Raw genomic sequence first — 57671 nt, forward strand, 5'->3', positions numbered from 1 at the left:
GGGGGATTTATATTGAAGAAATTAATATTTATTTTAACTACTTTCTTTATATTACTTATTCCTATAAATATTTCAGCTGCTCCAAAGTCCTATAGCATAGAAAATCTTAATGTAAATGCTGAAATCAAAGAAAATGGAGATTTATATGTAGATGAATTATTTACCTATAAATTTAGTGGGGATTTTAATGGAGTATATGTAGATTTAAATTTAAAAAGCTCAGAAGGATATGAAATTTCTGAAGTAAGTATTCTTGACTTAACAGGTGAAATTCCTTTACAAAGAAAAGAAGATAAATCTAACAACAGCTTTGAAGTCATAGAATCTAGGGATAAAATACAAGTAAAAATTTATTCTAAAAGCTTTAATGAAGAAAAAAAATTTAACCTTCGATTTACTGTGAAAAATGTATCTGAAAAATACCAAGATTACTCTTCTTTATATTGGAGCTTTTATACAGCATCAGAAGAATATCCTGTTAAAAATGTTAATTTAAATTTAAAGCTTGCAAATTCTAATTTCAATAAAGAAGATTTATACTATACTGTTTTTGGTGATGGAAACTTTAATGCTGAAACTAGAGAAAATAACATCTCTATAACAGGTAGTAACTTAACTTCTGACTTAGGAATTAAATTAAGATTTCAACAGGATTATTTAAAAATAACTCCAATTGAAAGTACTTATGATGAATCTAAATTTGAGAAATATAATTTTAATCCTTTTTATTTAATTTTTCCAGCATCATTAATCACGATAATCGGTTTAGTTTTTTATCTTGTTCATAGACGTAATAAAAAATTATTTAATGAGGCTCTACAAGAATACCGTTCACAATATCTATTTACAAATGAGGAAATTCTACTTTATCCTCCATCTAAAGAAAGCCCAACTATAGTTGCATATATTTTTAATAAGGATGCTATATCATGGTCCATTGTACCATCAACATTGTTATATCTAGCTAATAAAGGAGTATATAAATTACGCAATTCTATAGATGAAAAAAGTGACCTTGAGAATATAGTATTTACAAGAGTTAAAGATTGCAATGATAGTTATTATCCTCATTTAAAAATATTAATTAATTGGTTTAAAAGATATGAAAATGAAAATAATGAATTTAATCTTCTTTCAATAAAAAAGTTAGTAGAAAGAAGCTCAAAGAAAGCAAAGAAATTTAATAATTCTTATTGGGATTTTATTAATCAAATAAGAATAGATTGCGGAAAGCTAAATTTATTTATTACCATTAGAGATAAGGAAGTATTAAATAACAATACTTACCAAGAATATTTAAAATGGAATGCCTATAAAAAGTATTTATTATCTTTAATAGAAAATAAGGATATATTTAATATTAAAGAATCTATAATATATTCAGCTGCTTTAGGTATTAATTATCAAGATTTTGATATTGAACCTACGGAAAATAATATTAATAAAAATAATCTTTCTTACTATTATTTTACTAATATGTTCTTATTTGATGAAATTCATTCCTCTACAGAAAAAACTATAAATAACAGTAATAATAGTAATGATAGTTTCAATAATTTCTCATCTGGAAGTAGTTTTACAGGTGGTGGTGGAGGCGGTTCTGGAGCCTTTTAATAAAGGAGTTGTTTTAAGCAACTCCTTTATTAATTTTAACCCCTGAAGCAATACATTAATTATTATACTAAATCAGATATTTGTAATCTAATTACTTTTCTTAATTCATCTAAGCTTAATTCTACTTGATACCCGATTTTCCCTGCACTAAAAATTAATGTATCAAGTTCTTCAACTGAAGAATCTATAGTTGTTTTAAAGATTTTTTTCATTCCAATTGGTGAGCAACCACCATGAATATACCCTGTAAGAGCTAATAAATCTTTAGATTTTATCATTTCAATAGATTTTTCTTCAACGCTTTTAGCTGCTTTTTTCAAATCTAACTCTTTTTCTACAGGTATCATAAAAACATAATAATTTTTTGATTTTCCTACTGTTACCAGTGTCTTAAATACCTGATTAGGATCTTGTCCTAATACTCTTGCAACTTCCACTCCACTTATGGCATCAGTATCTACATAACAATACTTATTATATTTTATTTTCTTTTTATCTAAAATTCGCATTACATTTGTTTTTTCATCCATATAATCGCCCTCCAAACAACATAATTATAACACTAAAAAATTTTTTCTATTTATAAGAATATCAAACAAATAGTAATTATTACAATATGTTTGAGCAATTTATATAAGATTACTCTTAATTATAGATGCTACAATATTTATAAAAAATGAGCTGCTTAAACAGCTCATATTAACTATGAATTAACTATTTCCCCGCCATTTATATGTATAGTTTCACCAGTAATAAAACTAGCCCCTTCACTAGCTAGAAAAACATATGCTTCTGCTATTTCTACTGGTTGAGCAGCTCTCTTCATTGGATTATTTTGTCCAAACATAGAAACTTGATATTCATCAAAGGATGATGGAATAAGAGGAGTCCAAACTGGTCCTGGTGCAACTGCATTTACTCTAATTCCTTTAGAGACTAAATTTAATGCTAATGAACGAGTAAATGATGTTAATGCTCCCTTGGTCATAGAATAATCTATTAATTTTTCATTTCCTTTGTAAGCTGTAATAGAAGTTGTATTTATTATACAGTCACCATATGTTAAATATTTAAGTGCTTCTTTAGTGATAAAGAAAGCTCCAAATACATTAGTTTTAAATGTCTTTTCAAATTGCTTAGTAGTAATATCTTCTAAATTATTACAAGTATGTTGTTCAGCTGAATTATTAACTATAATATTTATTTTGTTAAATTTAGTTTTAATATTATTTATAGCCATTATACAAAATTCCTCATTACCTATATCACCACTTAATAAAATACACTCTCCACCTAAGGATTCTATTTCTTCTTTTGTAATTTCTGCATCCTTATGCTCATTTAAATAGATAATGGCTATTTTAGCTCCTTCTTTAGCATATGCAATTGCAACTGCTCTTCCTATTCCGCTATCTCCTCCAGTAATTACTGCAACTTTATCCTTAAGCTTACCTTTAATTTCATTATTAGTCTTGTATATAGGTCTTGGATTCATATTTTCTTCTATTCCAGGTTGTACATTTTGCTTTTGTGGTGGAAATTTTTTAGGAAAGCTATTATTCATTTTTATCCTCCTTTAAATTATATTCCTCTCCTAGTCTACTTTCTTTTACATTTTCTAAATAATTTGTTTTATTTACTATGTTTTCTTCAAATCTTTTTACTGCAATCTTAGTAAAATTACCAACATTAATTAAGTCAATTAAATTATTATCCATTTGCATCCTCCTATCTCTGTATATATTGTTATATTATTTAGAACATTTTATACTTTATTAGAATTTTAAATATTCATATTTTTATTGTCCAATGATATAATATTTATTATAAATTTTTCTAGAGGTGGAATCATATGCATTTAAATGAAATAAAAAAAGCAAGACAAAACATAAAAGATATTATTATTGAAACTCCATTAATACATAGTACTATTTTTTCTTCAATTAATGATTGTTCAGTTTATATGAAATGTGAGAACTTGCAAGTAACTGGTGCTTACAAAATAAGAGGTGCTCTAAATAAAATTAGATCTTTAAGTGATTATGAGAAATCTAAAGGTGTAGTTTGTTCTTCTGCTGGTAATCACGCTCAAGGAGTAGCTTATGCAGCAAATCTTCTCGGTGTCCCTTCAACTATAGTTATGCCAAAGAATACACCTTATTTAAAAGTTCAATCAACTGAAATTTTTGGTGGAAATGTAATATTAAATGGTTCATGCTATGATGATGCTTATTTAAAAGCAAAATCTATTGAATCTGAAAATGACTCTATTTTTATACATCCTTTTAATGATCTAAATGTTATTTATGGTCAAGGTACCATAGCTTTAGAAATATTTGAAGATCTTAAGGATGTAGATGTAATAATTTGCCCTATTGGTGGAGGTGGATTAATAAGTGGAATTTCTTTAGCTGCGAAAGAAATAAATCCAAAAATAAAAATAATTGGTGTACAAGCTGAAGGAGCAAATGCAATGGAACAAAGCTATAAAGCTGGAAAAATAATGTCCTTATCCTCTGTAAATACCATAGCTGATGGTATAGCAGTTAAGTGCCCAGGAGAATTAACTTATAGCTTAATAAAAGAATACGTGGATGAAATTGTAACCGTATCTGATAAAGAAATTTCAGAAGCATTTTTAATCTTATGTGAAAAACATAAGTTACTAGCTGAAGCATCAGGTGTAGCTTCATTAGCTGCTTTGAAGAAATTAAATTTATCTAGGAAAAAAGTTGTATCAATTATTAGTGGTGGTAATATTGATATGTTAACAATCTCTTCTTTAATAAGTGATGGATTAGTTGAGAGAGGAAGACTATTTTGTTTTTCTGTAGAACTTCCTGATATTCCTGGACAGCTTCAAGAAATATCAAAAATATTATCAGAATTAAATGCAAATGTTGTGAAATTAGAACATAATCAATTTAAAGCTTCTAATAGACTTAAAAATGTATTATTAGAAGTTACTGTTGAAACTAATGGAATAGAACATATAGAATTAATAAAATCTAAATTATATAATAATGGTTTTAAAATTGTTCAAATGTATTAGGGAGCTGTTTTTAAACAGCTCCCTAATACTATTTTAATTTTTTTCTCTTTTTATTCATTGTTTTATATAATTTTGCATTTTGAATAATATCCATGAAATCATCAGCCATTTCAACTAAAATCATACTTTTAGCTTTGCCTTTTTTTAGTGACCTATTTACTTTTCTCATTAGTTTATTTTTCATAACTACTTCCTCCTAAGGTTGTACTTCGATATTATTTTACCCTTAAGAGTATATTTTATGATTTAAACTATATTGCATATTATGGAATTTATAAAATCTTCTTTTTTAGATTCCAAATATTCTCCATAATAATCATCACTATTTTCAATTTCATTTCCTATTTTATTAAGCAGAAAGGCATTAACATCCTTATAGTATCTTAAATTAATTTCTTCCTTAATACTTCTGAATTCTTCTAATCCACCATTTTTTCTATACTTTCTTATTAATGAATCTAAATATGTATTATATTCTTTAATTTTATAAGTTATTTTTTCTATATATATTTTTTTGTTTTTTATATAGTTTTTCTCATAGTCTAATTTTATCTTAAGCAATTCATTTACTGAATATTCATTATCCATTATTTCAAAGATAACTTTTTCGCCTTGAAAAGAACTATTTAAAATATAGTTAGCTAAATCTCCATTATTCTTAAATTCCTTTAATAAAGATTTTCCTCCAACTATTTCAATGGCTTTTTTTAGCTGCTTAATTTTTTCTTCTATTACTTTATTGTCTATAGTTAGCATGATTTTCTCCTTAAAATAATATTAAATATATATTTCGTTAATATTATATATCCTAAGAAGTATATTGTCTATTTCTTATATAAGATTTATACAATTTACATCTAAACTATAAGTAACATCCTTACGTTCAACTATAACTTTTATTTTATTTCTTATTTCTTCATCCTTCATAACCTTATCTAAAAGTTCTTTAGTAGGATTTATTGCATAAGGTATTCCTACAGATTTAAACATTGTTATATCTCCTGATGTATCACCATAAGCATAACTTTTACTTAAATCAATATTATATTTTTCTTCAAATTCTTTTATAGCAGATAATTTACTTTCATGATCCCACATAGGAATAACTTCTCCACTATACTTATTATTTTCATCTAATTTATATATAGTTCCTTTATAGTCATCCATATTATATTTTTTAGACATTTCTCTAACTAATTCACTAGGTGAACCAGAAATAGCTATTACAATATGGCCTTGCTCTTGATGCCACTTAATTCTTTCTCTACTAAAAGTATAAACTCTATCTCCTTTTTGTTCTATAACCTTTTTAGCTATATAGTCTATATGAAATTTATCAATTCCTTTTATAGCTTCAGTATATATATCTACCATTTTAAGTAGATACGTATCATAATCTCCTTGCCTCTTATCCCACTTCAAATAAGCAGGTCTTACTTCCTTATACCATTTATTTTCGCTTACTAATTCATATTTTATGATCTTCTTAAAAACTTCGGTAATTAATCCTTCTCTATATATTGTTCCATCGATATCAAAAAATGCTGCAATTTTTTTCATTAAAACCCCTCCATTTCTATTTTTATATTCTATTATATATCATTTTTATTAAATTTCCATAATTATTGGTATAATTGTTGGTCTTCTTTTGGTTTTATCGTATATAAATCTTTCTAAAGCTTTCTTTATATTAGTTTTAATTATATACCATTCAAGTATTTTTTCATCTAAACAATTTTGCAGTTCTTCAGTTGCTATTTCTCTAAGCTCGTTTATTAGTTCTTCTGATTCCTTTACATAAACAAAACCTCTAGTAATTATATCTGGGCCTGCTATTATAGTATAAGTTTCCTTCTCTATAGTAACAACTATATTAACTAATCCATCTTGAGCCAAATGCTTTCTATCTCTTAATACTAAAGTTCCTACATCTCCTACCCCTAGTCCATCTACTAATATTGTGCCTGAGGGAACTTTTCCTACTATTTTTGCATCTTTATTACCAATTTGTAAGACTTCACCTCTTTCTAATATAAATATATTTTTATTATCCATTCCAAGTGTAATTGCTAAATCTTTATGATGTTTTAAATGCCTATATTCTCCATGTACAGGCATAAAATACTTTGGCTTTATTAATCTATGCATTAATTTAAGTTCTTCTTTATATGCATGACCTGAAACATGCACCTCTTCTAAATCTTCATAGATAACTTCTGCACCCTTTTTAAATAATTCATTAATAACTTTAGTAATAAGCTTATCATTACCTGGTATTGGTGAAGCTGAGATTACAAACAAATCATCAGTTTTTATTTTTATCTTCTTATGATTTCCATATGCAATTCTAGCTAAAGCTGCCATAGGCTCTCCTTGACTTCCTGTAGTTATAATAGTTATATTTTCATTATTATAATTGTTTATATCATCTATTTCAATAATCATATCATTTGGTATATGCAAATATCCAAGGTCTAAAGCAAGCTTAGATATACTTTCCATACTTCTTCCTGAAAACGCTATTCTCCTATTATTTTCTAATGAGGAATTAACAATTTGTTGCATTCTATGAATATTAGAAGCAAAAGTGGCTATTATTATTCTTCCTTTAGCTCCCCTGAAAATCCTATTAAAAGTATTTCCAATTGATTTTTCTGACATTGTATATCCATTTCTCTCAACATTTGTACTGTCAGCCATAAGAAGTAATACTCCTTCTCTTCCTATGGTAGAAATTCTATCTAAATCTATAACTTTATCATCAATAGGGGTTAAATCTATTTTAAAGTCTCCAGTATGAAATATAATCCCCATTGGAGTTATTATTGATAAACAACATGATTCTGCGATACTATGTGTACTTTGAATAAACTCAATACTTATGTTTTCAAAATACACTTTTACTCCTGGATCTACAGTTATAAGTTCAGTAGTTTCAACTAAATTATGTTCTTTGAGCTTTGTTTCTATTATTGCTAAAGCTAGCTTACTACCGTATATAGGAACATTTAATTGTTTAAGTATATATGGTATTGCTCCTATATGATCTTCATGACCATGAGTTATAAAAAAACCTTTAACCTTATTTTTATTTTCTATTAAATAGGCTATATCTGGTATTATAAGATCTACCCCATACATTTCTTCATCTGGGAAGGCTATACCACAATCTATTACTATTATTTCATTTTCAACTTCAATTGCAGTTATATTTTTACCTATTTCACCTACGCCACCAAGTGGAATAACTTTAATTATACATTCTTTTTCCATAGAAAAACCTCCTATTCTCTTAAGAATAGTATTACCAAAAAAATTTAAAATAAATAATGTAAAAAATAATGAAGCCGTTATTAAAACAGCTTCATATAAATTAATTATTATAATATAAATTTTTACTTTGATATTCAGGATCACAAGTTATATCAATATCAAGTCTTCTAAAGGTTTGTTCATCGCTATTAGATATAATTGTAGTTGAATGTGCTTGGCAGCCTTTTAAGCATTGTAATTTATTTAAAGCAGCTTGTGCTGTTGGGTTAGTTGCAGCACAAATACTTAATGCTATTAATATTTCTTCGCAATTTAATATTGTGTTTTTTATTCCTAATGTATTAATTTTCAAATTTTGTATTGGCTCTAATATTACTGGAGATATCAAATGAATATCATCATTTATGTTTGCAAGATGCTTTATAGAATTTAAAATTACTGCAGCTGGAGCATCCATAATGTCTGACTCTCTTCCATTAATTATAGTTCCATCATCTAATTCTAATGATACCACTGGGTAAATATCATTTTTATTATGTTTAAGCTTTTTTTGTAAAGAATACTCTCTTGAATTAGTTACTACTTTTCTATCACTTTCTTTAAGATTTAATTCTTCCATTATAAGTCTTGCTCTATTTGCAGTATCCTTGTCTATGTAACCTTTTTTATATTCACAAATTGTTTTAAAGTATCTTCTTATAATTTCTTGTTTAGAAGCTTCTTTAACTATGTCATCATTTATAATCCCAAACCCAACTCTATTTACACCCATATCTGTTGGTGATTTATAAGTTGATTCTTTACCGGTTATTTTTTCTATTATTCTTTTTAGAACTGGAAAGCTTTCTATATCTCTATTGTAGTTAACAGCAACTTTATTGTAAGCATCAAAATGAAATGAATCTATCATATTTACATCCTTTAAGTCTACAGTAGCTGCTTCATAAGCTATATTAAGAGGATGCTTTAATGGAACATTCCATACAGGAAAGGTTTCAAATTTTGAGTATCCAGCAATGTTTCCTCTTTTATTTTCATGATATAACTGGCTTAAGCATGTTGCTAATTTACCACTACCAGGACCAGGTGCAGTAACTACAACTATTGGTTTAGAAGTTTCAATATATGGATTTTCTCCGTATCCTTTTTCACTAACTATTGTATCTACATCTGTAGGATAACCAGCAGTTGCTTTGTGCTTATAAACCTTAATTCCTCTTCTTTCTAACTTATTTATAAAAACAGTTGTAGCAGGTTGTCCATCATATCTTGTAATTACAACACTATTAACATCTAGTTCATAAGTTCTAAAATCATCTATTAATCTTAGTACTTCTAAATCATATGTAATTCCAAAATCACCTCTGATTTTATTCCTTTCTATATCTCCAGCATAAACACAAATAACAACTTCAACTTTTTCTTTTAATTTCTGAAGTAGTTTTATTTTAGCATTTTCATCAAAACCTGGTAAAACTCTTTTTGCATGTAAGTCATACATTAATTTTCCACCAAATTCTAAATATAATTTATCATAATTATTAACTCTTTCTAAAATATATTTAGATTGTTCTTCTAAATATTTTTTATGATCAAATCCTACCTTCATATTTTTCCTCTTTTCTATATTATTAACTTGCTTCATTAATTTATAATTATACCTTAAACAAAAGAATCTTTCTATATAAAAATAATAAGCATATATAATTATATACATATGCTTATAGGTAAAATCATTATCATTTTACCGGTTATATTACATTTAGGTCTTTTAGGTAAAATTATGTTTTTAGATCTAAGTATGTTTAAATATGGCTCAACTGATTCTAAAACTTTTTCATAATATTCTTCCTGAGATGATTTTCTAAGTAAGCTAATGCATTTATTATTGTCATCCTTAATCATCATTACCTTTCCAAATATTTTACAAGAACATTGGACAAAATCAAAAGTGTTATAACCATTATTAACAAAATTATTTTCATTAATTGATAAAACTATAGATGTATCAGAATTTTTTAAAACTAAATCAGTAGTACCATTCCTAGTAATCTTATTTTTTAAACCTTCTAAAAGCCTTGTAATAATTCCAAAATCTAAATTCTTAACCTTATCTTTTTCTAAATATGAATTTAAAAAATCTATACCATAACAATTTAAGCTTTCAATTAATGTGTCTATATATAACGGAATTGATACTTCTTGAATACATCCAGTTATTTCAATATAATCTCCAACTTTTATATTATGATCTTCTATAGATTTAAAATTTATAGCATTTATAACATTATTATTTTTATACATATTAGTTAATAAATCATTATGAAGAGTGAATACTGTAGTTATTTTCTTTATTTCTTGTTCATTTCTATCAAAATCTCTACCTTCTAGACCTAAGCTCCTTTCTGAGCCATCTTGAAAATGTTCTTCACATATATTATGTTTGCTTTTATATCCAGAAATTTTATCTTTTTGATTTTTGTAATCTAATCCATTAGAACTTCTATCACTTATTCTAGCATTTCCTCCTACTGTTCTATCTCTAATTCTTCTATATGTTCTTATATCAATATACCCATTTAATGCTACTGAGTTTAAATTTTTAATTAATAACTCATCCAAATAAACAAGTAAATCTAACATAAATTTCCTCCTAGGAATGCATGCTATACACATATTATATTAAATTTGTAAAAGTTTAATAACTACTTATTTATCTTTATTTTTATTAATAAGAATCTTCTCAAGTTCTTTAATTAATTCTTTATCACTTTCTTGTATTTCTAACAGACCTGAATTACTATCTTCTATTATATTTAATATAGTAATTTCATCTTCTAATTCTTTTATTTTTTTCTCTATTTCTATTTTATTTTTTTTTGATAATTCTAATGAATATACTTCTTCTTCACAAATAGCACAAGTACCATATAACTTATTATAAATTATCTTACCAATATTAAATTCTTTAGTTTCTTTTCTTCTTCTAATAATTATTGGTTGAATTTTTTTACACTTTTCACAAAAAGATTTACCATCAAGCATATTTTCACCTCTAATTCATTGTAACATATTATTTTTATATTTACTTAATTTTATCTATTATTAATATAAAAGGGGCTGTTACAACAACCCCCTTTATTACATTATTACCAACATCCACCTAGTAGCAATAACCATAATAATGGCCATCCACAACCACCACCGAATCCACAGCCGCCACCAAATCCACAACCGCCACCAAATCCACAACCTCCGCAGTTATTAAATCCACCGCACCCACAATTGTTAAATCCACCACATCCGCAATTATTGAATCTGCCACAGCCACAGCCAGAATTATTACTACAGCAGCATCTATTTCTTTTTGACATGTTTCTCAACTCCTACTCATTTGTTTACTATATAATATTCTTTTTGTTTCTTTTGGTTCTTTTTAAATTTTTATAATTTTATTATCATTTACGAGTATATTATTTAAGAATATTTTATTTAATTGTAAAAAAACTTAATATATGTTATTATATTTTTAAGGAGGTATTGCTATGGAAAAAAGGAATAGATTAGTTGCACCTAGAAATGTGGTAAATACTAAAATGTTGTATAGCTTTTATATACTTAAAGAGTTAGCAAAAGGAAATACTATTTTTGGAAATAAAGTTCTTGAAGAATTTAGAAATACATTCTCTACAACCTCGCTACCTTTTCCAGTATCTTCAAGTACAATCTATGAGACTTTGTATGATCTTGAAGTAAAAGGTTATGTTACAAGTACTTGGACTGGAGATGAATTTTTAAATAAAAGAAGCAAAAAAATTTATTCTATCACAGATAGTGGTATAGAATATTATAAAAACCATATAGCTGACTATATTAATAATTTAAATAAAACTAAAGCTACTTTAGATACAATGATCAATATGTTAAAATAATTTTTATATATTAATCATCTTTTCATAGCAACGTAAATATTATATTTTATATACTGTTTTCCAAGGAGGAGCTATGAAAGAACAAATTAAATATAATAAAAACACTCATTATGAAAATACTTGTCCATACTTTAGTTCAATTGAAAAATATTTAGATTTTTATTTACTAAAAGAAAATTATTTGATTCTTTGCTTTGAAGATATTAATTTAAATGACTATAAATTAGTTTCTGTTTTTTTCAAAAATATTAAGACACGCGAAATTCTTAAATGTGTTTCTAAAGTAGAAGATAATAATTTAATTATAGATTTAAGTAGTATAAACAATCTATGCACAAATTATGAATTTAGTATAGTGGTTATTTTAGATGATTATAACTGTTCTACTGCTATTTATCCAAAGTTAAGACTAAATGACAATAAAAAAAGTACAATTATATCGTCATCAGATACTTCTAATATACAGTGGTTTTTAAGAATATTAGATAATGGCAAATTAAGATTATCTACTATATATTTATTTTCTAATATAGAAGAAGCTAAAAATGAATTTATACTATAAAAGTGGTACATAGTCTCATGTACCACTTATTAGTAATATTTTGAATTTAATTGCCTTAAATAGCATTGTTCAGAACAATATATATTTAATTCTTCATCATTTATATATACTTGTCCATAAGTTATTTCCTTGTTGCAAACAAAGCAAATTAAAGGATAATCTTTTTCTTTTTCATCATTAGTAATTTCTTTATTTAGTTTATTAAAAACATCTTTTATTTTATGCATAAATCCACCTACCAACAATAATAACTATATTTATGTTATTATTGTTGTATTTATGTTATTATTTAATATAACTTATTTATTTGTGCTATTTTGACATACTGATTAATATTAGAATTTTCATTATAAAATAAAGGGAATTGCAAATTATAATTTCCCCATATTGCAACTGGATATTTATAAAAGTAAAATGTAATAAAAAACAGTTCTCTAGTACATAATTTTATAAACAATTTTATATATTTCACATCGTTAACCTTATAATAATTATCATTATTATTTGTCATTTCAATAATTTTATCAAACAATAAATTATCTTCTTTACATAAATTTTCTTTTATAAAACTTATACTATCATCATTTAATTTATTTTTATAAAAATCAATTATTAAGTGTCCTTCATTTATATCATAGAATTCTTCAAATGTTTTAATAAAACTATCTTCAAATTTTAGATTTTTATTTATAGGTGATAATTCAATATATTTATAATTATCGAAGCCTTCTAATATATTATTAAATTTAATATTTATAATGCTATCAAAATTACAATTATTAATAGGTTCTAAAAACATTTCAAATCTCCTTAGAATAATCCATTCCATTTATTAATTTGAACTCTAACTTCTTTCATAAGTTCATTTAAATTTTCACTTTCTAACTCAATTGATTCATTTAAAGTATTATTTTTAATAATTTGTTTATATCTAATTACTTTACTATGATCAATATTCCAAAGTTCATATATTCTACTTTTTTTAATCTCCATTAAACTCACCTTCATATTACTAAACTTTAATAACAGCCTTTAAGTTTCCATCCTTATCAACTGATGAAATTCCTATCTTATTCTTAATATTCTCACTATCTTTAAATAAATATGCATTATAGTGAAAAGTATTTTTTATCACATTTCTCACCTTATATAATATTAATATTTCATATTTATTAACTTTTAATGAAGAACCAATAATTTTATTCAAAAATACTATCCTATTATAAGATGAAACTTCTAATAAAACAACATATCTAATATTAGGCTTCTTGTTAACTTTATTAATTAAATCATGAATTATTAATATATCTTTAGTTAAATCTACTTCCCTTATGATTTCAACTTTTGTTGATAAAGAACTACTAGTATTTAAATCATATTCCTTCCAAGCTATTTCAATGCTTCCGCCTTCATTCCTATTGTTTGACACAAAGTATCCTAATAATTTACCTAATGTAATAAAATATCTATTTTCTTGATTTATTATATCTGTACTCTTGCTACCTAGGTTTAACCCTAAATTAACGTAATTTTTTATGAATCCATTGAATAATATCATTAAATCTATATCCATTAAATAGCCCCCTTAGATAATGTTTACATTTATATTTTAACATTTATTTAATAAATTTACTACTTTGTGATTACAGTATATAAAACTTTTCAAGAGTTCTTTTAACTCATACTGTAGATTTAGACCCTAATTCTGTATTAAATATTTTTTTATTTTTTATAAATTTATCATTATTTACGAGTATTTTATTTAAGAACTATTTAACTTTAAAAATAGACTAATTAGGAGAAATAAAAGAAAACTCAGACCTATTACTGTGATAATCTTAATTTTTAGAGTACATTAAGAAAACAACTTATTTTGAATATAAAATAAGAGCTATTTTTCTCAGATTTTTATATCCCATAGTGATAGCTCTTATTTTATATTTATATTTTCATTTTACATTATGCTATAACGCCTTAACTACTTATATTAATTTTTGATTAAATACATTATCTAAATTAACTTTACTTATTCTTTGTTTAATTTCTTCTTTATCTGTAGTATATAATCCTAGTTCATTCATTCGTTTAAAATATTCAGCACCGGCAAATGTATATCTATCTCTTCTTCCTTCTCTTGTTTCTGCTTTATCATTAGCATATGAAATAATATCTCCAATTGCAATTGATGATGGTAAAATTAATAATGGTATTCCCATTGCTAGTCTTACAGCATTATGACCTGCTAATGAACCGGTAACAATAGCTTCTGTATGTCCAACAAATAATCCTGATTTTTCACCTGCACAAAATAAATTATCTACTCCATTCACCTTTAAATCATTAGTTCTTGGAGCTACTGATAAATATCTTATAGAATTTCCCTTACTACCAGCATATGGATCTACGTATTTTGCATTTTCTAATCCCTTTATTTTTCTTAACTTTTTTAATGGATAATAAGTTGTCATTAGCTTAGCATGTCCAGTATCTAAAAGTATTATATTTTCTGCAAATTCTTTTAAAGCATATTGTTGACATACTTTAGAGCTAAGCTTATCATAATTGATGTCTTCCTTAGGAACTTCTAAAATAACACAACCTGTTCTATCTAACTCTTCAACAATTTCCTTTGACAAGCTTTCTTTAGCTAACTTACATGAACCTGAAATTGCTCCTAATGTATCCTGATCTCTTTCCCCTTGTATATCTGATACACCACATCTCTCACTTATACTAAGTCTTGGTCCAAATGCTGGACATCTTAAAATACACATTGAGCATCCATTTCCATATCTTAAACAATTTCCCATGGGTCCTGTTGTACCAGTTGTTTCAATAAATACATCACCCTCTTCATAACTTCCATCACTAAGATAAATCCCTTTAATCTTTTTATTTTCTACCTTAACATCAATAACTCTGCTTTCTATATGAATATTTATACCAATTTTATCTAAATACTTACTTACTTTACCTTCAATTAAATTAACATCATATAATGTTGCATGCTTATGCCCTGGAAATTCTATATCTTTATGTCTTGATGTATTATCAACAATATCAATTAAATCTCCAGCCCCAAGCTGTATTAACTCCTCGGAAGCTGTCCATCTTCCGTTATTCCTCATTATTCCTCCAACATTACCAAGACCTAATAATAAATCAGTTTTTTCATAAAGATGAACTTCTGCTCCTGTTTTTATTGCTGTAATTGCAGCTGCACATCCAGCCCATCCTCCACCAACTATAATAACCTTTATCATATAAATCTCCTCCCTTCAAATACTTTCCTTGGCTCAGTTTGTAATTTGCAAAATCTTTTTACTCTATGACCTGAAAATCTAGCAGTACAACTACCACATATTCCTTCTCCACAACACATCTTAATATTATTACAGCATGAAAGTTTTACATCTTTTCTATCTATATTATTTAAATAATCTATTAGTTTAACACTTAATATATCTGCACCTGCAATATGAATATATTCAACATTTTTTTCTAATAAAATATTTTTAATTATAACTTTAGCCTCATCACTAATTTCACCTTTGTATATTAAAGTTTCATTTATAACTTCAACATTATAATTTTTCAAATATTCTCTTACATAATTATCTTTATATGGTGACTTATCTATAATTAATGTTATTTTATTATTGTTTTGATGCAATTTTCTAATAACAGGAATCATTGGTGCCATTCCAATTCCCCTTGCTAATACTAATACATTATTATTTATTTGGCTTTTTAAATTGCTTAGCCCAAAGACCCCATTCCAATAAGGCCCTCTTATAGTAAGTATGCTACCAGCTTTTAGATTTAATAAGTTTTTAGTTTTTATTCCTCTTATTTCTATCATAATAGATATAATATTATTATCTATATCCGAATCTAATATAGAAATAGGTACATCAAAGTAAATATTATTTTCATCTGGTCTAATAAATATAAAGCTACCTGCTTTAACTAAATCTATTGCTAATTTATGAGGTACTTCAAACTTAATTAATAATAAATCCTTCTCACAAAGCTCTGTTTCTTTAACTAAACAGTTATAAGTTTTTCTACCTTCTTTAGCTTTAGACCCATTATTAATGAATTCGTGATATATACAAACCCCCTTCCAGTTTAAACAATCACAAAAACAACTACCCTGTAATTGCGAACAAATAATACATTCACCTGCTTCAGCTAACTTACATGGACAAAATTCTGTTCCAGAATCAATACATTCCACAATTTCCCTCATCACTTTTTTTCACTCCAACTATTTCTTATACAATATTAGATTATTTATTATAATTTATTTTGTTACAATGTTAAGTAAAAAAGTAGAGACCTCTGTCTCTACTTTTCACCAAGTATTATTTTTTCTAATTCTTCTTTGTTAATATTTATGTTACTTATTAAAGGAAACTTATTTTTTTCTTTACCTGTATCTTTCACAGATATTTTTCCTAGTATATTTCCTACTTCTATATCTAATATTGGCTTAAAAACTTCTACTTCTACAATATCACTTTCTTTATAACCATAACTTAGATCTTCTTCATTTATTATTTTTCCTAAACCTGCAAGTTTTTCTTCCTGTAATATTGTTTTATTATTTTTATTAATAAACTCATTACTTTTCACTACATAATTATATATTTTTTCAGTAACATTCCATCTATCTACACAGTTCAATACAACTATAATTATATTTTTTCCATTATGATTAATAGATGAAACCAAACATTTACCTGCACCACCTGTGTATCCAGTCTTTACACCATTGGCTTCAGGAATCTTATATAATATTTTATTAATATTTTGATAGTCTCTAGTAAAATTATATTTATCTTTATATATAACTTTTTCTCCTACACATTCCCTAAAAACACTATATTCCATTGCTTTTGATGTTAAAATAGCTAAATCATATGCTGATGAATAATGTTTAGAGCTATCTAATCCATGAGGAGATTCAAAATGAGAATCTATTATTCCTACATTTTTAGCAAAGTCATTCATAATATTAGAAAATCCTTCTATTGATCCTCCTATATCTTCTGCAATAGCTATAGCTGCATCATTACCTGATCTAAACATCAAACCGAATAGTAATTCCCTCATTGTTATTTCTTCACCAGCTGAATATCCTACTGTTGAGCCCCTAATAGATGAAGCATTCTTACTTATGATTACTTTTCTATCTAAATCACCATAATTAATTGCTATAAGAGCTGTTAAAATCTTAGTAGTACTAGCCATAGGTACTATTTCATAGGCATTTTGATTCCACAATACTTGATTACTTTCAGCATCTATTGCTATAGCATTTCTAGCAGAGACTTTTAATGGAATACTAATATTAACTTCATCTAAGGATATATCTATAGAATCTTCTTCAAGTATATCAATTGATTCATAGTCATTATCAATATTATCATCAGTCATAGCTTTAACTGAATATATATTACATGTAAATGTCAATAATACTAATAAAATAGTTATTAGAACATTTTTTATATTTTTCATATTATCACCTTCTATACTAACCATCTAAAAATAGTTTGTTCTAAAAGATAATTTTTAAACATAATTTTAAAATTTTCTTATTATATAAATTTTAAAAATTTCTTGAAAGGATTTAGTAATGAAATTATTTGCTATACTTATTATTATTTTTATACTATTATTTTTACCTTTACCTATTAAAATAAACTTAGAATACTTGAATAAGAATTTAATTATAAAACTATACAAATATACAGTCTTTTCTTCCAAAAATGGAGTTGAAAATAAGTATTTAAAAAAGTTTATAAAAAACGAAAAGAAAAGGAAAGATACTATAGAAAAATCAAAAAGAAAATATATAAAAAAACTTTCTTATAAGAAGTTATATAGAAATATTTCTACAAATAAATTAAAACCTAAAATTAAAATAAATGTATCACTTGTATATGGCATTGATGATGCAGCTTTTTCTGCAATATTATACGGACTTCTATGCAATATACCTACTTTACTTTATTTGCTATTAAATATTATTTTTAAGGTCAAGAAACTTTCACTTGATATTGAGCCTAAATTTAATAAAACTTTATTAACTTTTGGAATAACTAGTATATTTTACTTTAATATTGCCAATATTATATATATATTATTTTTATTATTTAAAAGTAAAGAAATTAAGGAGGTGGCTCCCAATCTAGGGAGAGATATATGACAAATGTGCATCCTGTTGAAAGCTTAATGAAAAGTACTATGGAAAACTTAAAAGAAATGATAGATGTCAATACTGTAATAGGTGATGCAGTAGAAACCAAAGACGGTAGCTATATAATTCCAATATCAAAAGTAACCTTTGGATTTGCTTCTGGTGGAAGTGAATTTGGAAATGTATGCATAGGTCCTGGGGATAATATGTCAAGTCATCCATTTGGAGGTGGGTCTGGTGCTGGAATTACTGTTAAGCCCGTAGCTTTTTTAGTTTTAAGAAAGGACGTTGTAAGGTTATTACCAGTAGAACAAAATAATACATATGATAGAATAGTAGATTCTATACCTCAAATAATAGATATTGTAAAAGGTTTTTTTAATGAGGATAAATGTAATAAAAATAAATTTGAAGAAGATCGCCCTATTAATAATTGTGATAATAGCGATTCTTCTTCAAGTAACTTGCATTAATTTATATAAGATATATTTTAGAATACTAAAATATATCTTATATCTCTTTTATAATTTCATGCATATTTTCTATAATATCATTTTCTTTATCATCATATAAATCTAATGAAGGCAATTCATTTAATTCTTTTAATCCAAATTGTCTTAAAAATTCATCAGTTGTTCCAAATAAAATTGGTCTTCCTGGAACTTCTAATCTACCTACCTCTTTTATTAAATCTTTTTCTAACAACCTCTGTAATGCACTTTCAGATTTTACTCCTCTTATTTCATCTATATCTACTCTTGTGATTGGTTGCTTATAAGCTATTATTGCTAAGCTTTCTAAAGAGGCTTGAGATAAAGATTGTCTCTTATTTTTTCTTAATAACTTTTGAATATAATCGCTATTTTCAGCCTTAGTTACTAATTGAAATTCTCCATTTATAGAAATTAATTTTATACCTCTTTTTTCTTCTTCATATTCGTTCTGCATTTCATCTAATATACATTTAACCATTTTAGTTGAAATTTCTAATGTGTTACTTAAATCTCTTATAGTTAATGGTTCTCCACTAACAAATAGAAGGGATTCAATTGAAGATTTTATCTTGGGTTTTGAAGATATTTCTTCAAACTCATATTGTGCTACATCTATATTATTCATTTCCTATTCTCCTTTCCATTAAGATATCATCAAAATTATTATCCTGGTATACCTTAACAATTCTAAGCTTTATTAGTTCTAACAATGCTAAGAAAGTTACAACTGCTTCTAGCTTACATTCACTTTCTCTTATTATATCTCTAAATTTAATTATTTTATTCTTGTTAAATTTTGTAATCAAGTCATTCATCTTATCTTCAACTTTATACTTATCAACATATATTTTTCTTTGAATTACATTTTCTTTATTTTGCTTCTTAAGATAATTATCGATTAATTTATTGTATATATTATATAACTCTAGTAGAGTTATATTCTTAAGTATATCTTCTTCCTTGATTCCTATATTTTTTTCTTCTATTATTTCAGGCTTTTTTGTATATATATCACCTGAGTTAATAAACTTATCCTTTAAGAATACTGCTGCTCCCTTTATCTTTTTATATTCTATAAGTCTATTCATAAGATTTTTTTCTAAATCTTCTTCACTTTCTTCATTATTTTTTATAACTGGTAAAAGCTTTTTAGATTTAATTTCAATCAAAGTTGCAGCTACAACTATAAATTCAGAAGTTATATCAAGATCTATTATCTTCATATCATCTAAATATTTTAAATACTGATTAGTTATCTTATATATTTCAATATTATATATATCCATTTCATTTTTCTTAATTAAATGTAACAATAAATCAAATGGTCCCTCGAAATTTGCTACTTTAATTCTTGGCATTTCCATATTACTCATCCGCCTTTAATATTCTATTTCCTTAGAATATAATATCAAGTTTATTTGTAAAGAACAACCTTTTTACAATAAGAAAAAGGGATCCCATATAGAATCCCTTTTATATTCCTTTTCTAAACATATTTTTCATATTAAATTTAAAGTTTTCAAAAATACCACCTATATTAACATCTCTATCAGAATATAAATCCACTTCTCCGATTTTATTTTCTCCAGAGTAAGCCTGACATTTTCCTATTATTTCTCCCTCTTTATATTCTTTTTTAATATCATTTATTACTATTTTTTTCTCTATTTCATTATTATCACCTTTTGGAATAATAGCAATTAAATCATCTTTTGCTTTGGCAGTAAAGAATTTGTCAGTATTTTTACTTAAATAGATATTTTCAACCTCTTCATCTTTTACTAATATCTTTTTACCTTCAAATTTAGAAAAGCCATAATTTAGTAACATTCCTGCATCTCTATTTCTTATTTTATAAGTCGGTGCTCCCATAATTACTGAAAGCATTCTCACTCCATTTCTAGTAGCCGTAGTAGAAATACAATACTTAGCTTCTGATGTATATCCAGTTTTTAAACCATCACAACCTTCAAAAAACCTTACTAGTTTATTGTGGTTAACTAATTCTATTGGAGATAATCTTCCTTCAGAAATTGTTTCCATATATGTACCTGTATATTTTAGTATGGTTGGATGTTTAAGAAGCTCTAAGGACATTATTGAAATATCTCTAGCTGTTGATAAATGTCCTTCCTTTGGTAGTCCGTTACAATTTTTAAAAGTCGTATTATTCATTCCAAGCTCTTGAGCTCTTTTGTTCATTAATTCTACAAATGCATCTTCTGTTCCACTCAAATACTCTGCTAAAGCAACTGCAGCATCATTACCTGATGCAATAGCAACTCCCTTTAATAATTCTTCGACTGTTCTAACTTCTCCAGTATCAAGAAGCATTGTGCTTCCACCCATTTTTTTTGCATTTTCACTACATGTTACTTTATCATTAAGAGTAATTTTATTACTGTCTACTGCCTCCATAGTCAATAGCATTGTCATTATTTTTGTTACAGATGCTGGAGCAAATTTTTCATCTGGATTTTTTTCATATAATATTTTAGCAGAAATAGGCTCGATTAATAATGCAGATTTAGCATCTACATTTATACCTTCTTCGGCAAAAGTTTCCGTACTCCATTCTTTATATGTTTCAACTTCATTTTTATTTGGCAAAGCTAAAGCATTAACTGGTACAAGATTTAAAATTAATAAACTTAAAGAAAGTAAAATCCTCTTTTTCATATTGTTTTTATTCATTTTATTTCCTCCTTTCAAGCTTATTATTACCAATAAAAATAAAAATATGATAAAAAGAATAAATCTTCTTATCATATTTTTATTTTTAACTTACAACATCATATATTAAAGGTATTCTTTTTTTACTTTTCTCACTAACAATTATGTTCTTTAAAATATTATTTTTAGCCTTTTCTATATTATCTTTATCATTACTATGAATATATGCTAGTATATCTCCAGCTTTTACTTCATCATCTCTCTTTTTATTGAGTACTATTCCTACAGCCAAATCTATTTCACTTTCTTTAGTTTCTCTACCAGCGCCTAATTCCATAGCAATTAATCCAAATGCTTCAGCATTAATCTTAGTAATTATACCGCTATTAACCGCTCTAACTTCTTCAATATATTTAGCCTTAGGTAATTTATCAGTATCATCTATAAATGATGGGTCTCCCCCTTGCGCCTTAACAAATTCCTTTAATTTTTCTATTCCTTTACCATTATTTATATTTTCTAATAATAAAGCTTTTCCTTCTTCAAAAGTCTTTGCTTTATTTCCACATATAAGCATATAACTTCCTAAAGTTAATGTTAATTCTAATAAATCCTTTGGTCCATTTCCTTTTAATAAGTCTATAGCTTCTTTTACTTCTAATGCATTCCCAATAGCATATCCTAAAGGTTGATCCATATCAGATATAACTCCTATGGTTTTTCTTCCAACTGATGTACCTATATCAACCATTTCCTTTGCAAGAGCTTTTGCATCTTCAGGAGTTTTCATAAATGCTCCATCTCCCACTTTTACATCTAAAACTATAGCATCAGCACCTGAAGCTATTTTTTTACTCATAATACTTGAAGCTATTAGCGACATGTTATCTACAGTTGCCGTAACATCTCTTAAGGCATATAACTTTTTATCAGCAGGTGCAATATTCCCTGTTTGTCCTGTTATTGCTATTCCAATTTTATTAGAATTATTAATAAATTCATCTTCTGTAAGCTCTACAGAAAAGCCATCAAAAGATTCTAATTTATCAATAGTTCCACCAGTATGTCCTAAGCCTCTTCCTGACATCTTTGATACTGGAACTCCTAATGATGCAACTAAAGGTGTAAGACATATACTAGTCTTATCCCCTACACCTCCTGTTGAATGTTTGTCAACCTTTACTCCATTGATTGAAGATAAATCTATTACATCCCCTGAATTAACCATAGCCATAGTTAAGTCAGCGGTTTCCTTTTTTGTCATCTTATTAAAAAATATTGCCATAAGTAGTGCAGATGCTTGATAATCAGGAATTTCTCCTTTTGTAAAACCTTGCACGAAAAAATCAATTTCTTCTTTAGTCAATTCTAAACCTTTTCTTTTTTTTAGTATTATGTCATACATTCTCATTAGATTATGTCCTCCTATTATCTAATTAGTTATTAAAAAAGCTTTTTCATAAATATAATTTTCTATATTAAAATATTATAAGATAGTCTTACTTATATCTGTAAAACTATCTTTACTTAACATAAAATAGTATTATTTTATTACAATATTCTAATACAGAAATATACCTTCTCTAATTATTAGCTTTTTATATTAAATCAAAGTTTGATTAAATTATTAAATTACTTATTTATTATATATCTCATCTCTTCTTTCTACAATAGCTACTTTTCTACTCTACTTTAAATACTCAATCTTAAATTTGAGAATAAAATTAAAATTTATTTAAATAACTACTGATAAATTTTTCTAATAAAATAAATATTACATGTCCATATTTAGGTTTTTAATAAAATATCATTAGAAACATTACTTTAAATATTAAAAATTACACTATAAATATACATATCTATACTTAATAAATACTTATTCAATAAATTTATAATATTATTATGCTCTTGGATGAGAGTTTTTATAAACTATATTTATTTTATCATTATTTATTATTTCATAATATGTGTCCATATAAGTTAAGACTTGATTGCCTAAAAGTTTTTGCACAGCCCTTACATTTGCACCATTTTGTAATAAATGAACAGCAAATGAATGTCTAAAAGTATTTAAATTTACATCCTTTTTTATTCCAGCCTTATGAGAATACTCTTTTACTATTCTCCAAACTCCTTGTCTTGTTAATTGATTTCCATTTAAATTAACAAATAGATTTTCTACTCCTTCACAGGCAACTCTATCTCTTATATTAAAATACTCTTTTAATGCTTCTACTGCACTTCTTCCTATTGGTATCAATCTTTCAAAGTGCTTATTATCTATACATTTCACAAAATTTAATTCTAAATTAACATCAAAAACTTTAATATTAATCATTTCAGAAACTTTCATTCCTGTTGCATACATAAGTTCTAGCAAAGCATTATCTCTTATACCCTTATTAGAATCCTTATCTACAATTCTAATTATTCTGTCTACTTCATCAATAGTCAAAATTTCAGGTAGCTTTCTTGTTGTTGAAGTATTTTTATAATAAATTTTAGGAATTTCTCTAACTACTTCTTGATCTTTTAAATAATTATAAAAGCTTCTTAAGCTTATCACTATTCTATTAATTGATCTTTCTGATTTCCCTTGACTAAGTAAATGTTGAATGTAACCTAGCACTGATACATTATCAGTTTCATCTATATTAATTTCCTTACTATTTAAATATTTAACATATAAATTAACATCAGTTACATAAGCATAAACAGTATTTTCACTTTTATGACTTTTTAATAAAGCTTCCTTATAATTATTAACAATTTCTTTCATAATAATCCCCTATCCTAATATATTATTTATTCGACAAAAATTTCTTAATCCCTTCTTTATTTTCATTGGCTTAAGTTAATTTATAAACATTCGTAACTACTAATCTTATTAATCCTGGACTTATATAGCACTCAATTAAAACTCCTACTATAAATAATATAAAAAAGAAGGATAATTTCATAAATAATTCACTATACATATTCTTATTAAACCTTGCTCCACCAAAAAACTTTTGTTTAATTTTAGCTGAGGATAATTCTAATGAAATTATACTTATCCCCACAAAAAAAGGTATATAAAGTAAATTTTGTGGTACAGTTGAAACTAATGCTATCCAAATACCTTTTCCTTCGAAAGTAGTTAATAAAAAACTAAAGGTGTATCCTAAAGTAAATCCCTTTATTAAATCAATAATTAAAATCAAAGGAGCCCCAAAAATTGTAAATCCAAGCGCTATTATAAGTACTACAGTTAATATGTTATTTTTAATTATACTAAGAAGTAATTCATGAGTTTTAATTTCTTGATTAGTAATACTTTTAACAAATCCTGTAAAATAATCAGATAAATCCTTCCCATCTACTCCATCCATATATTTTATGGTATATGCACCTAGTAATATTCCAACAAAGAAAAATGTTAATACCAATAAATAGAATATTTTATTTTCTTTAAAGTTAGAGTTCATTTTTTCAATCATATTCATAAATACTCCTCCTAATAAGTTGCTATAAAACATACTATGATAATTAATCCTTTATTATTCATAATTGAATATATGTAAATAAAAAAAGTATTTTAAATATAATTAAAAAGCTATGTTATACTGATTAAAAATCAATTTAACATAGCTTTTTATAATAAGTTTATAAATAAGTGAAAATACTTATTGTTTTTCCATCAATTATGTCACCTTTTTTTATCATTTCTCTTACTTTTTTGATATTCATTATTTTTACATTAGTAAATTCATCTTCATCTTCATTTTTCTCACCTAAAGTGAGATCAGTTGCTTTATATAAGTGTATTATTTCATCACAAAATCCTGGTGCCGTTGCAATACTTCCTAAATACTCTAGATTCTTTGCTATATATCCTGTTTCCTCTTGCAATTCTCTTCTTGCACATTCTATTGCTTCCTCATTTTTATTTAGTTTTCCAGCTGGAATTTCTAACATAGTTCTATTTAAAGCTAATCTAAATTGCTCAACTAAAATTATATTTTCTTCGTCTAAAAATGCAATTATTGCTGTTGCTCCTGGATGCTTAACCACATCTCTAGAAACACTATTTCCATCTGGCAATGTTACTTCTATATTTACTATATCTAAAAAACTTCCTTTGTATATTAATTTTTCATTTATTATTTTTTCTTGTAAATTCATATTCTTTTCCTTTCATCTATAATATATTATTTAAATTACTGTAATAATAAAATTCTATACTAAATATTATAATACATTTTCCTAATAACTGTAATTATTGTTTATAAATCTATATTGGTGTTAGTATAAAGTAGTGGACACATTAAGTCGAACTAAGTAAAATTATTTTTAGTTAAAAAAGGCTATGTCCATTATTGGTAAAAGCAAAAGAGATGATCAAGATTATAAGAACATGAAAGTTGATTTATATAAATCAGGAATGAGCTTAGCTGAGTAGCGAATATAGCATTAAAAAAACTTGATATTAAACTATGTGTACCGTTCTAGGCGTAACCAGAAGTACATATTATAAATCTAAAGCTAAAACTAAATCATTAAGAGAGCTAGAAAATGAGGAATTAAGTTTAGCTATTAAAAGAATATATAAAGAGCATAAAGGTCTATATATAGCTCCTAGAATTAATCATATATTGAAAAAAGAAAGCTTTAATGTCTCTTTAAAAAGAGTTCAAAGACGAATGACAGAACTCAACCTTTATGCAATAACTGTAAAAACATACAAACCTAATTCAAATAAAAAGGTATCAGAAGGATTAGAAAACGTTTTAAAAAGAGATTTTACAACTTCGGTAAAAGAATTATTCATTAATGTCTACCTCTATCTTTCTAATTAATCTTTTTTAATAATATATCTTTAGCTTCGACTAGTTGTTTAAATTTATCTTCATTACCAGTATTCATATCGGGATGATACTTTTTACTGAGTGCCTTATATCCTGCTATTATGATTTCATTCATCATATCTGTATATTCTGAATTTACTTCGTTATCTTTTTCCATATGTTTACGTTTCTCTTCATTAAACTCTATATCCCTAGCAACAAATACATCGAAATTATCTAATACCTTTTTTAAAATAAAGCTACGCTCTTTCTCAGCTGTTTTATCTTCTATCTTATAGAAAATATAATCAATAATATATTTTTCCAGACTCTCTTTACTATAAACTCTGCGTTTTATATCTATAAACATATAGTTTTTTATTTCACACATATACTCTTTTATATCATTTCTAATTAAGTAAATCTTATATTTAAGTTTGGGTATCTCATAATAAAATTCATGAATTTCTTCAAATTCTACTTTTAAGTTAATATCATCAGTTAGTGAACTCAACTTTTCTCTTTGTTTAAGTTTTAATTCTTTTTCCATTTTCTTGATTTTTTCAATTAATTCATCTTCTTCTTTTTTTAACTTCTCGTATGTTTTATTGTTTTTCATCATAATACACCTCTTAAATCTAAGTACCAACTTACCAAGCTGATACTTATATTGTTCATCTAAATAGTTCTCTAAAATTCTTATGCAACCTTCTAAGCAACTTTCTTCTTATAGAGCTTTCACTCTTAGAACTTGTATTGTATACAATTGCTCTTTTAGTTATCATTTGAATATTTTTATCACTAACTTTCATTTTATATATAATATTATCTATTTCTTGAACTAATAAAATCTCTATGTTTTTAAATTTTTCTTTTTCATAATCTGTCAAATCTTTAGCATTGCTTTCTCTTGTTGCATCATCCCCTTCATTAACATTGAATATTATTTTGTCAAGTTGTTCTTTATTTGCTTTTCCTTTAACTTTGCAATAATCTTTCATATATAATTTAATATTTGTTCTAAAGCCACAAACCTTAAAGAAGTAGTGGCTCTAAGTAACATCATACCTGCTGTGGTATCTTTATCAAATAAGCTATCATCTAGTAATGCTTGTTCATAAAATATGGTGTATTTTATACATATGAAGGTAACCAAATTATCACTAAAAAGTCAACCATCAAAATATGGTAAAAATGTAAATTGATCAATTCAATTTTTTAGATTCTTTTAACCATTTTTTGTTTCTTTCATTCTGTAAGAATCTCCATTCATATCTACCATATATGATTTGTATGTAATTCTATCAGTCATTGCTACCGCCATGACTGGATTGGCAAAGACCTCCCCCCATCTATCAAAAGACAAGTTTGTTGTTATAATAGTTAGTTTTCCACCTGTTCTTATTGATAATGAGGATAATTAAGTTTTACCGCTCTATCATCTGATACATAACTATAATTTCCACGTTCTTTAGTAATCTTTAAATAGTAATCAACTTCCTCATAAGTAATATCTTTAATCCTGTTAATCATATATTCTTCTTTTAAATATTTAAAAAATAATTGTAAAGTTGATTCATAACTATTTAAAGTTTTTTTACTTAAATCTTTTAAAGTACAGTGCTCCATAAAATCTTCTAAATAGAATTCTAATGTTTTTGATTGTTTTAATAATTTTGCCATAAAAAAATACCTCCATTTTCTAATACATTTCTGTATTTGCCAATAGAAGTATTTTTAGATGTATACATAACCTACTTAGTAGGCTTAAAAACATATTAGTCGGCTTTTTAATATAAATTTGACAAAATATCAATTATATGTTCTCGCCCTATTTTACTAGCTTCAAGCATAATTAACTCACTTTATTTTTAAGTCTTAGCTTGTCAGCTATTATAGCTATAAATTCTGAATTAGTTGGTTTACCCTTTTCATTGTGGATTGTATATCCGAATAGCTTATTAATAGCATCTACTTGTCCTCTGCCCCAAGCAACTTCTATAGCATGTCTAATTGCTCTTTCAACTCTGGACGCAGTTGTATTATATTTTTTTGCTATTGAAGGATATAATTCTTTAGTTAAAGCAGATAATAGCTCCATATCATTAACTACCATAGTGATTGCCTCTCTTAAATACATATATCCCTTTATATGGGCAGGCACTCCTATTTCATGAATAATATTTGTTATTTCTGTTTCTAAGTCTATTGGTCCTTTTGCTACTTGTCTATTTTCAGTTTCTAATATTGTATTAGTTGGCTTTCTTACAATTTCATTAGAAGAACCATTAAATAATTCTCTAATTCTTTTTGTAAAAACATCCATATCAAAAGGTTTTACAACATAATAATCTGCACCAAGAGTTATAGCTTTTTGAGTTATTTTATCTTGACCTACCGCAGAAAGCACTATAATTCTAGGCATTTTTTCTAAATTCATAGAATTTAATTTTTCTAGGACTCCTAGACCATCTAAGTGTGGCATAATAATATCTAATACCACTAAGTCTGGTTGTTTCTCCTCAATTAATGCTAAAGCTTCCCTTCCATCTTTAGCAACAGCTGTAACTATTATGTCTCTTTGGTTTAATAAATAGTCATTCAATATACTGCAAAATTCTTTGTTATCATCAGCTATTAAAACTGAAATTTTAGAGTCATTCATACTTTTCTCCCCCATCTTCCCGTATACTCCACATTTAACGAGTAAATAATAGTTCTTTTCATTTTTATCTTTATAAATCTTCCATAAATATTATTTATAGACATTCTATTAAAATACTTTCGTTTTATAAAGGATTCTTAATCATTATAACACAAATTATTTAATTAAAATAGTTTTTTTACAATTTTTTCAAAATTTTATATTGAAAACTTTTAAACAATTTATATTTATTCTATTATCCCTGCATCCTTAAGCATCCACTCAATATATATTCCATATCCTATGTCTGGTTTATTAATTAAAACATGTGTAACTGCTCCTATTAATCTATCATCTTGTATTATTGGACTACCACTCATTCCTTGAACAATTCCACCTGTTTTTTCTAGTAATTCTTCATCAACAACTTTAATTACCATACTTTTAGCACCTGGTTCTTCTTGTGATAATAATTTAAGTATTTCTATATCATATGCTTTTGGACCATTTTCATCTATTGTAGTAATAATTTTCGCAGGTCCCTCTTTTATTTCACTTCTAAATCCTACTTTAATAGGTTTATTATATATATTATTAATTAAATCATCTGAACCCGCTCCAAAAATACCTGATTCAGTATTTTTATCTATTTTACCAATATTTTTTCTTTCATTTAAAAATAGCCCTTTCAATTCACCTGGTGACCCCTTTTCACCCTTCTTTATACTTATTATAGATGAATTAAGTAAATTACCTTCTTTTATATTAAAGGGTCTATTTGTATCACCATCAGTTATTGGATGCCCTAAAGCTCCAAATAAATTCGATTTTTTATCATAAAAAGTTAGTGTTCCTATTCCTGCTGTAGAATCTCTTACCCAAAGTCCCAATTTATATTCATCATTTTCCTTTTGTAGTTCTAATTCCTTTTTGTTATTAATACCATTTCTCATATATTCTATAGATATTTTATCTTCTTCTAAATTACCTATCTTTTGAGATAAATCTCTTGAATTTTCAATTTCTTCTCCATTTATTTTGGTAATTATATCCCCTAGTTCTATACCAGAAGCTTTAGCTGGACTTTCTATTTTACCTTCAACAGAATCTATATTTGAATGGCCAACTACTAAAACTCCTTTAGTTGATATTTTTATTCCAACATTTAATCCACCGGGGTAAACTTCTAAATCCTTTATTTTTGAAACTGAAATAGATTTAATTGGAATCAAACCTAAAAGCTTTAGTTCTAATTTATCCTTATTTATTTTACTATCTTTTATAAATATATTATTTGATACTTTTATGCTTTCAGCATTTTCATTGATATAAATTCTTTTTGGTATATTGAACAAATAAAAATAAGTAATTAAACTCAGAATAAACATTGGAGTTATCATCACAGCTATGTATTTGTATTTTTTGTTTTTCATATTCACTCCTCCTTTGCTTCTCTGTATTTAACTTTCCCTCATGTCCATTCTTATATGCTGTAGTAAGTTTGTTAAAAGCGTTAAAAATTTTAAATATATAACTAAAAAAAATAAAAAACTAAAATCATGGCAAATAACCATGATTTTAGTTTGTTCAAAATTATATTTACTTATGTATTTATTTATACACATTTTAATATTTCTTGCTTTTTTAATTCTGCAAAAGCTACCATCTCGGATGCATTTTCTAAAGTAACATCACTTACTTCATCTCCACTTGTCATCTTAGCGATTTCTTTAATTTTTTCGTATTTGTCTAGTGTTTTTATCTCAGTAAAAGTCTTTCCATCTTCTACCCTTTTAGATACAAAGTAATGACAATCTGATAAAGCTGCTATTTGAGGCAAATGAGTGATACATAATACTTGGTGTTTAGATGATACTTCAAACATTTTTTCCCCTACTCTCTTAGCAACAGTTCCACTTATTCCTGTATCTATTTCATCAAATATTAATGTTGGAATCGCATCCTTATCTACAAAAACACATTTCATAGCAAGCATTATTCTAGAAAGTTCTCCTCCAGAAACTACCTTTTCTAAAGCCTTTAAAGGTTCACCAGGGTTTGTAGAAATTAAAAAAGTAACTTCGTCAAATCCCCTAGAATTAAAAGTATCTGTATTTTCAATGTCTATTTTTATTATAGATTTTTCCATACCTATATAATTTAATTCATATTTAATATTATCTTCAAGAGTTATAGCATATTTTTTTCTTATGTCATGCATTACAACACATAACTCTTGCATTTCATCTTCTATCTTTAATTTTTTTAAATTCAATTCATTTATTATTTCTTCAGAATTAATTAACTCATCATACTGATTTTTTAATTTTTTTAAGTAGTTTAATATTTCTTCAACAGACTCACCATATTTTTTCTTATATAAACTAATTTCATAAATTCTAGAATTTATTTTTTCTAATTCAAATTCATCATATTGTATCTCAGAAGAAAGATCTCTTATTTCTCTAGAAATCTCTTCTAATATATAAAGTGAATCTTCTATCTTTTCTCTTTTTTCTTTAATTTTTTCAAAATGCTTTTCAATGCTTGTTAATTCATTTACTACTTTAGATAATCCTTCATTTACAGATATTCCTTCCATTGGATTATCTAATATTGAATAACTTTTCCTTAATGCTAATGATATTTTTTCAGCATTAGAAAGAAGATTAAACTCTTCTTTTAACTCCTCTTCTTCATTAACTTTTAGATTAGCCTTTTCTATATCATCAATTTGAAATTTTATATAATCAAGTAGTTTTTCTCTATCAGTATTTCCATTTAACTCTTTTATTTTTTCTACAATTAAACTTTGCTCTTTTCTTAAATCTTCATATTTATTTAAATAAGAATATATTTCTTCACCAATAAAGTCATCTAAATATTGTATGTGACATGATCTATTTAATAAATTTTGATTTTGATGTTGACCATGTATATCTAACAACTTTTCTCTTATTCTTTTCAAATAAGCTAAAACCACAGATTTTCCATTAATTTTAATTATACTTTTCCCTAATAAGGTTGTCTCTCTAGAAATAATTAATAACTCATCATCTATATCAAGTTCTTTTAATATATCTAATATATCAGGATTTTCTACAGAAAATACTGCTTCAACAAAAGTTTTATCTTCTCCATATCTTATTAAATCCTTTGAAAACTTTCCACCTAAAACATAATCTATAGTATCAATTAAAATAGATTTACCTGCTCCAGTTTCACCAGATAAAATATTGAATCCTTTTCCAAATTCAACACATAGCTCTCTAATTAACGCAAAATTTTTAATATTTAATTGTAATAACATAAATATCACCTTTTATTTATAAAATCATTTTTCTAACTCTATCAACTAATTCCTCAGCTTTATCTAAGCTTCTAGCTAAAATAAATATAGTATTATCTCCAGCTATTGTACCAGCAACTTCTGTATCAAATAATGTATCTATTGCCTCAGCTACAGCCATTGCTGAACCTGTTAAAGTTTTTACTACAACGAAATTATCTACATTTTCAACTGATATAGCAGCATTTGATAAGATGCTAGACAACTTATCATTAATATCCTTACTTTCTTTTGAAGAAACTACATATTTGTATGTTCCAGATAAACCTTGCATTTTTATTAATTTTAATATTTTTATATCTCTTGATACTGTTGCTTGAGTAACATCAAAGCCAGCTTTTTTTAGTTCTTCTGCTAACTCTTCTTGTGTTTCTATATCTTTTTCATTAATTATTTCCAGTATTTTATTATGCCTTCTTAATTTCAAATTAATCACCTTCACAATCTTTCCAATTATTTATAATTTTTGCCCTCAATACTTTAAAATAATCATAGTCATCAAATAAAATAATATTAGCATATTCTTTTGCTTTTTTTACTTTTACTATAGCTTCATCTTTATGGGTAATAGTACTTTGCCCATCAAAAATAATATTAATCTCATCATTATTACTTTTCACTCTTACTTCAATATTACTATTACTATTTAATACTATAGGTTGAACTCCAGTTGTATGGGCACAAATTGGAGTTAATGTAATTGCATCTACAGTTGGATAAACAAATGGACCTCCTGCTGAAAATGAATATGCTGTTGAACCTGTAGGAGTTGCAATAATAAGTCCATCTCCCTTATAATTATAGTATCTTTGACCGTCTATATATATATCAAAGCTTATCATTCGAGACATACTTCCTCTTGCAATTACTATATCATTTAGTGCTAGTGATTCATTAACTACTTGTTCTGAGGAAAAATCACAAGTTAATAACATTCTCTTTTGTGATGTATAATTTCTTTCTTTTAATTTTTTAAAAGCTTTATCTATATCAGAAAATTCCACACTTGATAAGAACCCTAAATTTCCAATATTTATACCTAGTATAGGTACATCTAGCTTTCCATTAATTCCCCTAGCAACACTTAATATTGTCCCATCTCCACCTAATACTATTATAAGATCTAATAAGTCTCTAAACTTATAATTAATTATATCATAACTATTTAGCATGATAATTTCTATATCTTCAAAATGCTTATTTAGCTTCTCTTTTACTTTTAAAGCCATTTCCATATTTTTATCTTTATCCAAATTAATTGCAATGGCAACTCTCTTCACAATCATGCCCCCTATAGCTTACTTATACCATCATAAATTTTATTAAAGACTTCAAGTTAATTCTAGAAGTCTTTAATAATATTTAATATAAAATTATAATAAATTATGTGATTGATCTACAATGATTTCAACATCATCTATAGAAAACTTAGATTCTCTATCTTTATCCTTTGTAAAGTATACTAAATACTCAATATTCCCTTCTGGCCCTTTAATTGGAGAATAACTTAAGGCTAATATATTTAATCCTTGAGATAATAAATAATCAACTATACTTTTAACGACTTCATTATGAACATTAATATCCCTAACAACGCCTTTTTTTCCTACTTTTTCTTTACCTGCCTCAAATTGAGGTTTAATTAAGGCAACAACTTCACCCCTATCACTCAATAAATTTATAGTTGCAGGCATAATTTTCTTTAATGAAATAAAGGAAACATCTATAGATGCAAAATCAGTTAGTTCTCCTATATCATCTGGAGTTACATATCTAATATTAGTTCTTTCCATACAAACGACTCTTGGATCTGTTCTAAGCTTCCAAGCAAACTGCCCATATCCTACATCTATTGAAAAAACTTTTTTAGCACCATTTTGTAACATACAATCTGTAAACCCACCTGTTGAGGCCCCTATGTCCATACAAGTTTTATTTTTTAAGGATATTCCAAATTCCTTCATTGCTTTTTCAAGTTTTAATCCACCTCTACTTACATAAGGTATTTCTTGTCCTTTAAAAATTATTTCTGCATCTACACTAACCTTTTCTCCAGCTTTATCTACTCTTTGCCCATCAACAAATATTTTACCTGCCATTATACTTGTTTTTGCTCTTTCTCTAGAAGTAAATATTCCTTTTTCTACTAAAAGTATATCAAGTCTTTCTTTTTTCCCAGACATTTTTATCTCCTTTATTTATAAAGTTCTATGATTGATTCTGCAATTCCTTCTGGATCTAGTTTATTTTCTTTATATAAAGTATTTACATCACCTTGATGAACAAATTTATCTTTAAATCCTAAAGATTTAAATTTATTCCTAAATCCTAATTCATATAAATTCATTAATACGTAACTTCCGAATCCACCATTAGTTGTATTATCTTCTATAGTTACAATATCATAACCATCATTTATTAATTCCTTTAACATTTTATTATCTAAAGGCTTTACAAAGGTTGCATTAACTATTAATGAGTTTATATTATGCTTTAAAAGTACTTCTTTTGCTAAAACTGAATGTTGTAGCATCTTCCCAACAGCTATTATTGCAACTTTTTCTCCTTCAGATATCTTTTCCCACTTACCATATTCAATGACTTCTAGAGGTTTTAAATTATCACATAAATCTCCACCTCTTGGATATCTTAATGCAACTGGTCCATTATGATTTAAAGCCCATTTTAGCATTACCTTAACTTCATCTAAATGTTTAGGAGCTAATACAGTCATGTTAGGAACTTCTGATAAATAAGATAAATCAAATATTCCTTGATGAGTTTCACCATCCTCACCAACTAAACCAGCTCTATCTATTGCAAATACTACAGGCATATTTTGAATACAAACATCGTGTATAACCTGATCAAAAGCTCTTTGTAAAAATGTAGAATACACAGCAAAAACTGGTTTCATATTAGCAGCTGCAAATCCTGCTGATAATGTAGTAGCATGCCCTTCTGCAATTCCTACATCAAAAAATCTATTTGGAAATTCCTTAGCAAACTCCTTAAGTCCAGTTCCATCTGGCATAGCTGCTGTTATAGCTACTATTTTATCATCTTCCTTCGCTAATTCAATCATTGCATCACCAAAAGCCTTGGAATAATTTCTTTTACTTTTTGTATTTGTTTCACCACTTTCTAAATCAAAAGGACTAACTCCATGATATTTATTAGGATTTTTTTCTGCTAATTCATAACCTTTTCCTTTATTAGTGACAACATGAATTATTACTGGTTCATTTATATTTTTTGCCATTCCAAAGACTTCATTTAAAAGCTCTATATTATGTCCATCTATTGGTCCTATATATTTTAAACCCATGTCTTCAAAAAGCATTGATGGAACTATAAATTGTTTTAATCCATCTTTGAATTTTGATATATATGTAGCAACTTTTTCTCCAGCTTTTGAGGATTTTAAGGTTTCATTTATATCTGATTTTAATTTATTATATTTAGGTTCCATTCTTAACTTATTTAGGTGTTTTGACAATCCACCTACATTTTTAGATATACTCATTTGATTATCATTTAAAATTACTATCATTTTAGTTTTTTTAAATCCTACATCATTTAAGGCTTCTAAAGCCATTCCACCAGTTAATGCACCATCTCCAATAACTGCAATCACTTCATTTTTTTCCTTTTTAATATCTCTAGATCTAGCCATTCCTAAAGCTGCAGATATTGATGTACTACTATGTCCTGTATCGAAAGAATCATACTTACTTTCGCATCTTTTAGGAAATCCACTTAAGCCATTATATTGTCTTAATTTATCAAACTGATCTTTTCTTCCTGTTAAAATCTTATGAATATAACACTGATGTCCAACATCCCATACTATCTTATCCTCTTCTAAATTAAAGCTTTTAAATAAGGCTATAGTAAGTTCAACTACTCCTAAATTAGAAGCTAAATGTCCTCCAGTCTTTGATACACTATCTATTAAAAATTCTCTAATTTCAGAAGCTAAAACTTCTGACTCGATATTTGTTAATTTCTTTACTTCTTGTATAGAGGTAATATTATCTAATATTTTACCCATAATTAAACCTTTCTTTCTATTAAAATTCTCTATTTAATAACTCTAAAGTTAATTCATTTAAGTCAATAGCATCTACAGAAAGGCTTTTCAACAACTCAATACATTCATTTGTTAACTTTATACATTCTCTCTCACAATATTCTAAGCCAAATAAAGATATAAAATTGGACTTATTTATATCACAATTAGTATTCTTACCAAGCTTTGATGCATCGCCTACAATATCTAAAATATCATCTTTTATTTGAAATGCTAATCCTAGTTTTAATCCAAAATCATTTAATATTTTAATATCTTTTTTAGGTGCATCTGCTAAAATAGCAGCAGATACTATTGAAGATCTTATTAATTCACCAGTTTTCTTATTATGCATGTAAATTAGCTCTTCTTTAGATATTTCTTTATTTTCATCTATAATATCTACAACTTGACCTCCAATCATTCCTTCTGGTCCTGCTGATTCTGATATTTCCCTAGATGCAAGTAAAGCTTTCTCCCCATTTTTTAAAGAAAAAAGCATAAGTAAACTCATTGCCTCATTTAATAACATATCTCCTGCTAAAACAGCTATACTTTCCCCAAATTTTTTATGATTAGTTGGCATTCCCCTTCTTAAATCATCATTGTCCATACATGGCAAATCATCATGTATAAGAGAGTAAGTATGAATCATTTCGATTGCTGAGGCCATTTCTATTACGTCTTTATAATTATCTTTATATAATCCATAAGTTAATAGAAACAATATAGGTCTTATTCTTTTTCCTCCTATATTAAGACTATACCCCGCTGCATCATATATAATTCTATTATAACTTCCTTTATCCTTAAAATACAAATCTAAATAATTATTAATATAATCCCTATAATAACTTATCTTATTACTCATTCTTTAGCTCCATTTCCATTTCATCTTTAATTACACTTATTTTTCCCTCTAAAGAATTTAAGGTCTTATATAATTTATTTATTAATTTAACTCCACTTTCATATTCTTTCATTAATTCTTCTAGTGGAAGTTCATTACTTTCCATTTTACTTAATATACTTTGAAGATTAATTAACATATCTTCATAAGATTCTTTTTTAGCCATAAACCTTTAACTCCCTTTACTTTAATTAAAATCTTTTATAATTTTCCCTTTAACTTTTCCATCATTGAAAATAATGTTGATTTCCTCTTTATTTCCCAACTCTTTCTTAGAAGAAATAATATTCTCATTTTTATCTTGTATTATTGTGTATCCTTTATTTAAAATATTTATAGGATTATGTGCTTTAAGTAATTCATTAAGAGAATGAATCTTCATTTTTTCTTTATCAAGTTTATTTAATATAAAATTATTTAATTTATCTAAAGTTCTATCTATTTCAATATAACAATTGGATAAGGTAACTTCAGGATTCATCGATGCTATTAATTTTTTATAATTATATAGCCTTTCCTTTTCATAGTTAAAAGTGTCTATTATTATCTTATTAATACTATTTTCATAATCTATTATAGATTTTTTTATATCACTTTCTAAAGGAACTGCTATTTCTGCTGCTTGAGAAGGAGTTGATGCTCTATAATCACTTACAAAATCAGAAATAGTAAAATCTACTTCATGACCTACTGCAGAAATTATAGGAATTTTAGATTTAAAAATTTCCTTAGCTAACTCTTCTTCATTAAAGTTCCATAGTTCTTCTAAAGAACCTCCACCTCTTCCAATAATTATAGTATCAACATTCTTTTTATTATTAAAATATTTTATACCTTTAATAATTGTCTTATATGCACCTTCACCTTGTACTAATGCTGGATATAAAACAATATCAACTAATGAACTTCTTCTTTTAGTTACATTTATTATATCTCTAATTACTGCACCTGTTTCAGATGTTACTACCCCAATTCTTCTTGGCATTTTAGGGATGCTCTTTTTATTTTCAATACTAAAGTACCCCTCCTCCTGTAACTTCTTTTTTAGATTTTCAAATTTAATATGGAGTTCACCTAAACCTTCTTTTTCTAATTTATCAATATATAATTGGAGGGATCCAGTTCCTTGATATATTGAGCATCTAGCTACAGCTATAACTTCCATTCCGTCTTTAAGTTTAAATTCTAAGTTTATACAACTACTTTTAAACATTACGCAATTAATTTTACTACTTGAATCTTTTAGAGAAAAATAAATATGTCCACTACTATGATATTTTAAGTTAGATATTTCTCCTCTTACTACTAAATTATTTAAAATATAGTCATTATCTAATATTTTTTTTATATAATTATTAACTTCACTAACTGTTAAAGTTTTCATTCTCATTCTTTACTAACGCCTCACATGAACTCTTAATCAATAAAGTAGTTGTTAATGCTCCTACTCCTCCTGGAACTGGTGTAAGCATTTCTACTTCATCAATAATATCATCAAAATCTACATCACCTGTTATTTTGCCATTTAAAGATGAAGTACCTACATCTATAACTATAGATTTTTTATTGATATATTCTCTATTTATATATTTTGCTCTTCCAATAGCTACAATTAAAATATCGGCTTTTTTGCAAATCTCTTTTAAATTTGATGTTTTTGAATGGCATATTGTTACTGTAGCATTTTTATTAAGTAATAATTGAGCAACAGGTTTTCCAACAATATTGCTTCGTCCTATAACAACTACATTTTTACCTTGTAAATCTACATTATATCTTTCTAGTAATGTAATAACAGAATTAGGTGTGCAAGGTAAAAAAACATCTTCACCACAATAAAGTTTTCCTTGATTAATATAAGTTAAACAATCTATATCTTTTTTAGGTGAAATAGAATTAATTATTTTTTTTTCATCTAGGTTACTAGGTAAAGGTAGTTGAAGAATTATCCCATCAACGCTTTGGTCATTATTAAGTTTATTTATTATATCTATAAGTTTCTCTTCTTTTATATCTTCTTCTAGAATAACCTTATCAAATTCGATTCCAAGCGAAGTTGCTACTTTTTCTTGATTATTAATGTAGTAAATTGATCCTCCATCATTACCAACTAATAAAGATGCTATTTTAGGTACCCTTAGACCTTTCTCTTTTCTTTCATCTACAAATCTTTTTATTTCTTCTTTTATCTCTAAAGAAATCTTTTTACCATCTATTATATTATTCATGGAAAACAGCCCCCCTATTAAAATTATAAATTCTTAAATGCTTTGTCTAATACTCCATTTATAAAAGATACACTTTTTTCATCTGAATATTTTTTAGTCATTTCTATTGCTTCATTTATAGCTACCTTTTCAGGAACATCTTCTATATAAAGCATTTCTCCAATCGCTAATCTTAATATTGATAAATTAACCTTAGAAATTCTATCTAATTTCCATTTAGTAAGTGAATCCTCTATTTTTTTATCAATATTTTCTCTATTTTCTTCCACCTTTAAAAGCACTTTTTTTATGTAATCTAAATCTATAGTATTTAACTTCATTTCATAGTCTTCTAGGAATGTTTCTATAGTTTCTTCAAGTGTATTTTTACTTAATGTCATCCCAAATAGTAATTCCATTGCTATTTCTCTAGATCTTTTTCTATTCATTTTATCCTCCTAAGTGTTGTTAATAATATTATTAACCTTATAAAACTTTCTAATCATAAATATACTACAACAAATTTATTTAAAGCACAAGAAAAACACCCTCTGAAAAATCAGAGGGTTTGATTATTTTTCTTTATTTTCCAATTTTTCTATTTTAGGAACATAAATGCTTTGAACATTTATATTAACTGCAGTTACATTTAATCCTGTCATAGTTTCAACAGTTTTCTTAACATTTTCTTGAACAGCATTTACCACTTCAGGTATTTTAACACCATACTCTACAGCTAAATTTAGTTCAATTGTAGCATAGTCTTCATTTAATGTTACTTTAACATTTCTTCCAGCGTTTTTCTTACCTTTTAACAGTTGTGATATGTTATTACCAACTATGTGTTGTAGATCTTCTACTCCATTTACTTCTTCTGCGGCTATTCCAGCTATAACGCTAACAACTTCATCAGATATTTTAACTATCCCTAAATTTTCTTCGTAGTTCATATTGTCCATTTCATTACCTCCTAGTGTTTTGCTTCCAAAACTCTTTCTTATGTTAATTATATCAAAGCAATTTCTATATTACAATGAATTATTTCTTTGGCTCTATTATTATATCGCTTATTCCTGAAATATTTTCAGCAATTTCTTGTATTGAAGCAGTATCAGCCTCTGTTAGTTCATTTGCTTTAACAACTATTCTAACTGTGCCTTTTTCAATAGAACATAGTACATCTTCAAAGCCTTTATTTTTTACATTTACTTCTATTCTACCTTCTTGATCCTTCATCATAGTTTTTTCTCTTAATTCATTTGCTGCTAAATCCTTTTGTTCTTGTGAAGTTTGTTCATCTGAAATTAGTTCATTTAGTTGTTGCATAGTAATTGCATCCTTTTGGTCCTTTTCACTTCTTAAACCATAAAAGTAATCTTGATTTCCAATGGTTTCTTTATCATTATCTTTATCTTTATTTTCTTCTGTTCCTTGTTGTGATATTACTTGACTAAAATCTGTTGGATCATTTAAGCCAGTTTTATTTATCCTAGCTGCTATAACTCCTACACATACTATAAGAGCCATAAGTGTGAAAATAATACCAAATTGTTTTTTTGTCATTTTGATTTCCCCCCATATATTTTTCATATTATTTATATGCTAATTTTTCATAGGATATACATTAACCTTGTCTATAGATATCCCATATAACGTAGATACAGCTACTTGTATATCATACTTTACCTTGGCACTAGTTGCACCTTCTGCCACTATTATAACGCCACTTATCTCCGGCTTGTTTACTTGTAATATATATGGCTCATTTTTACCTGAATCACTGGCCATAACTACTTTACTTCCTCCGTTCTGCTGAGTAGTTGCCCTCTTTCCACCTTGACTATCAGTTTCTTCTGTAACTGATTCTTGTGTACTTTCTTCTATTGCTGGAATTTTAATTTCTCCACTTTTAAAATTGATTTTAACCTCAACATTTCCAACATTTTCTATTTTGCTAAGTAAATTTTTAAGTGTTTGTTTCTCATTTTCTTCATAATTATCCATTGTTCTTTTTACCTCTTCTTCTAAGTCACTAGAACTTTTAACATTTGAACTTATTGATTCCTTAGTATCTTTTTTTCTAGTTGAAGTTAAAAAACTTATAGCAAGTAATACAAAAGCTAATATTAATGCTATAACTACAACATTTAAAAACTTTTTATCATTAATTAATTTTGTTAAATCATTTTTAAAATTACCTTTTCCCATTTTATCACTCCTACTAATCTAATTTATAAATCATTATTTGCTCCTTACTAATATTTAAAATTTCTGCTAAATAATTTATAATCTCATCTTTATTTTTTACCTTTTCCTCTTTAGAACTAACTTCTGTGCTTTCTTCATTATTATTTATAACAATCTTTTTTATTTTAGAAACATCTTTATCTTTAACGCCTATTTTAACTTTATTAATAGAATATGTTATGTCTTTCATATTTAATTCACAATTAATATCACTTATAAACTCATAATCTTTAAATTTTTCTTTTAAAAGTTTATTACAATTTTCTTGTAAATTTTCCTTAAAAGCAATTTCACTAGTACTTTCCTTATTTTCACTATTCGTTTCAGTAGACTTTCTATTTGCTAAGTCTATATATTCAGATATATTATTAGTTATATTCTTTTCTCCATTACTTATAATAGATAATATTGGACTTATGATTACAGCAATTAAAATAGTTCCTAAAACAAATTTTAAGTATTTCTTCATACTATTATCAGGCGAGATTAATTCTAAAGCAGAAATTAAAATAATCATACTTACTAAAGTAACAATAAACCCCTTTATTTCATCCATATGCTAACCTCCTATAACAAACTTTCCAGCAGAAGCCATTATAGCTAAAAGTACAAAAAACATTAAGCTAACTGATAATACACAGGACATTAGTAGTATCAATGAATTTCCTGCTGAAGTTAAAGAACTAGTTATACGTTTATCACTTATTGGTTCAATAACTGCTGCAGTTAATTTATATACAAAGGTAATTAGAAGTAATTTAATTATTGGATAGAGCATCATAATCACTATAATTATTAATCCAATTGAACTTACTGCATTTTTAATAATAAGTGAATATCCCGCAACAGAAGCAATTGCATCTGAAAATGCTTTACCTACTATGGGAATAAAATTATCTATTGCAAATTTTGCAGTTTTTAATGTAACAGCGTCTATAGTAGATGAAGTTATTCCTCTTACTGTCAATAGTCCAATAAATATTGTTAATATTATACCTTGAATCCAAATGGTTATTTGCTTTGTTAATTTACATAAGTTTCCGATTTTAAATTCATTAGAAATATTATTAGTAAAATCAAGTACAAAGCTTATAAGTATTAAAGGTATTATTATAGTTGTATAAATCCTTGGTATTATTAATGTTGCTCCAATAATAATAGGATCCATAGTAGCTGCTTGTGCAAAACCACCAATTGAACCTATCATCATAACTAAGACAGGTAATATTGCAGCCATAAAATTTGACAATCCCTTTATTATATCAGTTGCTATGTTTATACTAACTAAAAAACTCTTAGATAAAATTATTATTAATATTGAGTAACAAGCAAAAAATGCTATATTTGATATTCCTTCACTAGAAAAAGCAGATTGTAAGTTTTTTATTAAAGAGCACATAATTGCTACAACAATAATACTAATGGAAAATGAAAGTGCTGTTTTTACCTCCTTAAATAAAAAGCTAGTTGTAGCATTACTCAATGTTTTTAAAGATAAATTTCCTTCTCCATTTTTTATATATCCTTTTATATATTCCACAGGATCTAAATCATTCATTATTTCGATATCAAGTTTCATACTATTAATATAGTTATATAATGAAGTTAATTTATTATTTACCTCTTCATCCTGCAGTTCATTTTCTTCTGTAGAGTATTTAAGACTATTTTCCTTTTCATTTGCTTCAGCAATTATTGTATTAGAATTTATAAATGTAATTAACAATATGATAAATACAAATATATTTCTTATAGTTAAAATTTTTTTAAACATATAAACACCTACAATATTTGTAAAATAGATTGTAATACAGCCATTAAGATAGGTATTGCTAAAGTTAAAATTAATATTTTAGCAGAGAATTCAACTTTACTAGCTATACTTGCTGCTCCTGCATCTTTGCATATTTCACTACAAAAAGTTGCTAAATATGATATTGCAAGTATCTTTAAAACAACTCCTATATACACTATATCTATATTGGCTCTTGAGGATATTTCTTTAATAAAATTAATTATGTCTGTTACGCTAGTTAAAATTGATACAAAAAGAATTACACCTGCCAGTAATGATACCAATACTGCTATATCAGATCTTTTATCCTTAAATAATAAAAATATAAATAAGGCAGCAAGTGCAAAAGATACTATTTTTAATATTTCCATAATAATCTCCTATAGCATAAACATAGTTTTTACAGTATTAAACAAATTACTTATTAATCCAATTACAGTAATAAGTATAATTACTATTCCTGCAATATTTGTTATTACAGCTATATCATCTTTCCCACTAGCTTTTAAAACTTTATCAATAACTACAAGCAAAACCCCCATAGCTCCGATTTTAAATAAAATATTTATATCTAGCATCTATTCCCCTCCTACTAAAATAAAAAAATTGCAATCATTGCACCTATACATATGCCTATAGCGCTGTACATTTTCGAATTTTTCTTTGCTAATTCATCTGCAGTTTTACAATTAATCTTCATATTTTCAATAGTTAAATTAAATAATTTATCTTGTCCATATATGCCAGATTCTCCAAGTCCCTTAAGAAAATCTTTAATTATTGCTTTATCTTCTTCAAATAGATTAAAATTAGATTTATTCTTATAATACTCTTCATGAAATGATTCATAGACACTTTTAGATTCTCCACTTTCTAGACTTACAGCTACCTTTGACAAAATATCATTTACTGGATTCTCTACTTTTATGGAGATATATTTTAATGCTTCAGGCAATGGTGTATTTGAATACATAACTTCATTATTTAAAAACATTACTGATTTCAATATATATTTTAGTTGCTTACTTCTTCTTTTAAAGCTTTCACCATAATAAAAACCAATATATGTGCAAGCAAAAAATATTATTGAAATTGCTACTATTTTAAGCATTTTAGTTCCCCTCCAGACATTATTGAATAAATATTTTCTACAGTTCCTGGTCCCCTTCTGTTACTTAAAACAATAACTTTTTCTAATATACTATCTTCTAATAAATCCTTAAAAACCTTTCTTTTATATATATCTTCTATACTGTATCCATGAATTGTTACTATAATATTAACTCCTGAATTAAAAGCCATATTAAGAGCTTCTATATCTCCTTCTGTACCTATTTCATCACATATTAATATTTCTGGTGATAGACTTCTTATTGCCATTATCATTCCATCCTTCTTGAAACAATTATCCAAGATATCTGTTCTGATTCCTACATCTAGTTGAGGAATACCATTAAAACATGATGCTATTTCACTTCTTTCATCTATAATAGATACTTTCTTTCCTGATAAATTATTAATAGGCATACCACTTGAAATATTTCTAGCTAAATCTCTTAATATAGTTGTTTTCCCACACTTAGGCGGCGATATTATTAATGTATTACTAACCTTATTATTTTCAACAATATATCTCATTATTTCATTAGAACATCCTTTGACTTCTTTGCATATTCTAATATTTATAGATGATATATTTCTAATAGTTCTAACTTCTCCTTTAGAAATTACACATTCCCCAGCTATTCCTATTCTATGGCCTCCCTTAATTGTTATATATCCTTGCTTAATTTCTTCTTCATACGCATATAATGAATAATTTGAAACTCTTATTAGGATTTGTTTAATATCATTTTCTGTTGCTATCTTATTTAATACAACTTCTTTATTAGATAAATTAATTATTATCGGCTTATTAACCTTAAGCCGTATTTCTTGTACAGATTCCTTTAATAAATATACTTTTACTTCATTACATATATCTGTTGGTAATATCCTTAAAATTTCATCCCCATTCCACAATTTATCACTTCCTATTCTATGGTTATATTTAAAATTATTTCTATCTATCAAATAATATTCATACTAATAATTAAATATGTAAAATATTTAAAAATAGTAAAAAAGAATCCTATTAAACTAAGTTAATAGGACCCTTTTTTACATTGCTTCTTTATTGCAAAATGGACACGGTATTTTCTTTTTATTATTTATAGATTCTTTCTCAACAAACAAAGGGTTATTGCAGTTTTTACATTTAATCTCAATATATTCTTCTTCTAACTCAATTAATTCCTCTATTGAAACTTCTTCAAACAATTCATCTTGTAATCCAATAATATCTTCATCTATATACTTTATATTTTCTTCTAAAGAATCTTGTTTATAATCAATTTCCTCTATAGAATCTGATATATCAGAAACTATAGATAGTATACTATCAAATATTTCTTTATACCCATTATCTTCAATAGAAGATATTTCTTCTTTTAGTTTTTCTATTTTAGTCTTTACTTCTTTCATATTTTCACATCCTTAAAAATAGAAATAATATATTTAAATTATACCCAATAATTAAAATTATAAATAAAAGCTAAGTAAAAACTTAGCTTTTGTTTATTATACTCTTTCCATGTATTCACCAGTTCTAGTGTCTACTCTAATTACGTCTCCTTCATTTACGAACATAGGAACATTAACAACTGCTCCTGTTTCTAATGTAGCAGGTTTCATTGCATTTGTAGCTGTATTTCCTTTTATTCCTGGATCTGCTTGTGTTATTAATAATTCAACAAAATTTGGAGCTTCTACTGAGAAAGCTTCTCCTTTATAGAACTTAATTACTGCAAACATGTTTTCTTTTATAAACTTTATAGCATCTTCAACTTTCTCATAGTTTAAAGGTATTTGTTCAAAAGTTTCTTGATCCATGAAATAGTATAATTCCCCATCTGAATAAAGGTATTGCATTTCTTTTCTTTCAATTACTGCTTCTTGAAGTTTAGCTGTTGGATTAAAAGTAGTATCAGTTACTCCACCAGAAATAACATTTCTAAGTTTAGTTCTTACAAAAGCTGCACCTTTACCAGGCTTAACATGTAAGAAATCTATAACTGTATAAACTTGTCCTTCATGCTCGAAAGTAGTACCTTTTCTTAAATCTCCTGCTGATATCATTAAATATCCCTCCAAAAACTTTATTACATATCTAGTATAACTCATTTATTAACTAAATAGTCATAACTTTAACATTGTCTATGACATGACAAAAATATTTTATCAAAATTCACAAATAAATGCAATTATTTATATATAAGATTTGCCTCTATTAAAATATTATTTTTTTCATAACCTAAACTATAATCAGTTATTTCATAATTATTTATCTTTTCAATATCATTTAAAATATCTTCTTTAGAACCCTTTAATAAACATTTAATTTTCCAACTTCCATCTTCTAATTTATTATAGTTTACATTTGTTATAGTCTTATAAGTTGTAAAATCATTTTTTATATCTTTTATATTTTTAACATTTTTGCTTATACTTATACTATTTAATTCTATATCGCTTACATCCTTTGATTTTGTATCTTGACTATACTTTAATAAAACATAACACTGTAAAAAAGTTATAATTATCACTATAGTGTATATTACATACTTCTTTTTCATAATTCAACCTCAACAATTATAATATTATCTTTAATATCTACTGATTTTATTTTAAAATCACTCTCCTCTTCTATATTAACTACTTCTTCCATAGAATCAACTTCAATAACTCCCCTGCTATTTTCCATTTTTATCTTTTTAAAATTATTAATAGAATTAATTATTAAAACTAATTTATCATTATACCTATCTTTATATATTTCCTTAGGAGTATTAATATTTGTAACTGAAACTGATTTATTTTGTTCTAATTCATTTGATATTATAGAAATTGATTTAGGAATTATAAATATATTTACAATTAATAATAACAATATTAATTTATTATTTTTTTCATCCGAACCTCTCTGAATTTTATCAATGAAATTAGCAGGAATAAAATTCTTATTCTTTGCATATTTTTTCATATCTATCAACTCCTAAGTCTATAGAATAATCAAAGTTTATATCTTCAATTTCTTTATATTTTTTATGCTTTACTAATATGAAACCTTTACTTTTTTCTTCCATTAAATGCTCTTTTATTTCATTTATATCTACACTTATAATTATATCGATGATAATATTATTTCTAATTTTTAGTAGATAATTTATATTATTAAGCTTGTATGTAATTATAATATTGTTAATTTTTCTTAATTTCTTTTCTACACAAGACTTTATTTTAAACTCAAGTAACTGAACATTTAATTCCTTTACATTTTCATATAATCTTTTAATGTTATTTCTTATTGAATATAAATAAATGTCTTTGTTATCCTTATCTATTTCATAGTGAAATAAAAGATTCTCTTTATTAGTAAAATCTTCGGTAATCTTGCTATCAATGTATTTCTCAATATTATTACCATAATATTTATATTTTTTTATTAAAATATTTTGTGCATATAAGGTTATATTTCTTTTTTTACTTATTTTATTAAGCAAAATATCTAAATTATTATTATCATATTCTACATCCTTATAAAAATAAATTTTATTATATACAATAATATTACTAATCACCTTTATTAACCTCCCAAAATATCTTCTGTTTTATAATAAGTTGGAACCAAAACCTTTTGACCATTTCTTTCTTTTAGCTCAAGTTGTAAGTATGCCTTGGTAGAACTTTTATTATTTATTAAGTAATATACTTCTTTTATCTTTTTTAATTCATAATTGCCATAATTATGATAATTACCCTCTTTTTGATTTAGTTTATTAATTTCTTTTAAAGTAAGTTCTTCTTCAGCAGTTAATGATTTCTTATCTGAATAGCTTTTAAAAGCATTTGATTTTAGATAATTGTAACTAATTAAATTAATAGAAATATTAATTATTAGTATAATAAGCATAAATACTATTAAAGTTTGTAAAAATGAAAAACCTCTTTTCTTATATTTCATAGGCAAATAATCCTCTTATCATTATTCATATTAGTTATTTTTAAATAATAAACTTTATTTTTCTTTGAAATTTGAAAGTTTAACACATTAAGCATTATAATATTGGTTCCTACTTTAAAATCGTTATTATTATATGTTTCTAAAACTATTTTCTTTTTATTAGAATCAAAAAATATTCTCTTTTTCTTTATTGCAGCTTCATTATTATCTATCCTATAATTTATTTGAATTTCTCCACTATTATTTAGTCTATCTTCTTTAATATCTATAGAATCTATCATATATCCAGTCATAAGCCTTTCTATATTAAGGATTGCATCATCAAATGGATCTTGTATTTTTGAATTATTTATAAGTACTGAATAGTTTTTAATAATTAATAGAAATGAATTAATTGCTAATGTAAGTACTATTAAATTAATTAACATGGAAATATTTATTTCTAATAATGTAAATCCTCGCTTTTTTTTGTTATATTTCCATCCAATAGGATTTAATAAATTCTCTTTCATTTAATCTTCCTCCATTTGAATCATAAATGGTTATTTTAAAAATTACTATTTCATAATTATTTTCTCCTGAATTTGTTATTTTCTTTTCAATAATAATTGCATTTTTTGATTCTATTGTATTTTTTCTTTCTAATGATAAAAAAGTATTTGTTAATAAACTATCTAAAATATCATCTTTATACTGTAAATATAAATTACTATTTTCAAATATTTCTTTTATATCTTCAAATTTTGTATTATATTTAATTTCTTTTTCTATGGCATAACTTACCCTATTAGCTTTTTCTTTATTTCTTCTTGTTAATATTGATTTGGAGGATAAGGAAAAAATTTGTGTGCTTAATGTTAATGCGATTAACAAAATAGCCATTGATATTACAGCTTCTATTAAAGTGCTACCTTTTTTCATTCTGTAACATCACCTTCTTCTTCATCATTTTTAATAGGACTTCTAATAATGTCGCTTCCTACACTTATAGTAATATCTATACTCTTTGTCTTATTTCCATTTGTAATAGTTATAGTTCCAGACGATTTAATAAAACCTTCATCGCTAATATTATTTGCATCTTGTTTCAAATTTTCAGAAATTTTAAAGTTACTTCCAACTTCAATATCATTCCCTAAATTAATTACTTTAGTAATTGCTGTGTATCTATCAGTAACTATAAACTTTATTGTTTTTCTATCTGATCCAATTATTATTTGTCCTGGTACTTTATTTTTTCTACAATATGCTTTTCCAAAACTCAATAAAGACTTAACTTCAGCTTCTAAATTTTTTAATTCTATATTCTCTAGCCTTTCTTTAACCTTTGTAATATTTATAACTGCTATAGATGAGAATATAGACATTATTGCCAAAACTACTATTAATTCAATTAATGTATATCCTTTTTTCATTAAAATCCTACCTCAAACATTGCAGAAAATAGTGGTAGTATAAATATAATTAGAAAAATAATAATAAAACCTCCCATAAATATTACTGAAGCTGGTTGTAAAAGTGATATACCTCTGTTTATCTTTGAAATTAACTTTTTTTCTAAGTATGAAGATAATGAATCTAATCTTTCATCAATAGAGCCACCTTCTTCCCCTAACTTTACAATAGAAATTGTATACTTAGAGTAATTACCAGTATCACCTAAAGTAGTAGAAATAGACTCACCATTTAGGATACCTAAATTCAAACTATAAAATCTTTCTTTCAAATCTTTAATTTTAAAACTTTTAGAAGCATATACAAGTCCTTCTGATAAGTTAACGCCACTTCTTATAATAATTGATAGCAGTAAAATAAATGTATACTCAATAAAATCTTTATAAATAGGAATTTTATTAATTAATAACCTTAATTTATTTTTAAGATAATACTTAAATAAAAACCAAGGTAATATTATAAAATAATTGAATATATAAATTATAGATATAATGGGATGCTCTTTTATATAGTTTGAAAGATCATAAGATAATTTACATATGAATGGTACATTTGTACCTAAGCTGTTAAAGAAATCATATAAGATTGGTATTGTAAAAAGTACTATAAATACCAATAGAAATACTGAAGATAATATAATTAGAAATGGATAAGAAAGAACATTTTTTATAGTACTATAAATAAATATTATTTTATTACAATAATCTTCTAATCCTTTTAATACCTTATATAAATTACCACTTTTCTCACCCATAGAAATCATACCCACAAAAAAGTCTGGATATAGCTCCTCAAAACTCTTAAAACATTCTTCTAAGGATTTTCCCTCTAAAATATAACTTTTAGCTTTATTAATACTTTCCTTATAGTACTTACTTATAGGTAGTTCATTAATCAAATCCATTATCATAAGCATCGATATTCCTTCTTTATGTAACATTGCAATATTTCCAGCAATTAAGGCTAAGTCATTATATTTAACCTTATTAGCTATTAATTTTATTTTCATCATAATTTAAATCCTCTTCTAATAAAAAGTTATTATAATCATCACAAGATATATATCCATTTTCAAGTAAATAGTTAAGATTAACTATCATTTCATCATTACTAAGTTCTTTTATTTCCTGGAAAATATTTGAAGTTAGTTTTTTCATTTCCTTATCAATATAAACAACTGAACTAACTGATTTTCTTCCTTTATAACCAGAATAATTACAGTTAGAGCATCCATTTGCTTTATGTAGAATAATTCTTCTCCCATTTATATAAATATCTTTATCATATACTTTGCAATTTTCACATAAAATTCTAACTAACCTTTGAGAAATAATACCTATTAAAGAATCTCGTATCAAATATGATTTAACTCCCATATCTTCTAGCCTAAAATAGACCTCTTTAGGAGTCTTAGTATGGATTGTAGAGTAAACTTTATGTCCTGTTAAAGATGCAGTTACTGCCATATTAGCTGTTTCTTCGTCTCTTATTTCACCTATCATTATCACATCTGGATCTTGTCTTAATATACTTCTAAGCCCAGTAGAAAAAGTTATATTAGCTTTTTTATTTAAGCTAACTTGATTTATTCCTTCTATTAAAACTTCTACAGGATCTTCTAATGTAGTTATATTTATTTCTCTTTTATTAATTTCTTTCAACATTGAATAAAGAGTTGTAGATTTTCCACTTCCAGTAGGTCCATTTATTAAAATAAGTCCATTTTTACTGGATATCATTCTATTTATCTTTTCCCTTTGATAATTACTCATATTTATCTTACTTATGTCATGTTCAAAAATCTCACCATATAGTATTCTAATGACTAACTTTTCCCCATGAATAATAGGTATAGTTGATAATCTTAAATCATAATCTTTTTCATCTATATTTATAAATGCTTTTCCATCTTGTGGTCTTCGCTTTTCTGTTATGTCCATATTTCCTATAATCTTAATTCTCGATAGTAGTTTCTGATATTCTTCAATTTTAATTTTTACAAAAGGTACTAATACGCCATCAATTCTTATTCTAATTAAAACTTCTTCTTTTATTGGCTCAAAGTGTATATCTGAAGCTCTTTCTTTAATTGATGTAGACAGTATTATATCTAAAATCTTTTCTTCTGTCCCTAAGAAAGTTTTATATATTAAATCTTTAATATATTCATTACTGCCTTCCAATAAAATGGCTTTTTTGTTAAATATAAACTCAATTTCATCTATATTTTCCAAAAATTCTTTATCTGAAAGTATTAATATATTTTCTCCTTGAATTTTTATTGGTAAAATACTGCTTTCTTTAATTTTATTTATTCCTAGCTTTCTAGCAATATTTAAATCTATTTCAAATAAATTTATTTTGTACATTTCAAATCACCATTTTAAATTATATCCATAGTAGAATTTCTTATACATAATTTGGATATAAATTATTTAAAAACTTCGCTACTATTTATTTTTAAAATAAAAAAGGACATTCATAATTTCTTATAAATATCCTTAATTGTAATCTATAAAATTGTACTTTCCTTCATTATTACTTAATTCACTTACAGCACCATTTTCACAAATATATACTCTTTCAACCTTAGGTTCATCTCCACCAATAAATAAAATATTTCCATTAGAATCCTTTGATAATCCCTTTTCTAAATTAATTATTTTAGGAAAGTCATACACTAATCGTTTTATTTTTCCATCACTATATTTATATAATGAATAATTGTTATTTTCTATTTTTCCTATAATATATATTCCATCATCTGTATATTCTACATCACTTATATCGACAATATTATCAATTGCCTCTATTAGTTCCCCATTTTTATTTATAAATTTTAGTGTTTTTTGTTTTCCTTCTTTTTGTTGTAAGAATACAAGGCCATCATTTAAAGCCTTTAAATATTCTACGTAACCTAAATCTAACTTATAAATTAACTTTTCTTCATTTTTATATATATTATATATAAAAATTCCGTTATTTTTGTTATTATCAATGCCATAGTAAATTAAAGTTTCACTGTCAAGCCAGTCAATTAATTCTCCTGATATAGATACATTACTATCAATGTCAATAAATTTGTCTCTTTTAATATCTTTTACTTTAAGATTTAAATATACATCTTTGATAAAGTAACTTATATTATTCCCACCTGGAGATAGTTTTGGAGAAAAAACAGTATTAGATTCATCAATTACTTTTTCTTCACCTAAATAGTTTATTTTAAATTCTCCATTTTCATTAAAAATATAATTTTTACTTTCTGAATCATAAAAAGTAATAATATAATTTTTATCAATACTTTCATAAGTTCCATTATTCAAATTATATGTCTTATAACTGCCATCATTTTCAATAGCAACTGATCCATTATTTATTTCAATATTCTTTTTATCCTCATTTTTACTTTTGCATCCATATATAATATTAGTTAATAATAGAAATACGCTTACAAGGATATATTTGTTTCTTCTTTTATAATTCATTTTTACCTCTTAAAACAATAATTCTCCCTTACAAATAAATTCCGCCTCCCCAATCATATATACATCTCCACTATTAAGTTCAACTTCTAATTTTCCACCTAAGGTTATTACATTAACTTTATCTTTGCACATCCCTAGCTTATTTAGAGCAACCACAGATGCACAACAACCAGTTCCACAAGCTAAAGTAGCACCTGCTCCTCTTTCCCATGTTTGTACTTCAATATTGTTTTCGTCAATTATATTAACAAAATTAACATTTGTTTTTTCCATAAATAAATCATACTCTTCTATTATCTTACCATCTTCAATAGAATATTCCTTTTTATTATTAACTACTATTGTATGTGGAACCCCCATTAATAAACTAGTTAGTGTATATGCTTTATTATTAATTATAACTTCCTCATTAATTAATTTATCTTTATTTTTTAATAATATATCTTTACCATTAAAGCTACCTTTACCCATATTAACTTTAACTAATGTGACTTTATTATTTTCTATATATAAGTCAACAGGTTTAACCCCGTCCCCTGTTTCAATATATAATTTATTCTTATTAATATTCTTAACTTCATACAAATATTTCGAAAAACATCTTATTGCATTTCCACACATATTCGCTCTTGACCCATCGCTATTAATAATAACCATCTTTGCATCAGCTATACTTGATTTTCTTATTATTACTAAGCCATCTGCACCAATTCCAAATCTTCTATTACAAACTTGCTTTGCAAGTTCTTCTTCTCTTTCAATTAGCAATTCCTCAGTATCTTCAATTAAAATAAAATCATTTCCTAATCCTTGCATTTTTATAAAATTCATAAAATCCCTCCTTTTATCTTTTATTCCATTGATAAGACTCACTATTAAATGTTATACTATCTTTATGTTATTACCAAAGAAAGGATGATACTTATGGCTTTGGATGGTATCTACTTATATAGTTTATTACATGATTTTAAAAAATCAATATTAAATTGTAAAATAGATAAAATAAATCAACCAGAAAAAGATGAAGTAATTTTAACACTAAGAAAGAATAGAGAAAATATTAAACTATTAATATCTGCTTCTTCTAAATATCCTAGAATTCATCTAACTAATATAAGTAAACCAAACCCACTTCAAGCACCAATGTTTACTATGGTAATGAGAAAGTATTTGATTGGTGGAAAAATAACTAATATTACTCAATTAAATGGTGATAGAATAATTCAGTTACATATTGAATCTACTGATGAACTTGGGTTTTATAGTAAATATATTTTAATAGTTGAAATTATGGGAAGACATAGCAATATTACACTTGTTAGAGAAAGAGATAATAAAATCATGGAATGCATTAAGCACATTTCTTCAGATGTAAACACCTATAGAGTTTTATATCCAGGAATAAGCTATGTATATCCTCCTAGCTCTCACAAGTTAGATCCATTTAATTTTTCTTTTGATGACTATAATTTATATTTAGAAAATAATAAACCAGTTATTGATGAATTGTTTTTCACAAATACCTTTACAGGTATAGGAAAACCATTATCTAGGAGCTTATATATAAATTTCCTACAAGATAATGATAACATAAATAGCTATAATATGTTTAAATTCTTTAAAATTTTTATAGAAAAAATTGAATCTAACTTTTCATATAATATATATAAAGAAAATGATGTTTTTAAAGATTTCCATTGTACTATATTAACTTTGTATGAAAATAAGTATTCAAAAATAAATTATGATAACCCTAATTCATTATTAGATGATTTTTTTGCTATAAAAGATAAACAAGATAGATTACTAAGTAGAAGTATGGATTTACAAAAATTAGTAACTACAAATATAGATAGATGTATCAATAAAAGAAAGAAATTAAAAAACATTTTAAAAGAATGTGATGAAAAAATAAATTATAAAATTATTGGTGATTTATTAACTTCTTACATATATATGATTAATAAAGGACAAAAAGAAATTCAATTACTGAACTTTTATAATGAAGATAAAGAAGAATATATTACTATAAAATTAGATGAAAATAAATCTCCATCAGAAAATATACAATATTATTATAAAAAATATAATAAATTAAAGAAATCAGAAGAATCTGCTATTGAACAATTAGAAAAAAATGAAAATGAACTACAATATTTAAATTCAGTACTTACTAATATATTAAATTGTGAAAATTATACTGAAATAAATGACATAAAAAAAGAATTAACTGAAACAGGATATTTAAAATTCAAAGGTAATTCTAAAAACAATAAAAAAGATAAGCCTTCTAAGCCTATCCACTTAATTTCTTCTGATGGAATTGATATTTATATTGGGAAAAATAATATTCAAAATGATTATTTAACTTTAAAATTTGCAAATAAAAATTATTTATGGCTTCACACAAAAAACATACCTGGATCTCATGTTATTTTATGTAGTGATAACCCTAGTGATAAATCTATAGAAGAAGCAGCTATTCTTGCAGCTTATTATAGTAAAGCAAAGAATTCTACGAAGGTTCCTGTAGATTATACTATAGTAAAAAATATAAAAAAACCTAATGGTGCAAAACCTGGAATGGTTATTTATCATACTAATTATACAATATATACAGAACCTACTGATTATAATAAACTTATGTTTCAAGATAATAAGATAGTAAAATAAAATGGAACTGCCACAACAGTTCCAAATTAAAAATGTAGAATATAAAATTATTAATGTAATCTGAAACAAATTACTAAAAATATATTTATTTTAGAAACTCCTAAAGGAGTTTCTTCTTTAATTCTACATTTTTCATTATTCATTCTACATTGTGCGAAAGCACCATTTTATATATGATTTATAAGCATATCTCCAGCATTTTTTATTAGTTCATTATCAAAATATTGATAATAATAGCACTTCAATTTTCCGTTATATAACTTTCTATTTTTACTTGATTTAATTCCAAATGGAACTTCAAATTTTTCAAAAGAAGTTAAAATATTATAATCCCAATTAAAGAACTTTCTTTTATATTTACCAAAGATATTATAAAGTTCTTCGACTTCCTTCTTTTCTCCTAATCTTTCTCCATATGGAGGATTTGATATTATAAATCCATATTTATCACTATTAGAAAATTCTTTAAAATCTCTTCTATGGAATTCAATATATTTACCTACACCTGCTTTTTCAGCATTACTTCTAGCAACCTTTAATATTCTTCCATCAATATCATATCCAAGTAACTTTATATCTTTATCTTTAATTGCTCTTTCTGCACCTTCTCTAACTTGTTCAAATATATCTTCGTCCATTGTTGGCCAAGTTTCACAAGTAAATGATCTACATAATCCTGGTGCTATGTTTTGCATTATCATTGCAGCTTCTATTAATATAGTCCCAGAGCCACAAAATGGATCTACTAAAGTAAAATCTTCTTTCCATCTAGAAATCAACACTATAGCTGCTGCTAAGGTTTCCTTTAAAGGTGCAGCCCCAGCTTCTTCTCTATATCCTCTTTTATGAAGTCCAGGTCCTGATGTATCTATAGTTAATGTTACAACATCTTTTAAAATAGATACTTCAATCTTATATAGTGGTCCATCTTCTGAAAAATGTGTTATTCCATAAGAATTTGTCATACTATCTACTATAGCTTTTTTCACGATAGATTGACAATCTGGTACACTATGTAATGTTGATTTAACAGATTTTCCATTTACATGCATTATTCCATCAACAGGAATCAAATCACTCCATCTAATATTCTTTGTTCCTTGGAATAATTCCTCAAAGCTTCTAGCTTCAAATTCTG

The 57671-nt window shown here is 25.7% G+C and carries 74 protein-coding genes (1 of these 74 running past the window's edge); 8 read left to right on the forward strand and 66 right to left on the reverse strand.

Going from position 1 to position 57671, the window contains the following annotated elements; translation table 11 throughout:
* Positions 1-1614 (forward strand): DUF2207 domain-containing protein (locus tag ACQRD5_RS01990; protein ID WP_427746487.1); only part of this gene is annotated, 1614 nt, incomplete at its 5' end.
* A gap of 62 nt (positions 1615-1676) precedes the next feature.
* On the opposite strand, the gene ybaK is transcribed toward ACQRD5_RS01990, so the two are convergent.
* From ybaK to ACQRD5_RS02005, 3 genes are all read right to left on the reverse strand, one after another.
* Positions 1677-2144, reverse strand: a complete 468-nt coding sequence (gene ybaK / locus ACQRD5_RS01995) for a Cys-tRNA(Pro) deacylase (protein WP_291631325.1) — start codon at positions 2142-2144, stop codon at positions 1677-1679.
* Between the two features lie 173 nt (positions 2145-2317).
* Entirely contained in the window at positions 2318-3178 is an 861-nt protein-coding gene (locus ACQRD5_RS02000; protein WP_291631324.1) for an SDR family oxidoreductase, read from the reverse strand.
* The gene (locus ACQRD5_RS02005) at positions 3171-3332 is read right to left on the reverse strand and encodes a hypothetical protein (RefSeq protein WP_291631323.1); all 162 of its coding nucleotides are present in this window, start codon (positions 3330-3332) and stop codon (positions 3171-3173) included. Before ACQRD5_RS02005 ends, ACQRD5_RS02000 begins: the two co-directional genes overlap by 8 nt.
* A gap of 134 nt (positions 3333-3466) precedes the next feature.
* On the opposite strand from ACQRD5_RS02005, the gene ilvA reads away from it, so the two are divergent.
* Positions 3467-4666 carry a threonine ammonia-lyase gene (gene ilvA / locus ACQRD5_RS02010; protein ID WP_320900359.1) on the forward strand — a complete coding sequence of 400 codons (1200 nt, stop codon included), beginning with the start codon at positions 3467-3469 and terminating at the stop codon, positions 4664-4666.
* A gap of 28 nt (positions 4667-4694) precedes the next feature.
* Here ilvA and ACQRD5_RS02015 read toward each other — a convergent pair whose 3' ends face one another.
* The 8 genes from ACQRD5_RS02015 to ACQRD5_RS02050 form a co-directional block, all read right to left on the reverse strand.
* Positions 4695-4850, reverse strand: a complete 156-nt coding sequence (locus ACQRD5_RS02015; protein ID WP_291631320.1) for a hypothetical protein — start codon at positions 4848-4850, stop codon at positions 4695-4697.
* A gap of 62 nt (positions 4851-4912) precedes the next feature.
* Complete coding sequence (locus ACQRD5_RS02020; RefSeq protein WP_291631317.1) at positions 4913-5422, reverse strand: hypothetical protein; 510 nt, start codon at positions 5420-5422, stop codon at positions 4913-4915.
* 75 nt (positions 5423-5497) lie between these two features.
* Positions 5498-6226 (reverse strand): HAD-IB family hydrolase, encoded by a 729-nt coding sequence (locus ACQRD5_RS02025; protein WP_291631315.1) that lies wholly within the window; start codon positions 6224-6226, stop codon positions 5498-5500.
* A 48-nt stretch (positions 6227-6274) separates the two neighbouring features.
* Entirely contained in the window at positions 6275-7939 is a 1665-nt protein-coding gene (locus ACQRD5_RS02030; protein ID WP_291631313.1) for a ribonuclease J, read from the reverse strand.
* Between the two features lie 100 nt (positions 7940-8039).
* Positions 8040-9548, reverse strand: a complete 1509-nt coding sequence (locus ACQRD5_RS02035) for a DUF1846 domain-containing protein (RefSeq protein WP_294169913.1) — start codon at positions 9546-9548, stop codon at positions 8040-8042.
* Positions 9549-9646: 98 nt separating this feature from the next.
* Positions 9647-10582: a hypothetical protein gene (locus ACQRD5_RS02040; RefSeq protein WP_291627152.1), complete on the reverse strand. Its 936-nt coding sequence runs from the start codon at positions 10580-10582 to the stop codon at positions 9647-9649.
* Between the two features lie 66 nt (positions 10583-10648).
* Positions 10649-10984: a hypothetical protein gene (locus tag ACQRD5_RS02045; RefSeq protein ID WP_291627150.1), complete on the reverse strand. Its 336-nt coding sequence runs from the start codon at positions 10982-10984 to the stop codon at positions 10649-10651.
* 104 nt (positions 10985-11088) lie between these two features.
* Positions 11089-11313 (reverse strand): hypothetical protein, encoded by a 225-nt coding sequence (locus ACQRD5_RS02050; protein WP_291627148.1) that lies wholly within the window; start codon positions 11311-11313, stop codon positions 11089-11091.
* Positions 11314-11484: 171 nt separating this feature from the next.
* Here ACQRD5_RS02050 and ACQRD5_RS02055 point away from each other — a divergent pair, with 171 nt between their 5' ends.
* Positions 11485-11871 (forward strand): PadR family transcriptional regulator, encoded by a 387-nt coding sequence (locus ACQRD5_RS02055; RefSeq protein ID WP_291627145.1) that lies wholly within the window; start codon positions 11485-11487, stop codon positions 11869-11871.
* 73 nt (positions 11872-11944) lie between these two features.
* Complete coding sequence (locus ACQRD5_RS02060; protein ID WP_291627143.1) at positions 11945-12433, forward strand: hypothetical protein; 489 nt, start codon at positions 11945-11947, stop codon at positions 12431-12433.
* A gap of 29 nt (positions 12434-12462) precedes the next feature.
* On the opposite strand, the gene ACQRD5_RS02065 is transcribed toward ACQRD5_RS02060, so the two are convergent.
* The 8 genes from ACQRD5_RS02065 to ACQRD5_RS02100 form a co-directional block, all read right to left on the reverse strand.
* Positions 12463-12660, reverse strand: a complete 198-nt coding sequence (locus tag ACQRD5_RS02065; RefSeq protein ID WP_291627141.1) for a hypothetical protein — start codon at positions 12658-12660, stop codon at positions 12463-12465.
* 62 nt (positions 12661-12722) lie between these two features.
* Positions 12723-13232 carry a hypothetical protein gene (locus ACQRD5_RS02070; protein ID WP_291627139.1) on the reverse strand — a complete coding sequence of 170 codons (510 nt, stop codon included), beginning with the start codon at positions 13230-13232 and terminating at the stop codon, positions 12723-12725.
* 11 nt (positions 13233-13243) lie between these two features.
* The gene (locus ACQRD5_RS02075; RefSeq protein WP_291627137.1) at positions 13244-13426 is read right to left on the reverse strand and encodes a hypothetical protein; all 183 of its coding nucleotides are present in this window, start codon (positions 13424-13426) and stop codon (positions 13244-13246) included.
* 19 nt (positions 13427-13445) lie between these two features.
* Positions 13446-14006: a hypothetical protein gene (locus ACQRD5_RS02080; protein ID WP_291627136.1), complete on the reverse strand. Its 561-nt coding sequence runs from the start codon at positions 14004-14006 to the stop codon at positions 13446-13448.
* Between the two features lie 409 nt (positions 14007-14415).
* Positions 14416-15693, reverse strand: coding sequence for an FAD-dependent oxidoreductase (locus ACQRD5_RS02085; protein WP_291627157.1), 1278 nt, complete (start codon positions 15691-15693; stop codon positions 14416-14418).
* Positions 15693-16688 (reverse strand): sulfide/dihydroorotate dehydrogenase-like FAD/NAD-binding protein, encoded by a 996-nt coding sequence (locus tag ACQRD5_RS02090; RefSeq protein WP_291627134.1) that lies wholly within the window; start codon positions 16686-16688, stop codon positions 15693-15695. Before ACQRD5_RS02090 ends, ACQRD5_RS02085 begins: the two co-directional genes overlap by 1 nt.
* Positions 16689-16783: 95 nt before the next feature.
* The gene (locus ACQRD5_RS02095; protein WP_291627132.1) at positions 16784-17956 is read right to left on the reverse strand and encodes a D-alanyl-D-alanine carboxypeptidase family protein; all 1173 of its coding nucleotides are present in this window, start codon (positions 17954-17956) and stop codon (positions 16784-16786) included.
* 351 nt (positions 17957-18307) lie between these two features.
* Positions 18308-18433, reverse strand: coding sequence for a hypothetical protein (locus ACQRD5_RS02100; protein WP_294363350.1), 126 nt, complete (start codon positions 18431-18433; stop codon positions 18308-18310).
* Between the two features lies 1 nt (position 18434).
* Here ACQRD5_RS02100 and ACQRD5_RS02105 point away from each other — a divergent pair, with 1 nt between their 5' ends.
* Positions 18435-18647 carry a hypothetical protein gene (locus ACQRD5_RS02105; RefSeq protein ID WP_427746502.1) on the forward strand — a complete coding sequence of 71 codons (213 nt, stop codon included), beginning with the start codon at positions 18435-18437 and terminating at the stop codon, positions 18645-18647.
* Positions 18644-19111: a GerW family sporulation protein gene (ytfJ, locus tag ACQRD5_RS02110; protein ID WP_291627128.1), complete on the forward strand. Its 468-nt coding sequence runs from the start codon at positions 18644-18646 to the stop codon at positions 19109-19111. The genes ACQRD5_RS02105 and ytfJ overlap by 4 nt, the downstream gene beginning before the upstream one ends.
* A 37-nt stretch (positions 19112-19148) precedes the next feature.
* On the opposite strand, the gene scpB is transcribed toward ytfJ, so the two are convergent.
* The 7 genes from scpB to ACQRD5_RS02145 form a co-directional block, all read right to left on the reverse strand.
* Positions 19149-19757 carry an SMC-Scp complex subunit ScpB gene (gene scpB, locus ACQRD5_RS02115; RefSeq protein ID WP_291627126.1) on the reverse strand — a complete coding sequence of 203 codons (609 nt, stop codon included), beginning with the start codon at positions 19755-19757 and terminating at the stop codon, positions 19149-19151.
* Positions 19750-20496, reverse strand: a complete 747-nt coding sequence (locus ACQRD5_RS02120; protein ID WP_291627124.1) for a segregation/condensation protein A — start codon at positions 20494-20496, stop codon at positions 19750-19752. Before ACQRD5_RS02120 ends, scpB begins: the two co-directional genes overlap by 8 nt.
* Before the next feature lie 109 nt (positions 20497-20605).
* Complete coding sequence (locus ACQRD5_RS02125; protein WP_294363349.1) at positions 20606-21826, reverse strand: D-alanyl-D-alanine carboxypeptidase family protein; 1221 nt, start codon at positions 21824-21826, stop codon at positions 20606-20608.
* Positions 21827-21911: 85 nt separating this feature from the next.
* Positions 21912-23216 carry a pyrimidine-nucleoside phosphorylase gene (locus tag ACQRD5_RS02130; protein ID WP_291627120.1) on the reverse strand — a complete coding sequence of 435 codons (1305 nt, stop codon included), beginning with the start codon at positions 23214-23216 and terminating at the stop codon, positions 21912-21914.
* 489 nt (positions 23217-23705) lie between these two features.
* Positions 23706-24584, reverse strand: coding sequence for a tyrosine-type recombinase/integrase (locus ACQRD5_RS02135; protein ID WP_291627118.1), 879 nt, complete (start codon positions 24582-24584; stop codon positions 23706-23708).
* Between the two features lie 70 nt (positions 24585-24654).
* On the reverse strand, positions 24655-25290 hold the full coding sequence (gene spoIIM, locus ACQRD5_RS02140; RefSeq protein WP_291627116.1) for a stage II sporulation protein M: 636 nt from the start codon (positions 25288-25290) through the stop codon (positions 24655-24657).
* A gap of 160 nt (positions 25291-25450) precedes the next feature.
* Positions 25451-25969, reverse strand: coding sequence for an NUDIX domain-containing protein (locus tag ACQRD5_RS02145; RefSeq protein WP_291627114.1), 519 nt, complete (start codon positions 25967-25969; stop codon positions 25451-25453).
* Positions 25970-26280: 311 nt separating this feature from the next.
* Between ACQRD5_RS02145 and ACQRD5_RS02150 the strand changes: the two genes are divergently transcribed.
* Positions 26281-26643, forward strand: a complete 363-nt coding sequence (locus ACQRD5_RS02150; protein ID WP_291627113.1) for an IS3 family transposase — start codon at positions 26281-26283, stop codon at positions 26641-26643.
* Here ACQRD5_RS02150 and ACQRD5_RS02155 read toward each other — a convergent pair.
* The 39 genes from ACQRD5_RS02155 to dapF all read right to left on the reverse strand — a co-directional run bounded on the left by ACQRD5_RS02155 (position 26636) and on the right by dapF (position 54691).
* Positions 26636-27253, reverse strand: a complete 618-nt coding sequence (locus ACQRD5_RS02155) for a DnaJ domain-containing protein (RefSeq protein ID WP_291627111.1) — start codon at positions 27251-27253, stop codon at positions 26636-26638. The genes ACQRD5_RS02150 and ACQRD5_RS02155 overlap by 8 nt on opposite strands.
* A gap of 52 nt (positions 27254-27305) precedes the next feature.
* Positions 27306-27632 (reverse strand): hypothetical protein, encoded by a 327-nt coding sequence (locus ACQRD5_RS02160; protein ID WP_291627109.1) that lies wholly within the window; start codon positions 27630-27632, stop codon positions 27306-27308.
* Positions 27629-27787 carry a hypothetical protein gene (locus ACQRD5_RS02165; RefSeq protein ID WP_294170262.1) on the reverse strand — a complete coding sequence of 53 codons (159 nt, stop codon included), beginning with the start codon at positions 27785-27787 and terminating at the stop codon, positions 27629-27631. Before ACQRD5_RS02165 ends, ACQRD5_RS02160 begins: the two co-directional genes overlap by 4 nt.
* Positions 27788-27859: 72 nt before the next feature.
* A complete protein-coding gene (locus ACQRD5_RS02170; RefSeq protein ID WP_291627107.1) occupies positions 27860-27997 on the reverse strand; it encodes an ATP-binding protein in 138 nt (45 codons plus the stop codon).
* A gap of 35 nt (positions 27998-28032) precedes the next feature.
* Positions 28033-28314: a site-specific integrase gene (locus ACQRD5_RS02175; protein WP_291627105.1), complete on the reverse strand. Its 282-nt coding sequence runs from the start codon at positions 28312-28314 to the stop codon at positions 28033-28035.
* 172 nt (positions 28315-28486) lie between these two features.
* Positions 28487-29296 carry a sporulation transcription factor Spo0A gene (gene spo0A, locus ACQRD5_RS02180; RefSeq protein WP_427746488.1) on the reverse strand — a complete coding sequence of 270 codons (810 nt, stop codon included), beginning with the start codon at positions 29294-29296 and terminating at the stop codon, positions 28487-28489.
* 227 nt (positions 29297-29523) lie between these two features.
* A complete protein-coding gene (spoIVB, locus tag ACQRD5_RS02185; protein ID WP_291627100.1) occupies positions 29524-30708 on the reverse strand; it encodes a SpoIVB peptidase in 1185 nt (394 codons plus the stop codon).
* Positions 30709-30890: 182 nt separating this feature from the next.
* Complete coding sequence (gene recN, locus ACQRD5_RS02190) at positions 30891-32585, reverse strand: DNA repair protein RecN (protein ID WP_291627098.1); 1695 nt, start codon at positions 32583-32585, stop codon at positions 30891-30893.
* 16 nt (positions 32586-32601) lie between these two features.
* On the reverse strand, positions 32602-33051 hold the full coding sequence (locus ACQRD5_RS02195; protein ID WP_291627096.1) for an arginine repressor: 450 nt from the start codon (positions 33049-33051) through the stop codon (positions 32602-32604).
* Position 33052: 1 nt separating this feature from the next.
* Positions 33053-33904: an NAD(+)/NADH kinase gene (locus ACQRD5_RS02200; protein WP_374044449.1), complete on the reverse strand. Its 852-nt coding sequence runs from the start codon at positions 33902-33904 to the stop codon at positions 33053-33055.
* A gap of 93 nt (positions 33905-33997) precedes the next feature.
* The gene (locus ACQRD5_RS02205) at positions 33998-34807 is read right to left on the reverse strand and encodes a TlyA family RNA methyltransferase (RefSeq protein WP_320900344.1); all 810 of its coding nucleotides are present in this window, start codon (positions 34805-34807) and stop codon (positions 33998-34000) included.
* An 11-nt stretch (positions 34808-34818) separates the two neighbouring features.
* Entirely contained in the window at positions 34819-36678 is a 1860-nt protein-coding gene (gene dxs, locus ACQRD5_RS02210; RefSeq protein ID WP_291627089.1) for a 1-deoxy-D-xylulose-5-phosphate synthase, read from the reverse strand.
* Positions 36679-36697: 19 nt separating this feature from the next.
* On the reverse strand, positions 36698-37567 hold the full coding sequence (locus ACQRD5_RS02215; protein ID WP_291627087.1) for a polyprenyl synthetase family protein: 870 nt from the start codon (positions 37565-37567) through the stop codon (positions 36698-36700).
* Entirely contained in the window at positions 37560-37772 is a 213-nt protein-coding gene (gene xseB, locus ACQRD5_RS02220) for an exodeoxyribonuclease VII small subunit (RefSeq protein ID WP_291627084.1), read from the reverse strand. The genes ACQRD5_RS02215 and xseB overlap by 8 nt, the downstream gene beginning before the upstream one ends.
* Before the next feature lie 21 nt (positions 37773-37793).
* Positions 37794-38996 carry an exodeoxyribonuclease VII large subunit gene (xseA, locus tag ACQRD5_RS02225; RefSeq protein ID WP_291627082.1) on the reverse strand — a complete coding sequence of 401 codons (1203 nt, stop codon included), beginning with the start codon at positions 38994-38996 and terminating at the stop codon, positions 37794-37796.
* Positions 38971-39834 (reverse strand): tetrahydrofolate dehydrogenase/cyclohydrolase catalytic domain-containing protein, encoded by an 864-nt coding sequence (locus ACQRD5_RS02230; RefSeq protein ID WP_291627080.1) that lies wholly within the window; start codon positions 39832-39834, stop codon positions 38971-38973. The genes xseA and ACQRD5_RS02230 overlap by 26 nt, the downstream gene beginning before the upstream one ends.
* Positions 39835-39857: 23 nt before the next feature.
* Positions 39858-40262: a transcription antitermination factor NusB gene (nusB, locus tag ACQRD5_RS02235; protein WP_291627078.1), complete on the reverse strand. Its 405-nt coding sequence runs from the start codon at positions 40260-40262 to the stop codon at positions 39858-39860.
* A 123-nt stretch (positions 40263-40385) separates the two neighbouring features.
* On the reverse strand, positions 40386-40772 hold the full coding sequence (locus ACQRD5_RS02240) for an Asp23/Gls24 family envelope stress response protein (protein WP_291627076.1): 387 nt from the start codon (positions 40770-40772) through the stop codon (positions 40386-40388).
* Positions 40773-40851: 79 nt separating this feature from the next.
* Positions 40852-41376, reverse strand: coding sequence for a SpoIIIAH-like family protein (locus ACQRD5_RS02245; protein ID WP_291627075.1), 525 nt, complete (start codon positions 41374-41376; stop codon positions 40852-40854).
* Positions 41377-41415: 39 nt separating this feature from the next.
* Positions 41416-42021 (reverse strand): stage III sporulation protein AG, encoded by a 606-nt coding sequence (spoIIIAG, locus tag ACQRD5_RS02250; RefSeq protein WP_291627072.1) that lies wholly within the window; start codon positions 42019-42021, stop codon positions 41416-41418.
* Positions 42022-42034: 13 nt separating this feature from the next.
* Positions 42035-42616 carry a stage III sporulation protein AF gene (spoIIIAF, locus tag ACQRD5_RS02255; RefSeq protein ID WP_291627070.1) on the reverse strand — a complete coding sequence of 194 codons (582 nt, stop codon included), beginning with the start codon at positions 42614-42616 and terminating at the stop codon, positions 42035-42037.
* A 3-nt stretch (positions 42617-42619) separates the two neighbouring features.
* Positions 42620-43834, reverse strand: coding sequence for a stage III sporulation protein AE (gene spoIIIAE, locus ACQRD5_RS02260; RefSeq protein WP_291627068.1), 1215 nt, complete (start codon positions 43832-43834; stop codon positions 42620-42622).
* Positions 43835-43842: 8 nt separating this feature from the next.
* Positions 43843-44226, reverse strand: coding sequence for a stage III sporulation protein AD (gene spoIIIAD / locus ACQRD5_RS02265; RefSeq protein ID WP_291627066.1), 384 nt, complete (start codon positions 44224-44226; stop codon positions 43843-43845).
* A gap of 9 nt (positions 44227-44235) precedes the next feature.
* Complete coding sequence (gene spoIIIAC / locus ACQRD5_RS02270; protein ID WP_291627064.1) at positions 44236-44433, reverse strand: stage III sporulation protein AC; 198 nt, start codon at positions 44431-44433, stop codon at positions 44236-44238.
* A gap of 14 nt (positions 44434-44447) precedes the next feature.
* A complete protein-coding gene (gene spoIIIAB, locus ACQRD5_RS02275; RefSeq protein WP_291627062.1) occupies positions 44448-44966 on the reverse strand; it encodes a stage III sporulation protein SpoIIIAB in 519 nt (172 codons plus the stop codon).
* Positions 44954-45877, reverse strand: a complete 924-nt coding sequence (gene spoIIIAA / locus ACQRD5_RS02280) for a stage III sporulation protein AA (RefSeq protein WP_294168382.1) — start codon at positions 45875-45877, stop codon at positions 44954-44956. Before spoIIIAA ends, spoIIIAB begins: the two co-directional genes overlap by 13 nt.
* Before the next feature lie 138 nt (positions 45878-46015).
* A complete protein-coding gene (locus ACQRD5_RS02285; protein ID WP_320900337.1) occupies positions 46016-46378 on the reverse strand; it encodes a CD1247 N-terminal domain-containing protein in 363 nt (120 codons plus the stop codon).
* Positions 46379-46474: 96 nt separating this feature from the next.
* A complete protein-coding gene (efp, locus tag ACQRD5_RS02290) occupies positions 46475-47032 on the reverse strand; it encodes an elongation factor P (RefSeq protein ID WP_008679144.1) in 558 nt (185 codons plus the stop codon).
* A 125-nt stretch (positions 47033-47157) separates the two neighbouring features.
* A complete protein-coding gene (locus ACQRD5_RS02295) occupies positions 47158-47529 on the reverse strand; it encodes a hypothetical protein (RefSeq protein ID WP_427746489.1) in 372 nt (123 codons plus the stop codon).
* The gene (locus ACQRD5_RS02300; RefSeq protein ID WP_294168380.1) at positions 47526-47936 is read right to left on the reverse strand and encodes a hypothetical protein; all 411 of its coding nucleotides are present in this window, start codon (positions 47934-47936) and stop codon (positions 47526-47528) included. The genes ACQRD5_RS02295 and ACQRD5_RS02300 overlap by 4 nt, the downstream gene beginning before the upstream one ends.
* Positions 47914-48534: a hypothetical protein gene (locus ACQRD5_RS02305; RefSeq protein ID WP_294364212.1), complete on the reverse strand. Its 621-nt coding sequence runs from the start codon at positions 48532-48534 to the stop codon at positions 47914-47916. Before ACQRD5_RS02305 ends, ACQRD5_RS02300 begins: the two co-directional genes overlap by 23 nt.
* A gap of 5 nt (positions 48535-48539) precedes the next feature.
* Positions 48540-48917, reverse strand: a complete 378-nt coding sequence (locus ACQRD5_RS02310) for a hypothetical protein (RefSeq protein WP_291627054.1) — start codon at positions 48915-48917, stop codon at positions 48540-48542.
* Entirely contained in the window at positions 48914-49429 is a 516-nt protein-coding gene (locus ACQRD5_RS02315; protein ID WP_427746490.1) for a PilW family protein, read from the reverse strand. The genes ACQRD5_RS02310 and ACQRD5_RS02315 overlap by 4 nt, the downstream gene beginning before the upstream one ends.
* Entirely contained in the window at positions 49389-49838 is a 450-nt protein-coding gene (locus ACQRD5_RS02320) for a PulJ/GspJ family protein (RefSeq protein ID WP_291627052.1), read from the reverse strand. Before ACQRD5_RS02320 ends, ACQRD5_RS02315 begins: the two co-directional genes overlap by 41 nt.
* Complete coding sequence (locus ACQRD5_RS02325; RefSeq protein ID WP_291627051.1) at positions 49835-50332, reverse strand: type II secretion system protein; 498 nt, start codon at positions 50330-50332, stop codon at positions 49835-49837. The genes ACQRD5_RS02320 and ACQRD5_RS02325 overlap by 4 nt, the downstream gene beginning before the upstream one ends.
* On the reverse strand, positions 50332-51384 hold the full coding sequence (locus ACQRD5_RS02330; RefSeq protein WP_291627050.1) for a type II secretion system F family protein: 1053 nt from the start codon (positions 51382-51384) through the stop codon (positions 50332-50334). The genes ACQRD5_RS02325 and ACQRD5_RS02330 overlap by 1 nt, the downstream gene beginning before the upstream one ends.
* Complete coding sequence (locus ACQRD5_RS02335) at positions 51359-52741, reverse strand: GspE/PulE family protein (protein ID WP_427746491.1); 1383 nt, start codon at positions 52739-52741, stop codon at positions 51359-51361. Before ACQRD5_RS02335 ends, ACQRD5_RS02330 begins: the two co-directional genes overlap by 26 nt.
* A 132-nt stretch (positions 52742-52873) precedes the next feature.
* Positions 52874-53860, reverse strand: a complete 987-nt coding sequence (locus ACQRD5_RS02340) for a hypothetical protein (RefSeq protein ID WP_291627048.1) — start codon at positions 53858-53860, stop codon at positions 52874-52876.
* Between the two features lie 9 nt (positions 53861-53869).
* Positions 53870-54691, reverse strand: coding sequence for a diaminopimelate epimerase (dapF, locus tag ACQRD5_RS02345; protein WP_308780078.1), 822 nt, complete (start codon positions 54689-54691; stop codon positions 53870-53872).
* Positions 54692-54784: 93 nt separating this feature from the next.
* On the opposite strand from dapF, the gene ACQRD5_RS02350 reads away from it, so the two are divergent.
* Positions 54785-56533, forward strand: coding sequence for an Rqc2 family fibronectin-binding protein (locus tag ACQRD5_RS02350; protein WP_320900330.1), 1749 nt, complete (start codon positions 54785-54787; stop codon positions 56531-56533).
* Positions 56534-56700: 167 nt separating this feature from the next.
* Here the strand turns inward: ACQRD5_RS02350 and ACQRD5_RS02355 are convergent, their stop codons facing one another.
* Positions 56701-57671 carry the 3' portion of a class I SAM-dependent RNA methyltransferase gene (locus tag ACQRD5_RS02355; protein ID WP_320900384.1) on the reverse strand. 187 nt of this gene lie beyond the right edge of the window, so 971 of the gene's 1158 nt are visible here — the last part of the coding sequence; the start codon falls outside the window, past its right edge — the gene reads right to left on this strand; the stop codon is at positions 56701-56703.

Origin of the sequence: Clostridium sp. SGI.024 (genome assembly GCF_050315195.1) — a bacterium.
GTDB lineage: Bacteria > Bacillota > Clostridia > Clostridiales > Clostridiaceae > Clostridium.

Bases quoted from the DNA above. Each gene is read 5' to 3' on its own strand.
- ACQRD5_RS02035 (WP_294169913.1), bottom strand. From the start codon at position 9,548: ATGAAGGTAGGATTTGATCATAAAAAATATTTAGAAGAACAATCTAAA.
- spoIIM (WP_291627116.1), bottom strand. From the start codon at position 25,290: ATGAATATGATTGAAAAAATGAACTCTAACTTTAAAGAAAATAAAATA.
- spoIIIAG (WP_291627072.1), bottom strand. From the start codon at position 42,021: ATGGGAAAAGGTAATTTTAAAAATGATTTAACAAAATTAATTAATGAT.
- ilvA (WP_320900359.1), top strand. From the start codon at position 3,467: ATGCATTTAAATGAAATAAAAAAAGCAAGACAAAACATAAAAGATATT.
- ACQRD5_RS02050 (WP_291627148.1), bottom strand. From the start codon at position 11,313: ATGTCAAAAAGAAATAGATGCTGCTGTAGTAATAATTCTGGCTGTGGC.
- ACQRD5_RS02150 (WP_291627113.1), top strand. From the start codon at position 26,281: ATGTGTACCGTTCTAGGCGTAACCAGAAGTACATATTATAAATCTAAA.
- ACQRD5_RS02335 (WP_427746491.1), bottom strand. From the start codon at position 52,741: ATGTACAAAATAAATTTATTTGAAATAGATTTAAATATTGCTAGAAAG.
- spoIIIAD (WP_291627066.1), bottom strand. From the start codon at position 44,226: ATGGAAATATTAAAAATAGTATCTTTTGCACTTGCTGCCTTATTTATA.
- spo0A (WP_427746488.1), bottom strand. From the start codon at position 29,296: ATGAATGACTCTAAAATTTCAGTTTTAATAGCTGATGATAACAAAGAA.
- nusB (WP_291627078.1), bottom strand. From the start codon at position 40,262: ATGAATAGAAAAAGATCTAGAGAAATAGCAATGGAATTACTATTTGGG.
- ACQRD5_RS02065 (WP_291627141.1), bottom strand. From the start codon at position 12,660: ATGCATAAAATAAAAGATGTTTTTAATAAACTAAATAAAGAAATTACT.
- ACQRD5_RS02060 (WP_291627143.1), top strand. From the start codon at position 11,945: ATGAAAGAACAAATTAAATATAATAAAAACACTCATTATGAAAATACT.
- ACQRD5_RS02285 (WP_320900337.1), bottom strand. From the start codon at position 46,378: ATGAAAGAAGTAAAGACTAAAATAGAAAAACTAAAAGAAGAAATATCT.
- ACQRD5_RS02005 (WP_291631323.1), bottom strand. From the start codon at position 3,332: ATGGATAATAATTTAATTGACTTAATTAATGTTGGTAATTTTACTAAG.
- ACQRD5_RS02055 (WP_291627145.1), top strand. From the start codon at position 11,485: ATGGAAAAAAGGAATAGATTAGTTGCACCTAGAAATGTGGTAAATACT.
- ACQRD5_RS02130 (WP_291627120.1), bottom strand. From the start codon at position 23,216: ATGAGAATGTATGACATAATACTAAAAAAAAGAAAAGGTTTAGAATTG.
- dapF (WP_308780078.1), bottom strand. From the start codon at position 54,691: ATGAATTTTATAAAAATGCAAGGATTAGGAAATGATTTTATTTTAATT.
- spoIIIAB (WP_291627062.1), bottom strand. From the start codon at position 44,966: ATGCTTAAAATAGTAGCAATTTCAATAATATTTTTTGCTTGCACATAT.
- ACQRD5_RS02230 (WP_291627080.1), bottom strand. From the start codon at position 39,834: ATGAATAATATAATAGATGGTAAAAAGATTTCTTTAGAGATAAAAGAA.
- ACQRD5_RS02030 (WP_291631313.1), bottom strand. From the start codon at position 7,939: ATGGAAAAAGAATGTATAATTAAAGTTATTCCACTTGGTGGCGTAGGT.
- ACQRD5_RS02025 (WP_291631315.1), bottom strand. From the start codon at position 6,226: ATGAAAAAAATTGCAGCATTTTTTGATATCGATGGAACAATATATAGA.
- ACQRD5_RS02315 (WP_427746490.1), bottom strand. From the start codon at position 49,429: ATGAAAGAGAATTTATTAAATCCTATTGGATGGAAATATAACAAAAAA.
- ACQRD5_RS02045 (WP_291627150.1), bottom strand. From the start codon at position 10,984: ATGCTTGATGGTAAATCTTTTTGTGAAAAGTGTAAAAAAATTCAACCA.
- ACQRD5_RS02295 (WP_427746489.1), bottom strand. From the start codon at position 47,529: ATGAAAAAGAAGTATGTAATATACACTATAGTGATAATTATAACTTTT.
- ACQRD5_RS02070 (WP_291627139.1), bottom strand. From the start codon at position 13,232: ATGTTTTTAGAACCTATTAATAATTGTAATTTTGATAGCATTATAAAT.
- ACQRD5_RS02300 (WP_294168380.1), bottom strand. From the start codon at position 47,936: ATGAAAAAATATGCAAAGAATAAGAATTTTATTCCTGCTAATTTCATT.
- ACQRD5_RS02240 (WP_291627076.1), bottom strand. From the start codon at position 40,772: ATGGACAATATGAACTACGAAGAAAATTTAGGGATAGTTAAAATATCT.
- ACQRD5_RS02155 (WP_291627111.1), bottom strand. From the start codon at position 27,253: ATGATGAAAAACAATAAAACATACGAGAAGTTAAAAAAAGAAGAAGAT.
- xseB (WP_291627084.1), bottom strand. From the start codon at position 37,772: ATGGCTAAAAAAGAATCTTATGAAGATATGTTAATTAATCTTCAAAGT.
- ACQRD5_RS02330 (WP_291627050.1), bottom strand. From the start codon at position 51,384: ATGATGAAAATAAAATTAATAGCTAATAAGGTTAAATATAATGACTTA.
- dxs (WP_291627089.1), bottom strand. From the start codon at position 36,678: ATGGGTAAAATATTAGATAATATTACCTCTATACAAGAAGTAAAGAAA.
- ACQRD5_RS02125 (WP_294363349.1), bottom strand. From the start codon at position 21,826: ATGAATAAAAACAATATGAAAAAGAGGATTTTACTTTCTTTAAGTTTA.
- ytfJ (WP_291627128.1), top strand. From the start codon at position 18,644: ATGACAAATGTGCATCCTGTTGAAAGCTTAATGAAAAGTACTATGGAA.
- ACQRD5_RS02310 (WP_291627054.1), bottom strand. From the start codon at position 48,917: ATGAAATATAAGAAAAGAGGTTTTTCATTTTTACAAACTTTAATAGTA.
- ACQRD5_RS02325 (WP_291627051.1), bottom strand. From the start codon at position 50,332: ATGAAAAAAGGATATACATTAATTGAATTAATAGTAGTTTTGGCAATA.
- xseA (WP_291627082.1), bottom strand. From the start codon at position 38,996: ATGAGAATGAAAACTTTAACAGTTAGTGAAGTTAATAATTATATAAAA.
- scpB (WP_291627126.1), bottom strand. From the start codon at position 19,757: ATGAATAATATAGATGTAGCACAATATGAGTTTGAAGAAATATCTTCA.
- spoIVB (WP_291627100.1), bottom strand. From the start codon at position 30,708: ATGAAAAACAAAAAATACAAATACATAGCTGTGATGATAACTCCAATG.
- ACQRD5_RS02080 (WP_291627136.1), bottom strand. From the start codon at position 14,006: ATGGATATAGATTTAATGATATTATTCAATGGATTCATAAAAAATTAC.
- ACQRD5_RS02350 (WP_320900330.1), top strand. From the start codon at position 54,785: ATGGCTTTGGATGGTATCTACTTATATAGTTTATTACATGATTTTAAA.
- ACQRD5_RS02020 (WP_291631317.1), bottom strand. From the start codon at position 5,422: ATGCTAACTATAGACAATAAAGTAATAGAAGAAAAAATTAAGCAGCTA.
- efp (WP_008679144.1), bottom strand. From the start codon at position 47,032: ATGATATCAGCAGGAGATTTAAGAAAAGGTACTACTTTCGAGCATGAA.
- ACQRD5_RS02075 (WP_291627137.1), bottom strand. From the start codon at position 13,426: ATGGAGATTAAAAAAAGTAGAATATATGAACTTTGGAATATTGATCAT.
- ACQRD5_RS02320 (WP_291627052.1), bottom strand. From the start codon at position 49,838: ATGAAAAAAGGTAGCACTTTAATAGAAGCTGTAATATCAATGGCTATT.
- recN (WP_291627098.1), bottom strand. From the start codon at position 32,585: ATGTTATTACAATTAAATATTAAAAATTTTGCGTTAATTAGAGAGCTA.
- ACQRD5_RS02205 (WP_320900344.1), bottom strand. From the start codon at position 34,807: ATGTCTGGGAAAAAAGAAAGACTTGATATACTTTTAGTAGAAAAAGGA.
- ACQRD5_RS02340 (WP_291627048.1), bottom strand. From the start codon at position 53,860: ATGAATTATAAAAGAAGAAACAAATATATCCTTGTAAGCGTATTTCTA.
- spoIIIAF (WP_291627070.1), bottom strand. From the start codon at position 42,616: ATGGATGAAATAAAGGGGTTTATTGTTACTTTAGTAAGTATGATTATT.
- ACQRD5_RS02135 (WP_291627118.1), bottom strand. From the start codon at position 24,584: ATGAAAGAAATTGTTAATAATTATAAGGAAGCTTTATTAAAAAGTCAT.
- ACQRD5_RS02040 (WP_291627152.1), bottom strand. From the start codon at position 10,582: ATGTTAGATTTACTTGTTTATTTGGATGAGTTATTAATTAAAAATTTA.
- ACQRD5_RS02160 (WP_291627109.1), bottom strand. From the start codon at position 27,632: ATGAAAGATTATTGCAAAGTTAAAGGAAAAGCAAATAAAGAACAACTT.
- ACQRD5_RS02095 (WP_291627132.1), bottom strand. From the start codon at position 17,956: ATGAAAAATATAAAAAATGTTCTAATAACTATTTTATTAGTATTATTG.
- ACQRD5_RS02175 (WP_291627105.1), bottom strand. From the start codon at position 28,314: ATGGCAAAATTATTAAAACAATCAAAAACATTAGAATTCTATTTAGAA.
- spoIIIAC (WP_291627064.1), bottom strand. From the start codon at position 44,433: ATGCTAGATATAAATATTTTATTTAAAATCGGAGCTATGGGGGTTTTG.
- ybaK (WP_291631325.1), bottom strand. From the start codon at position 2,144: ATGGATGAAAAAACAAATGTAATGCGAATTTTAGATAAAAAGAAAATA.
- ACQRD5_RS02015 (WP_291631320.1), bottom strand. From the start codon at position 4,850: ATGAAAAATAAACTAATGAGAAAAGTAAATAGGTCACTAAAAAAAGGC.
- ACQRD5_RS02215 (WP_291627087.1), bottom strand. From the start codon at position 37,567: ATGAGTAATAAGATAAGTTATTATAGGGATTATATTAATAATTATTTA.
- ACQRD5_RS02120 (WP_291627124.1), bottom strand. From the start codon at position 20,496: ATGGAAATGCCAAGAATTAAAGTAGCAAATTTCGAGGGACCATTTGAT.
- ACQRD5_RS02000 (WP_291631324.1), bottom strand. From the start codon at position 3,178: ATGAATAATAGCTTTCCTAAAAAATTTCCACCACAAAAGCAAAATGTA.
- ACQRD5_RS02145 (WP_291627114.1), bottom strand. From the start codon at position 25,969: ATGAATTTACAAGAAAAAATAATAAATGAAAAATTAATATACAAAGGA.
- ACQRD5_RS02245 (WP_291627075.1), bottom strand. From the start codon at position 41,376: ATGACAAAAAAACAATTTGGTATTATTTTCACACTTATGGCTCTTATA.
- spoIIIAE (WP_291627068.1), bottom strand. From the start codon at position 43,834: ATGTTTAAAAAAATTTTAACTATAAGAAATATATTTGTATTTATCATA.